Origin of the sequence: Streptomyces sp. NPDC021093 (genome assembly GCF_044333135.1) — a bacterium.
Taxonomy (GTDB): Bacteria; Actinomycetota; Actinomycetes; order Streptomycetales; family Streptomycetaceae; genus Streptomyces.
In genome coordinates this window covers 342,861-399,369 of the sequence record NZ_JBIRQJ010000010.1, presented here as the reverse complement: position 1 = coordinate 399,369, position 56,509 = coordinate 342,861, and the positions used below count along the sequence as shown (strand labels likewise).

The 56,509-nt window shown below is 71.2% G+C and carries 49 protein-coding genes and 1 pseudogene (1 of these 50 running past the window's edge); 25 read left to right on the top strand and 25 right to left on the bottom strand.

Annotation, left to right across the window (positions count from 1 at the left end):
• The first annotated feature begins 116 nt into the window (after positions 1–116).
• On the top strand, positions 117–1,043 hold the full coding sequence (locus ACH4SP_RS31185; RefSeq protein ID WP_398419791.1) for a DNA-3-methyladenine glycosylase family protein: 927 nt from the start codon (positions 117–119) through the stop codon (positions 1,041–1,043).
• A 55-nt stretch (positions 1,044–1,098) separates the two neighbouring features.
• Here the strand turns inward: ACH4SP_RS31185 and ACH4SP_RS31180 are convergent, their stop codons facing one another.
• Together ACH4SP_RS31180 and ACH4SP_RS31175 are read right to left on the bottom strand one after the other, a co-directional pair.
• Positions 1,099–2,181: a sugar phosphate nucleotidyltransferase gene (locus ACH4SP_RS31180; RefSeq protein WP_398419720.1), complete on the bottom strand. Its 1,083-nt coding sequence runs from the start codon at positions 2,179–2,181 to the stop codon at positions 1,099–1,101.
• A gap of 183 nt (positions 2,182–2,364) precedes the next feature.
• A complete protein-coding gene (locus tag ACH4SP_RS31175; RefSeq protein WP_398419718.1) occupies positions 2,365–3,606 on the bottom strand; it encodes an N-acetylmuramoyl-L-alanine amidase in 1,242 nt (413 codons plus the stop codon).
• Positions 3,607–3,744: 138 nt separating this feature from the next.
• Between ACH4SP_RS31175 and ACH4SP_RS31170 the strand changes: the two genes are divergently transcribed.
• The 4 genes from ACH4SP_RS31170 (at position 3,745) to ACH4SP_RS31155 (ending at position 9,973) form a co-directional block, all read left to right on the top strand.
• The gene (locus tag ACH4SP_RS31170) at positions 3,745–4,512 is read left to right on the top strand and encodes a TIGR03089 family protein (RefSeq protein WP_398419716.1); all 768 of its coding nucleotides are present in this window, start codon (positions 3,745–3,747) and stop codon (positions 4,510–4,512) included.
• Positions 4,513–4,677: 165 nt separating this feature from the next.
• Positions 4,678–6,141: an LCP family protein gene (locus ACH4SP_RS31165; RefSeq protein ID WP_398419714.1), complete on the top strand. Its 1,464-nt coding sequence runs from the start codon at positions 4,678–4,680 to the stop codon at positions 6,139–6,141.
• 231 nt (positions 6,142–6,372) lie between these two features.
• Complete coding sequence (locus ACH4SP_RS31160) at positions 6,373–8,130, top strand: LCP family protein (protein ID WP_398419713.1); 1,758 nt, start codon at positions 6,373–6,375, stop codon at positions 8,128–8,130.
• An 85-nt stretch (positions 8,131–8,215) separates the two neighbouring features.
• Positions 8,216–9,973: an LCP family protein gene (locus tag ACH4SP_RS31155; protein WP_398419712.1), complete on the top strand. Its 1,758-nt coding sequence runs from the start codon at positions 8,216–8,218 to the stop codon at positions 9,971–9,973.
• A 75-nt stretch (positions 9,974–10,048) separates the two neighbouring features.
• Here ACH4SP_RS31155 and ACH4SP_RS31150 read toward each other — a convergent pair whose 3' ends face one another.
• Positions 10,049–11,077, bottom strand: a complete 1,029-nt coding sequence (locus tag ACH4SP_RS31150) for a glycosyltransferase family 2 protein (RefSeq protein ID WP_398419710.1) — start codon at positions 11,075–11,077, stop codon at positions 10,049–10,051.
• Between the two features lie 128 nt (positions 11,078–11,205).
• On the opposite strand from ACH4SP_RS31150, the gene ACH4SP_RS31145 reads away from it, so the two are divergent.
• Positions 11,206–12,684: an LCP family protein gene (locus tag ACH4SP_RS31145; protein ID WP_398419709.1), complete on the top strand. Its 1,479-nt coding sequence runs from the start codon at positions 11,206–11,208 to the stop codon at positions 12,682–12,684.
• A gap of 90 nt (positions 12,685–12,774) precedes the next feature.
• On the opposite strand, the gene ACH4SP_RS31140 is transcribed toward ACH4SP_RS31145, so the two are convergent.
• Positions 12,775–13,323: an acyl-CoA thioesterase gene (locus ACH4SP_RS31140; protein ID WP_398419707.1), complete on the bottom strand. Its 549-nt coding sequence runs from the start codon at positions 13,321–13,323 to the stop codon at positions 12,775–12,777.
• A 106-nt stretch (positions 13,324–13,429) separates the two neighbouring features.
• Between ACH4SP_RS31140 and ACH4SP_RS31135 the strand changes: the two genes are divergently transcribed.
• Together ACH4SP_RS31135 and ACH4SP_RS31130 are read left to right on the top strand one after the other, a co-directional pair.
• Positions 13,430–14,755, top strand: a complete 1,326-nt coding sequence (locus ACH4SP_RS31135; RefSeq protein ID WP_398419705.1) for an LCP family protein — start codon at positions 13,430–13,432, stop codon at positions 14,753–14,755.
• 233 nt (positions 14,756–14,988) lie between these two features.
• Positions 14,989–16,242: a dipeptidase gene (locus ACH4SP_RS31130; RefSeq protein WP_398419703.1), complete on the top strand. Its 1,254-nt coding sequence runs from the start codon at positions 14,989–14,991 to the stop codon at positions 16,240–16,242.
• On the opposite strand, the gene ACH4SP_RS31125 is transcribed toward ACH4SP_RS31130, so the two are convergent.
• A complete protein-coding gene (locus tag ACH4SP_RS31125; protein WP_398419702.1) occupies positions 16,239–16,613 on the bottom strand; it encodes an SdpI family protein in 375 nt (124 codons plus the stop codon). The genes ACH4SP_RS31130 and ACH4SP_RS31125 overlap by 4 nt on opposite strands.
• Positions 16,614–16,623: 10 nt before the next feature.
• The gene (locus ACH4SP_RS31120; RefSeq protein ID WP_398419700.1) at positions 16,624–17,961 is read right to left on the bottom strand and encodes a UDP-glucose dehydrogenase family protein; all 1,338 of its coding nucleotides are present in this window, start codon (positions 17,959–17,961) and stop codon (positions 16,624–16,626) included.
• A gap of 185 nt (positions 17,962–18,146) precedes the next feature.
• On the opposite strand from ACH4SP_RS31120, the gene ACH4SP_RS31115 reads away from it, so the two are divergent.
• The 3 genes from ACH4SP_RS31115 (at position 18,147) to ACH4SP_RS31105 (ending at position 21,066) form a co-directional block, all read left to right on the top strand.
• On the top strand, positions 18,147–19,322 hold the full coding sequence (locus tag ACH4SP_RS31115) for an acyl-CoA dehydrogenase family protein (RefSeq protein WP_398419698.1): 1,176 nt from the start codon (positions 18,147–18,149) through the stop codon (positions 19,320–19,322).
• A 165-nt stretch (positions 19,323–19,487) separates the two neighbouring features.
• A complete protein-coding gene (locus tag ACH4SP_RS31110; RefSeq protein WP_398419697.1) occupies positions 19,488–20,063 on the top strand; it encodes a hypothetical protein in 576 nt (191 codons plus the stop codon).
• Positions 20,029–21,066, top strand: a complete 1,038-nt coding sequence (locus ACH4SP_RS31105; protein ID WP_398419695.1) for a tyrosine-type recombinase/integrase — start codon at positions 20,029–20,031, stop codon at positions 21,064–21,066. Before ACH4SP_RS31110 ends, ACH4SP_RS31105 begins: the two co-directional genes overlap by 35 nt.
• A gap of 142 nt (positions 21,067–21,208) precedes the next feature.
• Here the strand turns inward: ACH4SP_RS31105 and ACH4SP_RS31100 are convergent, their stop codons facing one another.
• Genes ACH4SP_RS31100 through ACH4SP_RS31090 form a run of 3 tightly spaced genes read right to left on the bottom strand, consistent with a single transcriptional unit; the run spans position 21,209 to position 24,140 of the window.
• On the bottom strand, positions 21,209–22,411 hold the full coding sequence (locus tag ACH4SP_RS31100; RefSeq protein WP_398419692.1) for a dipeptidase: 1,203 nt from the start codon (positions 22,409–22,411) through the stop codon (positions 21,209–21,211).
• A 5-nt stretch (positions 22,412–22,416) separates the two neighbouring features.
• Positions 22,417–22,950 (bottom strand): 5-(carboxyamino)imidazole ribonucleotide mutase, encoded by a 534-nt coding sequence (gene purE / locus ACH4SP_RS31095; protein ID WP_398419691.1) that lies wholly within the window; start codon positions 22,948–22,950, stop codon positions 22,417–22,419.
• Positions 22,947–24,140 (bottom strand): 5-(carboxyamino)imidazole ribonucleotide synthase, encoded by a 1,194-nt coding sequence (locus ACH4SP_RS31090; protein ID WP_398419689.1) that lies wholly within the window; start codon positions 24,138–24,140, stop codon positions 22,947–22,949. Before ACH4SP_RS31090 ends, purE begins: the two co-directional genes overlap by 4 nt.
• A 173-nt stretch (positions 24,141–24,313) precedes the next feature.
• Between ACH4SP_RS31090 and ACH4SP_RS31085 the strand changes: the two genes are divergently transcribed.
• On the top strand, positions 24,314–24,871 hold the full coding sequence (locus ACH4SP_RS31085; protein WP_398419687.1) for a GtrA family protein: 558 nt from the start codon (positions 24,314–24,316) through the stop codon (positions 24,869–24,871).
• Here the strand turns inward: ACH4SP_RS31085 and ACH4SP_RS31080 are convergent.
• Both ACH4SP_RS31080 and ACH4SP_RS31075 read right to left on the bottom strand, forming a co-directional pair.
• On the bottom strand, positions 24,864–26,141 hold the full coding sequence (locus ACH4SP_RS31080; protein WP_398419685.1) for an ATP-binding protein: 1,278 nt from the start codon (positions 26,139–26,141) through the stop codon (positions 24,864–24,866). The two genes, ACH4SP_RS31085 and ACH4SP_RS31080, sit on opposite strands and share 8 nt — an antisense overlap.
• 30 nt (positions 26,142–26,171) lie before the next feature.
• Positions 26,172–26,849, bottom strand: coding sequence for a response regulator transcription factor (locus ACH4SP_RS31075; protein ID WP_398419683.1), 678 nt, complete (start codon positions 26,847–26,849; stop codon positions 26,172–26,174).
• Positions 26,850–27,344: 495 nt separating this feature from the next.
• Between ACH4SP_RS31075 and ACH4SP_RS31070 the strand changes: the two genes are divergently transcribed.
• Positions 27,345–28,871: a peptide MFS transporter gene (locus ACH4SP_RS31070; RefSeq protein ID WP_398419681.1), complete on the top strand. Its 1,527-nt coding sequence runs from the start codon at positions 27,345–27,347 to the stop codon at positions 28,869–28,871.
• Positions 28,872–29,031: 160 nt separating this feature from the next.
• Here ACH4SP_RS31070 and ACH4SP_RS31065 read toward each other — a convergent pair whose 3' ends face one another.
• The 6 genes from ACH4SP_RS31065 to ACH4SP_RS31040 form a co-directional block, all read right to left on the bottom strand.
• A complete protein-coding gene (locus ACH4SP_RS31065; RefSeq protein ID WP_398419679.1) occupies positions 29,032–30,468 on the bottom strand; it encodes a hypothetical protein in 1,437 nt (478 codons plus the stop codon).
• A 14-nt stretch (positions 30,469–30,482) separates the two neighbouring features.
• Positions 30,483–31,628, bottom strand: coding sequence for a hypothetical protein (locus ACH4SP_RS31060; protein ID WP_398419678.1), 1,146 nt, complete (start codon positions 31,626–31,628; stop codon positions 30,483–30,485).
• The gene (locus tag ACH4SP_RS31055; protein ID WP_398419677.1) at positions 31,615–32,634 is read right to left on the bottom strand and encodes a hypothetical protein; all 1,020 of its coding nucleotides are present in this window, start codon (positions 32,632–32,634) and stop codon (positions 31,615–31,617) included. Before ACH4SP_RS31055 ends, ACH4SP_RS31060 begins: the two co-directional genes overlap by 14 nt.
• 16 nt (positions 32,635–32,650) lie before the next feature.
• Positions 32,651–33,379, bottom strand: a complete 729-nt coding sequence (locus ACH4SP_RS31050) for a peptidase (RefSeq protein WP_398419676.1) — start codon at positions 33,377–33,379, stop codon at positions 32,651–32,653.
• A gap of 146 nt (positions 33,380–33,525) precedes the next feature.
• Complete coding sequence (locus ACH4SP_RS31045; protein ID WP_398419674.1) at positions 33,526–34,245, bottom strand: ATP-binding protein; 720 nt, start codon at positions 34,243–34,245, stop codon at positions 33,526–33,528.
• A 146-nt stretch (positions 34,246–34,391) separates the two neighbouring features.
• Entirely contained in the window at positions 34,392–34,772 is a 381-nt protein-coding gene (locus ACH4SP_RS31040; RefSeq protein ID WP_398419672.1) for an STAS domain-containing protein, read from the bottom strand.
• A 341-nt stretch (positions 34,773–35,113) separates the two neighbouring features.
• Between ACH4SP_RS31040 and ACH4SP_RS31035 the strand changes: the two genes are divergently transcribed.
• Positions 35,114–36,109, top strand: coding sequence for an RNA polymerase sigma factor SigF (locus tag ACH4SP_RS31035; protein ID WP_398419671.1), 996 nt, complete (start codon positions 35,114–35,116; stop codon positions 36,107–36,109).
• Positions 36,110–36,241: 132 nt separating this feature from the next.
• Here the strand turns inward: ACH4SP_RS31035 and hutI are convergent, their stop codons facing one another.
• From hutI to hutU, 5 genes are all read right to left on the bottom strand, one after another.
• A complete protein-coding gene (hutI, locus tag ACH4SP_RS31030) occupies positions 36,242–37,420 on the bottom strand; it encodes an imidazolonepropionase (RefSeq protein ID WP_398419669.1) in 1,179 nt (392 codons plus the stop codon).
• 86 nt (positions 37,421–37,506) lie between these two features.
• Positions 37,507–37,998 carry a hypothetical protein gene (locus ACH4SP_RS31025; protein WP_398419667.1) on the bottom strand — a complete coding sequence of 164 codons (492 nt, stop codon included), beginning with the start codon at positions 37,996–37,998 and terminating at the stop codon, positions 37,507–37,509.
• Between the two features lie 64 nt (positions 37,999–38,062).
• Positions 38,063–39,406, bottom strand: a complete 1,344-nt coding sequence (locus ACH4SP_RS31020; RefSeq protein WP_398419789.1) for a formimidoylglutamate deiminase — start codon at positions 39,404–39,406, stop codon at positions 38,063–38,065.
• Positions 39,397–40,605 carry an allantoate amidohydrolase gene (locus tag ACH4SP_RS31015; RefSeq protein ID WP_398419787.1) on the bottom strand — a complete coding sequence of 403 codons (1,209 nt, stop codon included), beginning with the start codon at positions 40,603–40,605 and terminating at the stop codon, positions 39,397–39,399. The genes ACH4SP_RS31020 and ACH4SP_RS31015 overlap by 10 nt, the downstream gene beginning before the upstream one ends.
• Before the next feature lie 17 nt (positions 40,606–40,622).
• Positions 40,623–42,329 (bottom strand): urocanate hydratase, encoded by a 1,707-nt coding sequence (hutU, locus tag ACH4SP_RS31010; protein WP_398419666.1) that lies wholly within the window; start codon positions 42,327–42,329, stop codon positions 40,623–40,625.
• Positions 42,330–42,452: 123 nt separating this feature from the next.
• Between hutU and ACH4SP_RS31005 the strand changes: the two genes are divergently transcribed.
• The 6 genes from ACH4SP_RS31005 to ACH4SP_RS30980 all read left to right on the top strand — a co-directional run bounded on the left by ACH4SP_RS31005 (position 42,453) and on the right by ACH4SP_RS30980 (position 45,308).
• Positions 42,453–42,734 (top strand): type II toxin-antitoxin system Phd/YefM family antitoxin, encoded by a 282-nt coding sequence (locus ACH4SP_RS31005; RefSeq protein ID WP_398419664.1) that lies wholly within the window; start codon positions 42,453–42,455, stop codon positions 42,732–42,734.
• A gap of 4 nt (positions 42,735–42,738) precedes the next feature.
• Positions 42,739–43,017: a type II toxin-antitoxin system RelE/ParE family toxin gene (locus ACH4SP_RS31000; protein ID WP_398419662.1), complete on the top strand. Its 279-nt coding sequence runs from the start codon at positions 42,739–42,741 to the stop codon at positions 43,015–43,017.
• A gap of 144 nt (positions 43,018–43,161) precedes the next feature.
• Complete coding sequence (locus ACH4SP_RS30995; protein ID WP_398419661.1) at positions 43,162–43,572, top strand: hypothetical protein; 411 nt, start codon at positions 43,162–43,164, stop codon at positions 43,570–43,572.
• Positions 43,569–44,345 carry a transcriptional regulator gene (locus ACH4SP_RS30990; RefSeq protein ID WP_398419660.1) on the top strand — a complete coding sequence of 259 codons (777 nt, stop codon included), beginning with the start codon at positions 43,569–43,571 and terminating at the stop codon, positions 44,343–44,345. Before ACH4SP_RS30995 ends, ACH4SP_RS30990 begins: the two co-directional genes overlap by 4 nt.
• Before the next feature lie 106 nt (positions 44,346–44,451).
• The gene (locus tag ACH4SP_RS30985) at positions 44,452–44,844 is read left to right on the top strand and encodes a roadblock/LC7 domain-containing protein (protein ID WP_398419786.1); all 393 of its coding nucleotides are present in this window, start codon (positions 44,452–44,454) and stop codon (positions 44,842–44,844) included.
• Between the two features lie 89 nt (positions 44,845–44,933).
• Entirely contained in the window at positions 44,934–45,308 is a 375-nt protein-coding gene (locus ACH4SP_RS30980) for a hypothetical protein (RefSeq protein WP_398419658.1), read from the top strand.
• A gap of 94 nt (positions 45,309–45,402) precedes the next feature.
• On the opposite strand, the gene ACH4SP_RS30975 is transcribed toward ACH4SP_RS30980, so the two are convergent.
• Complete coding sequence (locus tag ACH4SP_RS30975) at positions 45,403–46,251, bottom strand: MurR/RpiR family transcriptional regulator (RefSeq protein ID WP_398419657.1); 849 nt, start codon at positions 46,249–46,251, stop codon at positions 45,403–45,405.
• Between the two features lie 186 nt (positions 46,252–46,437).
• Here ACH4SP_RS30975 and ACH4SP_RS30970 point away from each other — a divergent pair.
• Positions 46,438–47,926, top strand: a pseudogene (locus ACH4SP_RS30970) (purine-cytosine permease family protein).
• 10 nt (positions 47,927–47,936) lie between these two features.
• Complete coding sequence (locus ACH4SP_RS30965) at positions 47,937–48,389, top strand: hypothetical protein (protein WP_398419655.1); 453 nt, start codon at positions 47,937–47,939, stop codon at positions 48,387–48,389.
• Positions 48,390–48,672: 283 nt separating this feature from the next.
• Here the strand turns inward: ACH4SP_RS30965 and ACH4SP_RS30960 are convergent, their stop codons facing one another.
• Both ACH4SP_RS30960 and ACH4SP_RS30955 read right to left on the bottom strand, forming a co-directional pair.
• Positions 48,673–50,844, bottom strand: a complete 2,172-nt coding sequence (locus tag ACH4SP_RS30960; protein ID WP_398419653.1) for a protein kinase — start codon at positions 50,842–50,844, stop codon at positions 48,673–48,675.
• 149 nt (positions 50,845–50,993) lie between these two features.
• Positions 50,994–52,385: a cystathionine beta-synthase gene (locus ACH4SP_RS30955; RefSeq protein ID WP_398419652.1), complete on the bottom strand. Its 1,392-nt coding sequence runs from the start codon at positions 52,383–52,385 to the stop codon at positions 50,994–50,996.
• Positions 52,386–52,574: 189 nt separating this feature from the next.
• On the opposite strand from ACH4SP_RS30955, the gene ACH4SP_RS30950 reads away from it, so the two are divergent.
• The 3 genes from ACH4SP_RS30950 to ACH4SP_RS30940 all read left to right on the top strand — a co-directional run.
• Positions 52,575–53,579, top strand: coding sequence for an SGNH/GDSL hydrolase family protein (locus ACH4SP_RS30950; RefSeq protein ID WP_398419651.1), 1,005 nt, complete (start codon positions 52,575–52,577; stop codon positions 53,577–53,579).
• A 347-nt stretch (positions 53,580–53,926) separates the two neighbouring features.
• Complete coding sequence (locus tag ACH4SP_RS30945; RefSeq protein WP_398419649.1) at positions 53,927–55,147, top strand: acetyl-CoA C-acetyltransferase; 1,221 nt, start codon at positions 53,927–53,929, stop codon at positions 55,145–55,147.
• Between the two features lie 501 nt (positions 55,148–55,648).
• Positions 55,649–56,509 carry the 5' portion of a hypothetical protein gene (locus ACH4SP_RS30940; RefSeq protein ID WP_398419785.1) on the top strand. It continues 180 nt past the right edge of the window, so 861 of the gene's 1,041 nt are visible here — the first part of the coding sequence; it begins with the start codon at positions 55,649–55,651; its stop codon lies off the right edge, out of view.

Sequence of the window (56,509 nt, the reverse complement as noted above, 5' to 3'; positions counted from 1 at the left end):
CGTGAGCGCGTGCGGCGGGGCGGGCGCGGGGGTAGGGGTGGGCGGTCGCGGAGGGGTGCGCTTCGCGTGGGGGCCGCCCCCTTGCCCACCCGTTCCGCCCCCGGGGGGCGGCCCCGCTGCCCAAGAGGGCTCGGGGACGGCGGGGTCGTAGGGTCGGGGGGGTGGCAGGGAGATTTTGGGGGCAGGTGTTGGGGCCGCTTCGGCGTGGGGGTGCGGACCCTACGTTTCGGGTGACCGCTGACGGGGCCGTGTGGCGGGTGAGCAGGACGCCCGAGGGGCCCGGGACCTTGCGGGTGGCCGCGGACTCCGTGGATGCGTGGGGGCCGGGGGCGGGCTGGATGCTGGGCCAACTTCCGGGGTTGATGGGGGAGTTGGACGATCCTGATGGGTTCGTCGCGCATCACCGGGTGGTGGCGCGGGCGCAGCACCGCAATCCCGGGCTGCGGTTGTGCCGGACCGGGCTGGTGCTGGAGTCGTTGATTCCGTCGGTGCTGGAGCAGAAGGTGACCACCACCGAGGCGTACCGGTCGTGGCGGCATCTGGTGCGGAGGTTCGGGGAGCCCGCGCCCGTACCGGACGTACCCGGAGCGCCGCAGGATCTGTATGTGATGCCGGATGCCAGAACCTGGGCGCTGGTCCCCTCCTGGGAGTGGCACCGGGCGAACGTCGACGCCAAGCGCGCCGACACCGTCGTACGGGCGGTGCGGGTCGCCGCACGCCTGGAGGAGGCGGCGGGGATGACGTACGAGAGGGCGAAGGCCCGGCTGGAGGCGGTGCCGGGGATCGGCCCGTGGACCTCCGCCGAGACCCTTCAGCGCAGCAACGGCGCGCCGGACGCCCTGACGGTGGGGGATCTGCACCTGCCCGGGATCGTGGGGTACGCCCTGACGGGGCGGACGGGTGCCACCGACGCCGACATGCTGGAGCTGCTGGCCCCCTACGAGGGCCAGCGCCACCGGGCGGCCCGGCTGGTCCTGCTCACCGGGCTGACCCCGCCCCGGCGGGGACCGCGCAGGGCCCCCGGCCGGATCTCCCACCTGTAGGGAGCGACAGGCGCGGGTTACCGGTCCTACTTGGTCCTACCGGTCCTACTTGGCCCTACTGGTCCGAGGAGAAGCGCACCGAGGCCGCCGGGACGACCGCGTCGCACCAGATGCGGATGCCGTCGCGCAGTTCGTTGTCCGCGCCGACGTGCGCGCCGTCGCCGATGACCGCGCCGGCCAGGTGCGTACGGGCGCCGATCCGGGCGCCCGCGCCGACCAGCGAGTCCGTGATCACCGCTCCGGGCTCGACGACCGCGCCCGCGAGGATCGCACTGCCCTCGACACGGGCGCCCTCGCCGATCACCGCGTCGGCGCCGACGACCGTACCGCCGGTGAGCTTGGCGTCGGACGCGACGGTCGCGCCCGGCATGACCAGGCGGTCGCCGCAGCGTCCCGGCACCGCAGGGGACGGCGCGCGGCCCTGGACGAGGTCGGCGGAGCCGCGTACGAAGGCCTGCGGGGTGCCCAGGTCGAGCCAGTAGGTGGAGTCGACCATTCCGTGCAGATGGGCGCCCGTGGCCAGCAGGTCGGGGAAGGTCTCGCGTTCGACCGAGACCGGGCGGCCGGCCGGGATGGTGTCGATGACCGAGCGGCGGAAGACGTACGCGCCCGCGTTGATCTGGTCGGTGACGATTTCCTCGGGGGTCTGCGGCTTTTCGAGGAAGGCCGTCACGCGGCCGGTCGCGTCCGTCGGTACGAGGCCGAAGGCGCGCGGGTCCTCGACGCGGGTGAGGTGGAGCGAGACGTCGGCGCCCGAGGTCCGGTGGGTGGAGACCAGGGCCTCGATGTCCAGGCCGGTGAGGATGTCGCCGTTGAAGATGAGGACGGGCTCGTCGGGGGCCGAGTGCAGCCGCGAGGCGACGTTGCGGATGGCGCCGCCGGTGCCCAGCGGCTCGTGCTCGGTGACGTACTCCAGGTGCAGGCCGAGGGAGGAGCCGTCGCCGAAGTGGGGTTCGAAGACCTCGGCGAGGTAGGAGGTGGCGAGGACGATGTGTTCGACTCCGGCGGCCCGCGCGCGGGCCAGCTGGTGGGTCAGGAAGGGCACGCCGGCCGCGGGAACCATGGGCTTGGGGGTGTTCACCGTGAGCGGGCGCAGCCGGGTTCCCTTGCCCCCGACCAGGAGGATCGCTTCAGTCACCTTGTCGTCTCTGCTTCCTGCTGGGGGCCGGTCGGTATGGTCGGCCAGTGTATGCAGACTGTTCGATACGTCCCGGTCAGCGCCCCGCACAACGGTGCGAATCGTGCCGGCCGGCGGCCCGCGCACCGTGGTGTGCACCGTTTCCGTCGGCAACCCGCACACAAACGGTACGAACCCCTTCGGTCAGCGGCCCTGGAGCCGGCCCGCCTTCCACCTCGCGGCGCCGAGCTTTCCGTAGAGACGTCCGCCGGGGCACTCGGTGGCGAATCCGTCACGGTGGCCCGAGACGACTTTGAGCCGGACGTTCCTGCCCTTCTTGTAGAGGTTGCTGCCCCCTGAGGTGAGGTGGGTGACGCCCTTCGGGTTGGCTCCGTGCAGTCCGAGCTTCCAGGCGGCGAGTTTCGCGACAGCGTTCACGGCCGCGGCGGGCGGATTGGCGTGGGTGTACGTCCCGAGGACGGCGATGCCCATGCTGTTGGTGTTGAAACCGAGAGTGTGCGCCCCCATGACGGGCTTGGCCACACCCCCCGCACGCCCTTCGTAGACATTGCCGCACTTGTCGACGGCGAAGTTGTAGCCGAAGTCGCGCCAGCCACTGCTCTTGACGTGGTAGCGGTAGATACTGCGCAGGACTGAGCCCGACTGCGAACAGCCGTACCCATTTCCGGACGCGCTGTGGTGGACGAAGGCGACCTTGATCGTCTTCGTATAGACGTTGCCCTTCTCCTTCAGCTTCTCGTCCGCCCCCCACGCCTTGCGCAGGACGATCCTCGGCCGCGCCCCGATGTACGGCTTCGCGCTGCCCGATTCCGCTTCCGCTTCGGCCTTCGTCTCGGCCCTGGTGAGCTCCGGGAGTTCCAGGCCCGCGGCGACCGAGCGGGGGCGGGGCGGGTCGGCGCCCGGGTCGACGAGGTCGAGGCGCAGGCCCGCGGGCAGCGGGGCGCTCGTACCGCCGGTCTGGCGCACCCGAGCCTCGACGCCGTCCGACGCACCGACCCACAGGGGGGCGGTCGAGCCGTGGGCGCGCGACTCGGCCGCACCGGGGTCGGCGCCGTCGGCCGAGTGGGCGTCCAGTTCCTGCCAGGGGGACCAGACACCGGTGCCGACCGCTCTCGTACGTACCTGAACCTGCCCCTCCAGTACGGCGCGCGGGTCCTGCCAGACCACGCCGACCAGCGAGAACTGCTTCACCTCAGGCGCCTTCAGGCCCGCTTGGGGTGCTTGGCGCACCGCCCGGTCGCTCCCCCGCGCCGGCCCGCCGCCCAGCGGGGTCAGCGGCAGCGACCTGGTCGTGCCGGGCAGCTCGGCCGTCTGCGAACCCGCCAGCTGCTGCCGGTCCGCGGGTGCGCCGTCGGGCAGGACGAACGGGAGCGCGAGGAGTGCCGCGCACGTGACGCCGATCGAGGAAGCAAGGATTGCACGCATGCAGCAGATCTTGGACATATGCATATAAATCTGTCCATCGGTGAATTGGCGGCCCGATTGACGGTCTGTCTGCCGGACGGGTGGACCGCCCCGCCGCCGGGATCCGCTCCCGTCTGCCCGCCGACGTACGCTCCTCGGATGAACACCACCGACCGCACCCCTGCCGACCTGCTGCGTTCCGCACTCGCCACGGACCCGGGCCGCCCCCTCGTCACCTTCTACGACGACGCGACGGGCGAGCGCGTCGAACTGTCCGTCGCCACCTTCGCCAATTGGGTGGCCAAGACGGCCAATCTCCTCCAGGGCGACCTCTCCGCGGGACCCGGTGACCGGCTCGCGCTGCACCTGCCCGCGCACTGGCAGACCGCGGTCTGGCTGCTCGCCTGCTCGTCGGTCGGCGTCGAGGCCGACGTACTGGGTGCGCCGGATTCCGCGGACGTGGTGGTCAGCGGCCCGGACTCGCTCGATGCGGCGCGTGCGGGCCGGGGCGAGCGGATCGCGCTCGCGCTGCGGCCGCTGGGCGGCCGGTTCCCGCAGCCGCCGGAGGGCTTCGCCGACTACGCGGTCGAAGTCCCGTCCCAGGGCGACCGTTTCGCCCCGTTCGCCCCCGTCGACCCGGACGAGACCGCGCTGAGCGTCGGCGGTACGGCGCTGACGGCGGCCGAGGTCGTGGACCGCGCCCGCGCGGACGCGGCGGCGCTCGGGCTCGGCCCGGGTTCCCGGCTGCTGTCGGGGCTCTCGTACGACACGTGGGAGGGACTGTCCTCCGGTCTGTACGCCCCCCTGGCGGCCGGCGCGTCGGTCGTGCTCTGCCGGAACCTCGGGCAGCTGTCGGCCGAAGGCCTTGCCAAGCGGGTCGAGAGCGAGCGCGTCACGCACACGGTGGGGCGGCCGACGCGGGCGTAGTGCGGGTACGTCGGCGAGGGGCGGCCCATTCGGTGGACCGGGGCCCGGCCTCGCAGGTGCGGGAGCGGGCTCGGTACATGATCGAAGAGACGCACAACCAAGCGCCGGATTCAGCCGTCTACCCCTGCGATCGGCGGCCCAGCGCGCTGCCGCCCCCGCACGAGGATGGACTCAGACGTGACCGACACTGCTGGCACGCCCCCCGAACCGGACAAGCCGGCGGCGGACGAAGCGGGGGCGTCCGAAGCAGGGGCCTCCGAAGCGGAGACTGCCGGATCGGCGGCATCCGCGGACCCTGTCGGCGGCTCTTCCGCGGACCCTGTCGGCGGCTCCGCGGAAGCCACCGCGGAAACTGCCGCGGAAACCGCCGCAGAAGCCACCGCGGAAACCACCGGGGAAGCCGCCGCGGAAACCACCGGGGAATCCCCCGCAGAAAGCCCCGCTCCCCCGCCCCACCGCCGCCACTGGGTGCGCTGGCTGGCGGGCGGCGCCGCGCTCCTCGTGCTCGCCGCGGCCGGTACGGGGTGGTACTTCTACCAGAAGCTCGACGGCAACATCACCACGGACACCAGTGCCGCCGCCGAGCTCCGCGCCTGGGAGAAGGAACGTCCCACCCAGGCCCCGGTGGCGCTCGGCGCACTGAACATCCTGCTGATCGGCTCCGACAGCCGGGCCGGCGGCAACAGCAAGTACGGCCGCGACGAGGGCACCCAGCGCTCGGACACCACGATCCTGCTGCACCTGTCCGGCGGCCGGACGAGCGCCACGGGCGTCTCGCTGCCCCGCGACCTGATGGTGTCCATCCCCAGCTGCACGAAGGCGGACGGCAGCCGCACCCGGGAGATGTTCGCGCAGTTCAACTGGGCGTTCGAGATGGGCGGTACGGCCTGCACGATCCGTACCGTGGAGAAGCTGACAGGTGTCCGCCTCGACCACCACATGGTGGTCGACTTCCAGGGCTTCAAGGACATGGTCGACGCGGTCGACGGCGTCGACGTCTGCCTGAAGAAGCCGATCGACGACAAGGACGCGCACCTCAAGCTCGCGGCGGGCCCGCAGACCCTCAACGGGGAGCAGGCGCTCGGCTACGTACGCGCGCGCAAGAGCATCGGCGGCGGCAGCGACACCGAACGGATGGACCGCCAGCAGCAGTTCCTCGCCTCGCTCGTCAACAAGATGCAGAGCAACGGCGTCCTTCTGAACCCGACGAAGCTCTACCCGGTACTGGACGCGGCGACCAAGTCCCTCACCACCGACCCGGGGTTGGCCTCGCTGCGCGACCTGTACGACCTGGCGTCCGGCCTGCGGGACGTGCCGTCGGAGAAGGTGCAGTTCCTGACGGTGCCGCGACGCCCCTACAGGTACAACACGAACCGGGACGAACTGATCAAGTCCGAGGCGGAGAAGCTCTTCCAGCAGTTGCGCGAGGACACACCGGTGTCGGTCGCGCCCGCCAAGTCCCTGCAGAAGACGGACGGGTTGGGCACCCCCACCCCGTCGGGCGAGACCGCCGGGCCCGGAAACGGGGACTCCGGTGACGGCAAGCCGGACGATTCCGGGCCGTCGCCGAGCCCCGACCCGACGCCGACTTTCGCCGGGACAAACGCCGCCACGGGCATGTGCGAGTAAAGCGATTCCAAAGGCGGGGACATTCCCCGTTGCGGTATGGGGGTATTGCCCGGTTGTAAGGGGCGTGGAATTTGTCACTGCCGTCGCTCGGCCCTGATCTGGGCAGATAGTGTGACGCGATCCAGTGCAAGCACCCACGCAACACGGGCCACTGCACGCACGACTGGACCGAATGACCGAGCGCCTGGGGGGAGGCGCCTCGCGTGGGACCGACGGAGGACTCAGGCAACCGTGGACGCGCACAGCCGTGACGGGGCGGGCGAGATCGACCCCGCCGACCAGTGGGTTCTCAACCCGCACACCGGCAACTACGAACTGCGACTGGAAGATTCCGCAGGGTCCCCGAGAGGTGCCGGACGGCCTCAGGGCAGCCCGCGCGGCCGCAGCCGTGACCGCCGCGCCCGGGAGACCGGTGCGCCACGGCGCGAGGTACCGGCCCAGCGAAGTCGTCGTGCGTCACCGTCCGACGGCGGTCCCCGAGGTCACGGCAGCGGCGGCACGCAGCAGGCGGGCCGCCGCAAGCGCAAGCAGGCGAAGCCGCGCCGCAAGGCGCTGAAGATCACCGGCGCCGTCGTCGGCTTCGTCCTCGTGGCGGGCTCGGTCGGCGCCTGGGCGCTCTACGAGCACTTCAACGGCAACCTGAAGTCGGTGGACGTCTCCGGCGGCTCGGGCGGCTTCAAGAAGGACCAGGCCGTCAACATCCTGGTGATCGGCACGGACAAACGGACCGGTGACGGCAACGACGGCTACGGCGACAAGGACAGCCCCGGCCACGCCGACACCACGATCCTCTTCCACGTCTCCAAGGACCGGACGAACGCGACCGCGCTGTCCATCCCGCGCGACCTGAAGCTGCCGATCCCCGACTGCCCCACCAAGCAGGAGGACGGCTCGGAGAAGATCGTCCCTGGCAGTCCCAAGGAACGCTTCAACACCAGCCTCGGCCAGTCCGGCCGGGACCCCGGCTGCACCATGCGCACGGTCAAGGAGCTCACCGGGCTGACCGTCGACCACTTCATGATGGTCGACTTCAACGCGGTGAAGACGCTGACCAGCGCGGTCGGCGGGGTGGACGTCTGTGTCGCCAAGGACGTGGACGACCCGAAGTCGCACCTCAAGCTGGCCAAGGGCACGCACACCCTGGAGGGCGAGCAGGCGCTGGCCTTCGTACGCACCCGGCACGCCTTCGGCGACGAGTCCGACCTCAGCCGGATCAAGACGCAGCAGCAGTTCCTCGGCTCGATGATCCGCAAGATGAAGTCCAGCGAGACGCTGACCAACCCGGCCAAGCTGTACGGCCTGGCCGAGGCGGCGACCCAGGCGCTGACCGTCGACTCCGGCATCGGCAGCATCCTCAAGCTGAAGTCGCTGGCCACCGAGGTCGGCAAGGTCGACCCGAAGAACGTCACCTTCGCCACGCTGCCGGTGCTGGACAACCCCGACGAGCCGCCGCGCAAGAAGGCCACCGTGGTCGTCAACCGCGAGAAGGCAGATCCGCTCTTCGCGATGCTGCAGTCGGACACCTCGCTGACCGAGGTGAAGAAGCAGGAGAAGGAGCAGAAGGCGCAGGCCAATGCCAAGCAGGACGCACTGCTGAAGGGCACCAAGGCCGCCGCCGACGACGTACGGGTCAACATCTTCAACGGGGGCGGCCCCAGCGGTGCCGCCCAGGAGACGCTGTCCTGGCTCCAGTTGAACAAGGACGCCAAGCTGGCGACCAACGGCGGCAATTCGCCCAAGCCCGACATCGCGAAGACCACGCTGGAGTACGGCGAGAACCAGGCCGACCAGGCGCGCGCGCTCGCCGCGATGATGGGCCTGCCCTCCTCGGCGCTGAAGCCGACCGGGCAGGACGCGGCGGATCGCGAGCCGATGACGCTCACCCTGGGCAAGGACTTCACCGGCGCGGGCAAACCGCTCGGCGGACCGGCGAAGGCGCCCGACGGCATCCAGCGGGCCAACGCCGACGAGTCGGTGTGCGCCAAGTGACCTCGGGTCACTGCACACGGACCGACACAGCGACGCGCAAAGCACGACGCACCACAGCAGAAATCTGAAGAAGAGTGGGGGCCCGGTGGGCAGCAGCAGTGTGCATGGGGAGGGCACCCGGGCTCGCAGCCTCGGCTGGGACGAGAGTCTCTACGAGGACGCGGCACCCGGGTCGGCCGCGCAGGACAAACAGGCCGGACAGGACGGACAGGTCGCACCGGACGGTCCGGCCGGACCGGACGCACCGGCGGCCGGAAGCGGTGGTTCCGGCAGCGGCCGCCGCCGGGGCGGCTCCCGCCGCAGGCGGCAGGAGGGCGGCAAGGGCGGCAGGAGCCGCAAGAAACGCGTCCTGCGCGGGGTCGCGATAGGCCTGGCCGTGCTGATCCTCGGCACGGCCGGCGCCGGATACCTCTACTACCAGCACCTCAACAACAATCTGCGCAGCAGCGCCCGCAGCAGCGGCGACGGCCCCGACAAGCCCAAGGCGAACGCGGCCGGGCAGACCCCGCTGAACATCCTGCTGATCGGCTCCGACAGCCGTGCCGATCCGAAGAACGTGAAGCTGGGCGGCGGCAAGGACCTGACGAAGAACCCGCCGCTCGCCGACGTCCAGAAACTGCTGCACGTCTCCGCCGACCGCAAGCACGCCTCGGTCGTGAGCATCCCGCGCGACACCCGGGTGGACATCCCCGAGTGCAAGGACGAGAAGACCAACAAGGTCACCCCCGCGGGGAACGCCATCATCAACCAGACGCTGGCGCGCGGCGGTCCGAGCTGTGTCCTGGACACCTGGCAGAAGCTCACCAACATCTACATCGACCACTGGCTGATGATCGACTTCTCCGGTGTGGTGCAGATGTCGGACGCCGTCGGCGGTGTCGAGGTCTGCCTCAACCAGGGCGTGTGGGACAGGCCGACGAAGCTGGAGAAGGGCGGCTCGGGCCTCAAGCTGGCCAAGGGCCCGCACAAGATCCAGGGCGAGGACGCCCTGAAGTGGCTGCGCACCCGGCACGCGTTCGGGAGCGACAAGGGCCGCGCGAAGGCGCAGCACATGTACATGAACTCGATGATGCGCCAGCTCCAGGCCGAGGACGCGTTCACCAACGTCGGCCGGATCACCTCGCTCGCCGAGACCGCGACGAAGGCCCTGCAGGTCTCCGACGAGATCGGCACGCCCAAGAAGCTCTTCGACCTGGCGATGGAGCTCAAGGACGTCCCCTCGGACAGCATCACCATGACCTCGCTGCCGACGATCGAGGACCCGAAGAACCCCCTCGCCCACTACGTCGTGGACCCGAAGGACTCCCCCAAGGTCCTCAAGCTGCTCCAGGACGACATCCCGTTCGACAAGAACGGCGAGAAGTCCGACGGCAAGGGCTCGAAGAAGCCCGCCGGAAAGCCCGCGAAGAAGCCCTCGGCCGCCCCCGGAGAGCTGGCGGTCACCGTGCAGAACGGCACGGGGAGCGACACGCGGACCCCCACCCCCGGCCGGGCGTCCGCCGTCGCGCAGACCCTGTCCGGCAAGGGCTACACCCGGGCGACTGCCAGCAAGGAGCGCCAGAGCACCGAGCGGACGACGGTCAAGTTCCCCAGCGCCGAGCTGGAGGGCGACGCCCAGGCGGTGGCCAAGGCGCTCGGCCTGCCGTCCTCGGCGGTCAGCAGGTCCACGGACGTCTCGGGCGTGACCCTGGTCGTCGGCTCCGACTGGCGCACCGGCACCTCCTACCCCAAGGCCGAGGTGCCGAAGGCGGGCGACGTCCCGGAGTCCGCCGAGGCGGTCAAGGGCAATGACAAGGGCTGCATGGACGTGTACGGCGTGTACCAGTGGAACGGCAAGGACTGATCCCGATGCGTACGAGGAAGGGGGCCCGGGACGTGAAGTCCCGGGCCCCCTTCCTCGTACGCAGCAGAAAGCCGCCTACACGCCCGCGCCCTGCACCGAGGGCCGCCTGCTCGCGATGACCCGCTTGGCGAGGGACTTGGGCGAGGTCAGGAAGCCGTAGCCCCACGACATGTGCATGGTGGCGAGCGCGACGGGGATCTGCGCGCGGGCCTTCAGGGAGAGGCCCTTGCCGGCCGGGAGGGAGCCCGCGGTGATGGCGGCCAGGTAGCCGGCCGGGACCACGAAGCCCCACGGGGTGACGGCCGCGCCCACGACGACGCCCGCGGCGATCGCGCACACGGCGGTCGGCGGCGCGAGGTAGCGCAGGTTGATCGAGCCGGAGTGGTAGCGGGCCACGACGTGGCGCCAGCGGCCGTAGTCCTTGTACTGCTTGGCGAGCGCCTTGACGGACGGGCGCGGCCGGTACTGGACCTTCAGCTCGGGCGAGAACCAGATCAGGCCGCCGGCCTCGCGGATGCGGAAGTTCAGCTCCCAGTCCTGGGCGCGGATGAACTCCTCGTTGTAACCGCCCTGCTGCTCCAGTGCCTCGCGGCGGAAGACGCCCAGGTAGACGGTCTCGGCCTGCTGGGCCTCGCCGCCGGTGTGGAAGGCCGCGTTGCCGACGCCGATCTTCGAGGTCATCGCGGCGGCGACCGCGTCCTCCCAGGCGTTCTCGCCCTCGGCGTGCATGATGCCGCCGACGTTCTGCGCGCCGGTCTCCTCCAGGAGGCGGACGGCGGTGGCGATGTAGTTCGCGGAGAGCATGCCGTGGCCGTCGACGCGGACGACGATCGGGTGGCGGGAGGCCTTGATCGCGGCGTTCAGGGCGGCGGGGGTGCGTCCCGTGGGGTTCGGGACGGTGTGAACGCGAGGGTCTTCGCGTACGAGCTCGGCGGCGATCTCGTCGGTGCGGTCCGTGGAGGGGCCGAGTGCGATCACCACCTCCATCTCGCCGTCGTACTCCTGCTCCAGGATGTGGCGGACCGAGTTGCGAAGGTGCCGCTCCTCGTTGAGGACCGGCATGATCACGGAGACCGCTGGGGCGGTGGAGGCGTAGGCGTTCACATCGGCTCACGTTACCGCGAACGGGGGACAGCCTCGCGCGGCGGCCGTTCCCCTCCCCCGGGCCGCAGATCGTATCGGCATACGGTGCACGCGATCCCCGTCCTGTGCCCCAGCGGAGGTGTCCCCCCGTGCCCGTGCCACGCCGTTCGCCCGCCCCGCAGTCACACTCCGGCCGTCGGCGCAGGCCGCTTCCGCGGGAGCGCCGCCGGAAGCAGGACGAGCGGCCGCACTGGGGGATGCGGGCGGCGACCACCCTGTCCGTACTGGTCCTGGCGGCGGGCGGCATCGGGCACGCGATGGTGACCAGCATGAACACCAAGATCACCCGGGTCGACCCGTTCAAGGACATGAAGAACCGGCCCGAGGCCGAGGCCGGGCACGGGATGAACTTCCTGCTGGTCGGCACCGACGGCCGCGACAGGATCACCCGTGCGGAGAAGGAGAAGTACCGCCTGGGCGGTGCCCCCTGCCACTGCACGGACACGGTCATGCTCGTGCACGTCTCGGAGGACCGGGACCGCGCCAGCGTCGTCAGCCTCCCCCGCGACAGCTACGCGGAGCTGCCCGAGCACACGGACGAGACGACCGGCGACCACCACAAGTCGCACCCGGTCAAGATCAACGCGGCGTACGCGGAGGGCGGCCCCGCCCTGACCACCCGCACCGTGGAGCACATGACGGGCATCAAGATCGACCACTATCTGGAGGTCGACTTCACCAGCTTCATGAAGACGGTCGACGTGCTCGGCGGCGTCGACATCTGCACCTCCACTCCGTTGAAGGACAGCTACACCGGCCTGGACCTGGCCCCCGGAACGCACCGGCTCGGCGGCGGCGCAGCCCTCCAGTACGTACGTTCCCGGCACATCGACGGGGCGTCCGACCTGGGCCGGATGCAGCGCCAGCAGCGCTTCCTGGCGGCGTTCATCGCGCGGGCGACGGACAGCGGGGCGCTGCTGAACCCGGTGAAGTTCCGCGAGGTGGCCGGCACGCTGCTCGGCTCGGTGCGCGCCGACAGCGGCTTCGGCACGGCGGAGATGCTGGCGCTGGGGCAGGCGATGCGGGGCTTCACCCCGGCGTCGTCGGAGTTCACGTCGGTGCCGATCGGACAGATGAGCTTCCAGGTCAAGGGCATCGGCTCGACCCTGAAGTGGGACGGGCCCAAGTCGAAGAAGCTGTTCCAGACGCTGCGCGAGGACCGGCCGCTGGCCGTGCAGCGGCCCAGGAAGGCGCGGGGCAAGCCCGTGGAGGTCTCCCCCCAGCAGATCAAGGTGCGGGTCGACAACGGGACGCGCACGGCGGGCCTGGGCAAGCGGGTCGACGCGGCGCTGCGCGCCACCGGGTTCCGTACGACCGGCACCCCGGGCAACGGCGCGCGCCGCGACCTGACCCGCACCCTCGTGACGTACGACCCGCGCTGGGACCGCTCCGCGCAGTCCCTGGCGGCGGCGCTGCCTGGCTGCGAACTGAAGGCGGTCAAGGGGCAGGGCCGGACGATGCGGGTGACGGCGGGCGCGGACTACCGGGCGGTGACGCGGGTGCAGGCCCAGGACGCGTACCAGGGCGAATTCGGGGTGGCCACGGGCGACCAGGTGGTGTGCCCCTGAGGGGTGTGGTGGACGTGGTGGACGTGCGGTCCGGTGGGGGCCGGTCGCGCCCGCGCGGCGGAGCCGCAGATCCGGCACGGCCCCGCGCGCCTAGTCGTTGAGCCCCTCGGCGGCCCGCCGGTCCCGCAGCTCCTTGATGGCCCGCCGCCTGGCGAGCCGATGCGTCCGCCGGATCTGCGCCTCCTGATAGCGCCGCTGATCCCGCTCCGTCTCCGGAAGCACCGGCGGTACGGGGCGCGTCTTGCCGTCCGCGTCGACGGCGGCGAAGACCAGGTACGCGGAGCCGACCTGCTGGGCGGGCGTCGACTCGTTCCACCGCTCGGCCAGGACCCGTACGCCGATCTCCATGGAGGAGCGGCCGGTCCAGTTGCACTGCGCCTTCACGTGCACGAGGTCGCCGACCTGCACCGGCTCCAGGAAGACCATCTCGTCCATCGACGCGGTGACAGCGGGCCCGCCGGAGTGCCGCCCGGCGACGGCGCCCGCCGCGTCGTCCACCAGCTTCATGATCACGCCGCCGTGCACGGTGCCGAGGAGATTCGTTTCCGCAGCGGTCATGATGTGGCTGAGCGTGGTGCGGGAAGCGGAGGTGGGCTTGCCCGGAATGTGATCTTCCGGGGCCTGGGCCTGATCTGTCATGGCCTCTACTTTATGCCGGTGCGCATTGCATCAGCTTGGCAACAGCCCTGCCCCGATTCCCCACCTGCCCTGTGAGGCCGCCGCGCCCTGCCTGCACACTGAGGCTATGAGCGACTGGCCCAGTGCACGAAACGACGACCGCAACGACCGGTACGGCCGCGGCAGCGCAGGAGCGCAGCCCGAGGGCCCCCGGGTGATGCGGCATGTGCAGCGCGGCCAGGCCCCGCGCTCCGGAGACCGACGCCCCGCCGCCCCCTCCGCACCGCCGCGCGGCGTCCCGCCGCAGCAGGCTCCGGGGCACGACGGGTACGGCTCGTACGACGGGAACCAGGTCCCCGGCCAGGGCGGCCGCAACGACGGCTACAACACCGGCCAGGTCTACGGCGGCGGCAACCGCTCCGGCGGCGGGCCCGGCGGTCCTGGAGGGTCGGGCGGCCGCGGCCCGCGCCCCGCCCCGAACTGGGGTCGCCGGATCAAGATCGGCGCGATCACCGTCGTCTCCGTCCTCGCGATCACCTCCGTCGCCACCTACTTCTGGGCCGACTCCAAGATGCGCCGCGAGGTCGACCTCTCCAAGGTCATCGACCGCCCCGAAGAGGGCGACTGCACGACGTACCTGGTGGTGGGCTCCGACAGCCGCGAGGGCATGACCGCCGAGCAGAAGAAGAAGCTGCACACCGGCTCCGCCGAGGGCAAGCGCACCGACTCGATGATGATCCTGGCGTCGTGCGGCAGCGGGAACACCATGGTGTCGCTGCCCCGCGACTCGGACGTGGAGATCCCGTCCTTCGTCGGCTCGGAGTCCGGCAAGCGGTTCGAGAACCAGCACCGCCGCGTGAAGCTGAACGCCGCGTACGCCGAGGACGGCCCCGAGCTCCTCGTCCGTACCGTCGAGCACAACACCGGCCTGCGCATCGACCACTACGCCGAGATCGGCTTCGCCGGCTTCGCGAACATCGTGGACGCGCTCGGCGGCGTCGAGCTGGACATCCCGAAGGCCTTCAAGGACAAGAAGTCGGGCGCCGACTTCCAGGCGGGCAAGCAGACCCTCAACGGCGAGCAGTCGCTGGCCTTCGTCCGCACCCGGTACGCCTTCGCCGAGTCCGACTTCGCGCGCACCAAGAACCAGCAGAAGTTCCTGTCCGCGCTGGCCGGCCAGGCGGCGACGCCCAGCACGATCCTCAACCCGTTCTCCCTGTACCCGACGCTCGGGGCGGGCCTGGACACGCTGGTCGTGGACAAGGACATGGGGCTGTTCGACCTCGCCGAGATGTTCTTCGCGATGAAGGGGATCAGCGGCGGCGAAGGCAAGTCCATGAACATGCCGAAGTCGGGCATCCGGCACGGCAACGTGATCTGGGACAAGACCAAGATGCGGCAGCTGGTCAAGCAGATCCAGAACGACGAGAAGGTCACGGTCACCTCGGACTGAGCCGAGGCGGTACGGAAGGGGAGGGGGCGGCCGTGCGGGCCGCCCCCTCCCCTTCGGCGTACACGGGCCCGGCCCCCGGCCACGTCCCGGGCACTTCCCCCCGGCCCCGTCCCCGGGTGCCTCCCCCTGGCCTTCCCCTGGTCCGTCCCTCGAACGCCACACCCGCCGCGAACCCCCGGCGCTCCCGTGCCACGGTGGCCGTACCGCCGCCGTCGCAGAACCGGAGCCCCGTCATGGCACTGCTACAGGACGACCCGCACACCACACCCGCGGCGGGCCGGCTCGGCACAGAGCCACCCGCGCCCGCCCCGGACCCGGCAGCCCCCGACCCGCCCGCAGCACCGGGGTCGCCCGACGACGACCGCGCGCACGCCGCACCCGAAGACGTCACACGTGTCGCGCCCGACGACGTGCCCTGTGCGTCCGCCGCGGACGCCGCGGACAGCGGCCCCGCACCGGACGCCGCGGACGACGGTTCGGCATCCACCGCGGGCGACAGTCTTCCGCTGGCCCGCGCCCTGCTTGCCGCCCATCCGGTCGCCGACGGCCACAACGGGCTGGCCGGAGCGCTGCAGTCCGCGCCCTGGTCGGACATAGAGCTCGGCGAGTCCACCCTGGACACCGACATTCCGCGGCTGCGGTCCGGCGGCGTCGGCGCACAGTTCTGGTCGCTGCACGCCCGGGGCAGGTGCGCGGTCACCGCCACGCTGGAGCAGATCGACCAGGTGCGCGCGATGATCGGCGGCTATCCGGAGGCCCTGCGTCTCGCGCTCAGCTCCGGCGAGGTGAGCGACGCCCGTGCCTGCGGCCGCATCGCCTCGCTGCTCGGCCCCGCCGCCGCCCCCGCGATCGGTGACTCCCTGGGCACGCTGCGCGCCCTGCACGCGCTGGGCGTCCGCAGCCTCACCCTCGCCGGGACGGACTGGGCGTCGTCCACCGGCCTGACCCGCTTCGGCCAGGAGGTCGTGCGCGAGATGAACCGCGTCGGCATCCTCGCCGATCTCAGCGGCGCCTCCCCCGGGACGATGCACGCCGTCCTGACCGTCTCCCGGGCCCCGGTGATCCTCAGCCGCTCCGGCGCGCACGCCCTCACCTGTCACCCCGGCAACGTCCCCGACGACGTCCTCACCGCACTGCGCGGGAACGGCGGCCTGTGCATGGTGCCCTTCGCGGCGGACCGTACGGGCCCCGAGGTCCGCGACGTCGCCGACCACCTCGACCACGTCCGTTCCCTCGCGGGCCCCGGCTGCGTCGGCCTGTCCGGTACGTACGACACGGGCGCCGCCCACCAGGGCGCGCTGCGGGACGCCGCCGGCTACCCGTACCTGATCGCCGAACTCCTGGACCGCGGCTGGCCCGAGGCCGATCTGGCCAGCCTCACCTGGGAGAACCTCCAACGGGTGCTGCGCGACATGGAGTTCACCGCCCGCGCCGCCCAGCAGCGCCGGGGCCCGTCGACGGCCCGCATCGAGGACCTGGACGGCTAGGAGCCACGGGGCAGCAACGCCCGCGTCCCCCGCCGCACCCCCAGGCAGAGGAACACGACCAGCAGCCCGAGCGAGCCCAGCGCCACGGCGAGGAAGGGCGCAGGATTCCGTACGAAGGGCATCGCCACGACCGCCGCCAGCGGCATGCCTCCGGACGCGTACAGCCAAGGGGCCGCCGTGCGGTGCACGGTCCGCCACGACTCGTCGCTCTCCATGGAGCGTGCGGTACGGATCCCGACCAGAGGGTTGCGCCGGATCCGCCCGGTGCTGCCGAGCCGCCCGACGACGACCATGCCAAGACCGGTCAGCCCGAGGAGGACGGAGAGCACGACGACTGCCCCGGTGGGGACCGTCTCAGGTATCCCTGTCATCTGAATCGCCTCAGGCCTTCGGCCGCCCCATCGCCCGGAACGTCCAGCCCGCCTCGCGCCACTTCGCCGGGTCCAGCGCGTTGCGCCCGTCCAGGATCAGCCGGCGGGCGACGGCCTCGCCCAGCCGCGCCGGGTCCAGCTCGCGGAACTCGCGCCACTCGGTGAGGTGCAGTACGACGTCCGCGCCGCGCACCGCGTCCAGGGCCGAGTCGGCGTACCCGAGGGTGGGGAAGACGCGGCGGGCGTTCGCCATGCCCTTGGGGTCGTACACGGTCACCTGACCGCCCTGGAGGTGGATCTGACCCGCGACGTTCAGCGCGGGCGAGTCCCGTACGTCGTCCGAGTCCGGCTTGAAGGTGGCGCCGAGCACGGCGACCCTCTTCCCCAGGAAGCCGCCGCCCCCCAGCGCCTCCCTGGCCAGCTCGACCATGTGGCCGCGGCGTCGCATGTTGATGGAGTCGACCTCGCGGAGGAAGGTGAGCGCCTGGTCCGCGCCCAGCTCACCGGCGCGCGCCATGAACGCCCGGATGTCCTTGGGCAGACACCCGCCGCCGAAGCCGATGCCCGCCCGCAGGAACTTCGCGCCGATCCGCTCGTCGTACCCGATCGCCTCGGCCAGCTTCGCCACGTCGCCGTCGGCGGCCTCGCAGACCTCGGCCATGGCGTTGATGAACGAGATCTTCGTCGCCAGGAACGAGTTCGCGGCGGTCTTCACCAGCTCCGCCGTCGGGAAGTCCGTCACCACGAAAGGCGAGCCCTCCGCGATCGGGGCCGCGTACACCTCGCGCAGCAGCTTCTCGGCGCGCTCGCTCTCCACGCCGACGACGAGACGGTCCGGGTGCAGGGTGTCCTGCACGGCGAAGCCCTCCCGCAGGAACTCCGGATTCCACGCCAGCTCGACGCCCTCGGGCGCCTCGTCCGCGAGCAGCTGCTTCAGCCGCGCCGCCGACCCGACCGGCACGGTCGACTTGCCCACCACCAGCGCGTCGCTCTTCAGATGCGGGGCCAGCGAGCCGAAGGCACTGTTCACATAGCTCATGTCGCACGCGTACTCGCCGTGCTTCTGCGGGGTGTTCGTGCAGACGAAGTGGACGTCGCCGAAGGCGCCGACCTCCGCCCAGTCCATGGTGAAGCGCAGCCGCCCGGTCGACCCCGGCAGCCCCTCGACGTGCTTGTGCAGCAGCTCTTCGAGTCCGGGCTCGTACATCGGCACCCGCCCGGCCGACAGCATCTCGATCTTCTCGGGCACGACATCGAGCCCGAGCACCTCGAATCCCAGCTCCGCCATGGCCGCTGCGTGCGTGGCACCGAGGTAGCCGGTGCCGATCACGGTGATCCTGAGGGCCATGTGGTGCTCCTAGAGGTACGGGCGGGACAACGCGCCCGAGCATATCGGGGCGCCCGTAAGGGGAGATTCAGCCCGCCGGACGCTGTCGGCAAACTCACGTATCCCTGAGCGCCGCACACCCCCTAAAATCAGGGTTACTGAACAGGTTACTTAACGGTAGTTAGCACCTTTGGGAGTGAGAGACCTTGGCAGGTTCGCCCGATTTCGACCTGTACCGCACGTCCGAAGAGCACGACATGCTCCGCGAAACGGTGCGCGCGCTCGCCGAGGCGAAGATCGCTCCGTATGCGGCCGAGGTCGACGAGAACGCCCGCTTCCCCAAGGAGGCCCTGGACGCGCTCGTCGCCTCCGACCTCCAGGCGGTGCACGTGCCGGAGGAGTTCGGCGGCGCGGGCGCGGACGCGCTCGCCACGGTCATCGTGATCGAGGAGGTGGCCCGCGTCTGCGCGTCCTCCTCCCTCATCCCGGCCGTCAACAAGCTCGGCTCCCTCCCCGTCATCCTCTCGGGCTCCACCGACCTCAAGAAGAAGTACCTGTCGCCGCTCGCCAAGGGCGAGGCGATGTTCTCGTACTGCCTCTCCGAGCCCGACGCGGGTTCGGACGCGGCCGGCATGAAGACGCGCGCGGTCCGCGACGGCGACTTCTGGGTGCTCAACGGCGTGAAGCGCTGGATCACCAACGCCGGCGAGTCCGAGTACTACACGGTCATGGCGGTGACCGACCCCGAGAAGCGCTCCAAGGGCATCTCCGCCTTCGTCGTCGAGAAGTCCGACGAGGGCGTCTCCTTCGGCGCACCGGAGAAGAAGCTCGGCATCAAGGGCTCGCCGACCCGCGAGGTCTACCTCGACAACGTCCGCATCCCCGCCGACCGCATGATCGGCGACGAGGGCACCGGCTTCGCCACGGCGATGAAGACCCTGGACCACACCCGCGTCACCATCGCCGCCCAGGCCGTCGGCATCGCGCAGGGCGCCCTGGACTACGCCAAGGGTTACGTCCAGGAGCGCAAGCAGTTCGGCAAGCCGATCGGCGACTTCCAGGGCGTGCAGTTCATGCTGGCCGACATGGCGATGAAGCTGGAAGCGGCTCGCCAGCTCACCTACTCCGCCGCCGCCCGCTCCGAGCGCGTCTCCGCAGGAGCCGACAAGGAGGACCTCACCTTCTTCGGCGCGGCCGCGAAGTGCTACGCGTCCGACGCCGCCATGGAGATCACCCTGGACGCGATCCAGCTCCTCGGCGGCTACGGCTACACGCGGGACTACCCGGTGGAGCGGATGATGCGGGACGCGAAGATCACGCAGCTGTACGAGGGCACGAACCAGATCCAGCGCATCGTGATGGCGCGGAACCTGCCGAAGTAGCAAGCGGCACAGGGAAAGGGGCACCCCATATCAGGGTGCCCCTTTCCCTTCCCGAGAGAAAGACACGAAACCTGGTTGCAGCCATGTTGCGTGTTCTACGCTTGTCTTGTGGCCGGGGACCGCCCGGCACGTGGCGGCTGCTGTGTGCCGCGCTAGGTTCGACGGATGACGGATGAGCATGGAGACGGCAACCTTCCTGCGGGCTGGCGCGTGGACGGGGACGACCTCGTTCATGAAGCCGAGCTGCACGGGTGGCGGCTCACCGTGGTGAGCACGCTGAGCGCCCCGTGGGACGGCCCGACCAGCCTTCGCATCGACCCTCCGGCAGATCTTGACGCCGCGCGGGAGACGGACGGCATCACAGCGGAACTCATGCGGTCCATCTCCATGGCGGAGATCCGCAGAACGACGAAGGAGCTCCGGGCACGGCTCGGTCGCTCGATCGACAGCACCGGAGCGAGCGCCGTGCTCGACAGGGTTGAGACCGATCACGACTACGCCTTGATGGCCCGCGCATACGTACGTCTGGTGGAGCAGGGCTACCGGAGTCCCGTCACTCGGTTGGCGACCGCGTGGGGAATGAGCCGGAACACCATCAGCGGACGCATTCGCCGGGCACGCGCCATGGGCTTCCTCGCCGGGCCGCCAGGAAAACCCGCAGACCGTCTGACTGCCAAGGCCAGACGGTGGCTGGAGGGCGAAGAGCATGAGCAGTCCCGGGAACAAGCCGACCGGAAGTGAGTCCCTCGTCTCCGTCTTCGCAAGGTGGGCCACCACCAGGGGCGTGGAGAACAGCAGCGTCAAGCAGTACCGGAGCATCCTGGCCCGAAGCGTGGAGCCCTTCTTCGGCTCGCGCTCCATCGGATCCGTCACCCGGTCGGACATCGAGGAGTGGACCTCCTGGCTCTCCGTCGACCGCGCCTACAAACCCTCCACGACACGGTTCCGCTTCAACCTCCTGATGTCGGTGTTCACCTGGGCCGTGGACGGTGGGCTCACCGGTGCGAACCCCTGCCGGGGAGTGCGGCTGCCTGACAGCCGTGCCCGCGTCTACCGTGACCAGCGCGCCGAGGTCCACATTCCGAGTACCGAAGCCGTGCACGCAGTCATCAGTGCGGCACCGGAGCGCTATCGCGGAATGTTCTGGCTGATGGCCGGCTGCGGCCTCCGGCTCGGGGAGGCCATGGGTATCGGTGGTGACCGGATCGACTTCGCTCGCCAGGTGATCAGGATCGACCGGCAGGTGGCGTGCGACGGGGACACGGGGACCGGCAAGTACGGCCGGATGCGGCTGCGCCACATCAAGTGGCGCGAGGAGGGGGACCGGGGCCGGGAAGCCCCGCTCCCGGACGTGGTGGCCCTGGCGATGAGGCGTCAGCTCAAGGAGCACGGGACCTGGGGCCCCGACGACCTGCTGTTCAGCAACGTCACGGGGACGGGCCTGCTGTACCCGTCCTACTGGTACGCGAAGATCTGGAAGCCCGCCCTGGCCACAGCCGGTCTCGACTACTTCAAGCCGCACAGCTTCCGGCACTTTTACGCGGCTTCGTTGTTTGCCGCAAGGGTGCCGGTAACGGAGGTCTCGGCCTGGCTCGGACACTCGTCGGTGAGCTTCACGGAGAAGTACTACAACGACTTGATGCCGGACGCTCCGGATCGCGCGCGTCTCGCCATCGACGGGGTCCTGGGGCTTGCGACCCCGGTTGCGTCTGCGCGGCCCGCTCGACTGCACGGCGTGGCCTGACCGGTCGTGCCCGTACGGGGCACGGGCTCGGCGACGGCTCCGGGCCGAGCCCGGGGGCGGGTGGGCCGTGGAGTCACAGCCCGATCCCGCTCGGGGGGAGAGGGGGCGGAGCGCGAGAAAGGCCCGCCCCGCCCCCGGCCTCTCAGCCGTCCAGCTGTTCCAGGGTCGCGTTCGACGGGCCCCTGCGCTGCTGGATGTCCCTGGCCACCGATTCCGCGTCGCGGAGGACGCGTACCGCGTTCTGCCAGGTGAGCTTGGCGAGGTCCTCGGTGGACCAGCCACGCCCGATGAGCTCGGCGATCAGGTTCGGGTAGCCGGCCACGTCCTCCAGGCCCGCGGGGGTGAAGGCCGTGCCGTCGTAGTCGCCGCCGATGCCGATGTGGTCGACGCCCGCGACCTCGCGCATGTGGTCGAGGTGGTCGGCGACGGTGGCGGCGGTGGCCATGGGGCGGGGGTTGGCCGACTCGAAGGCGCGTTGGACCTTCATGCCGTCGGCCGTGGTGTCCAGGTGGTGCAGGCCGTGGGCGCGCATGTTCTCGTCCGCGCGGGCCGTCCAGGAGACCGCCTCTGGGAGGATGAACTTCGGGACGAAGGTGGCCATCGCGACGCCGCCGTTGGCGGGGAGGGCCGCCAGGACGTCGTCGGGGATGTTGCGCGGGTGGTCGCAGACCGCGCGGGAGGAGGAGTGGGAGAAGACGACCGGAGCCTCGGTCGTCTCCAGGGCCGCGCGCATCGTCGTCGCCGCTACGTGCGAGAGGTCGACGAGCATGCCGATGCGGTTCATCTCGCGGACGACCTCGCGGCCGAAGGCGGTCAGACCGCCGCAGGCAGGGACGTCCGTCGCCGAGTCCGCCCAGGCGATGTTGTCGTTGTGGGTGAGGGTCATGTAGCGGACGCCCAGGGTGTGCAGGGCGCGCAGCGTGGCGAGGGAGTTGTTGATGGAGTGGCCGCCCTCGGCACCCATCAGGGAGGCGATGCGGCCGTCGCGGCGGGCCGCTTCCATGTCGTCCGCCGTGAGGGCCCGGACCAGGTGGTCGGGGTAGCGGGTGAGCAGTTGGGCGACGACGTCGATCTGTTCGAGGGTGGCGCTGACCGCCGAGTCGCCGGTGAGGTCGGTGCGGACGTAGACCGACCAGAACTGGGCCCCCACGCAGCCGGAGCGCATCCGGGCCAGGTCGGTGTGCAGGTGGGCGGACTGGTCGGCGCCGATGTCGAGGCGGTCCAGGTCGTAGCGGACGTGCTCGCGCAGCGCCCAGGGGAGGTCGTTGTGGCCGTCGACGACGGGGAAGTCGGCGAGGAGGGCCCGGGCCTCGGAGAGGTGGTTCGCGGTGCTCGCGGTGTTCACGGTGCTCACTTTCCGAAGCCGAAGGAGTCGGCGGCGCCCATCGCCTTCGTGCGCAGCCGCTTGCCCTTCTCCGTGGCCTGCGCGTTGAGCTCCTGCTGGAACTCCTGCATGCGGGCGAGGAGGGCGGGGTCGTGGGCGGCCAGGATGCGGGCCGCGAGCAGGCCCGCGTTGCGGGCGCCCGCGACAGAGACCGTGGCGACGGGGACGCCTGCCGGCATCTGCACGATGGAGAGGAGCGAGTCCATGCCGTCCAGGTACTTGAGGGGGACGGGGACGCCGATGACGGGGAGCGGGGTGACCGAGGCGAGCATGCCCGGGAGGTGTGCCGCGCCGCCCGCGCCCGCGATGAGCGTCTTCAGGCCGCGGCCCGCCGCTTCCTCGCCGTACGCGATCATCTCGTGCGGCATCCGGTGCGCGGAGACGACGTCGACCTCGTACGGGATCTCGAACTCGGCGAGTGCGGTGGCGGCGGCTTCCATGACGGGCCAGTCGGAGTCCGAGCCCATGACGATGCCGACGAGGGGGGCGGGAGCAGTCATTCGGTGATCGTTCCTCGGAGGTAGCCGGCGGCGTGACGGGCGCGGTCCAGCACGTCGTCGAGGTCGTCGCCGTAGGTGTTGACGTGGCCGATCTTGCGGCCGGGCTTCACGTCCTTGCCGTACATGTGGATCTTGACCTGTGGGTCGTGGGCCATGACGTGCAGGTACGGCTTGTACATGTCGGGGTAGTCACCGCCCAGGACATTGCACATGACCGTCCAGCGCGACCTCGGGCGGGGGTCGCCCAGCGGGAGGTCGAGGACGGCGCGGACGTGGTTGGCGAACTGCGAGGTGATCGCGCCGTCCTGGGTCCAGTGGCCGGAGTTGTGCGGGCGCATCGCGAGCTCGTTGACGAGGATGCGGCCGTCGCGGGTCTCGAAGAGCTCGACGGCGAGGTGGCCGACCACGTCCAGCTCGACCGCGATGCGGATGGCGAGCTGCTGGGCCTCGCCGGACAGCTCGGCCGACAGGTCGGGGGCCGGGGCGATCACCGTGTCGCACACGCCGTCGACCTGCTGCGACTCGACGACGGGGTACGCGACGGCCTGCCCGTGCGGGGAGCGCACGATGTTCGCGGCGAGCTCGCGGACGAAGTCGACCTTCTCCTCGGCGAGGACCGGGACCCCGGCGCGGAAGGGGTCGTGCGCGTCCTCCTCGGAGCGTACGAACCAGACGCCCTTGCCGTCGTACCCGCCGCGCACGGTCTTGAGGATGACGGGGTAGCCGCCCGACCCGTCACCCGACCCCCGCCCCTCACCGAGACGCTGCGCGTCGCCCCTGCTGATCTCCTCGGCGAAGGCGGTCACGTCCGCGGGACCGGTCACGATCCGGTGCCGGGGGCAGGGGGCACCGATCTCCGTCAGCTTCGCGCGCATCACCCCCTTGTCATGGGCGTGCACCAGCGCGTCGGGCCCCGGGCGGACGGCGATGCCGTCCGCCTCCAGGGCCCGCAGGTGTTCGGTCGGTACGTGTTCGTGATCGAAGGTGATCACGTCGCAGCCGCGCGCGAACTCACGGAGCGTGTCCAGGTCGCGATAGTCGCCGATGACGACCTCGCTGACCACCTGGGCCGCCGAGTCCTGAGGGGTGTCGCTGAGGAGCTTGAACTTGATGCCGAGGGGGATGCCCGCCTCGTGGGTCATTCGGGCGAGTTGACCGCCACCGACCATGCCGACTACCGGGAACGTCACTCTTCCAGGGTATCCGTAGGCACACACCACTCCGGACGAGCGGTCCTTCGTACGAACGCACAAGGGGCCGCAGGGCCGGTCACCGGACGGAGCACGTATCCGCGTCGCTCCCCGGGGGTGATGGTTAGCATGGCTGGGTTGACGACATCAACCGAACGGGGTCGACGGACATCATGAGCGAGCCTGCCGGCACAGCGCTGCGGACCCGTGTGGAACAGCTCGCGCGCGAAGTCGTCAAGTTCGGGGCCGTCGGCGGCCTGGGCCTTCTCGTCAACATGGCCGCGTTCAACCTGCTGCGGCACACCACCGACCTCCAGGTCGTACGGGCCAGCCTGATCGCCACCGTGATCGCGGTCCTCTTCAACTACGTCGGATTCCGCTACTTCACCTACCGCGACCGCGACAAGAGCGGCCGGGCCAAAGAGCTGACGCTGTTCCTGCTGTTCAGCGTGGTGGGTGCGGTGATCGAGAACGGGCTGCTCTACGCGGCGACGTACGGCTTCGGCTGGAACACCCCACTGCAGAGCAACTTCTTCAAGGTCTTCGGGATCGGGGTGGCGACCCTGTTCCGCTTCTGGTCGTACCGGACGTGGGTGTTCCGGACGCTTCCCGCAAAGGAGGCGGTCGGTCAGGCCGAGAAGTTTCTGGAGGCAGAGGCAGCAGAGGCAGCGAGCGAGGGCCAGGGAGCCCCGGTAGGACTGCCCACGCCCGCCGCGTCCCGCCTCACCTGATCGTCTTCCCGCTCGCCTCCGCGTCCCGCCTGCTGTCCGGCACGACGGTGGAGAGGAACAGCGCGAAGACCGCCGGCTTCTGCTGGAGGAGTTCGAGGCGGCCGCCGTCCGCCTCCGCCAGGTCGCGGGCGACGGCGAGGCCGATGCCGGTGGAGTTCCGGCCGCTGATGGTCCGCTCGAAGATGCGCGCGCCGAGGTCGACGGGGACGCCGGGGCCCTCGTCGGTGACCTCGATGACGGCCTGGTTGCCGGTGACCCGGGAGCGCAGGGCGACGGTGCCGCCGCCGTGCATGAGGGAGTTCTCGATGAGTGCGGCGAGGACCTGGGCGACCGCGCCCGGGGTGCCGACGGCGCGCAGGCCCTTCTTTCCGGACCGTACGATCGCCCGCCCGGCGCTGCGGTAGGCGGGGCGCCACTCCTCGATCTGCTGCTTGACGACCTCGTCGAGGTCGAAGGCGACGGCCGAACCGGTGCGTGGGTCACGGGAGTTGGTGAGCAGCCGTTCCACCACGTCCGTGAGGCGCTCGACCTGGGTGAGGGCGATCGTCGCCTCCTCCTTGACCGTGTCGAGGTCGTCGGTGAGCGTGATCTCCTCCAGCCGCATGGAGAGCGCGGTGAGGGGCGTGCGCAGCTGGTGCGAGGCGTCGGCGGCCAGTCGGCGCTCCGCGGTGAGCATGCGGGCGATGCGTTCGGCGGAGGAGTCGAGGACGTCGGCGACCCGGTCCAGCTCGGGCACGGAGTAGCGCTTGTGCCGGGGCCGCGGGTCGCCGGAGCCGAGGCGTTCCGCCGTTTCGGCGAGGTCGGTGAGGGGGGAGGTGAGCCGGTTGGCCTGCCGTACGGCAAGGAGCACGGCGGCGACCACGGCCAGCAGGGCGACCGCCCCGATGATCAGCAGGGTGCGGCCGACCTCACGGGTGACGGTCGAGCGGGACTCCTGCACGGTCACGGACTCGCCGCGCTCGCCGCTGGCGCGGCCCTCGATGACGCCGTCGGTGGGCGGGGTGCCGATCTCGATGGGCGACCGGCCGGGGATCTCGATACGGGCGTACCGGTGGCCGGCGATCTGCTTGGCGAGGACCTCGCGGCTGACGTCCCCGTCGCCGCCGAGCCGCCCTTCGACGACGCTCACCAGCCGCAGCGCCTCGGAATCGACGGACTCCTGGGCGCTGTTGCTGATGGTGCGGGTCTCGACGATGACGAGGGAGACCCCGAAGACGGCGATGACGACGAGCACCACGGCGAGCGTGGAATTGATCAGACGGCGGCGCATGGCATCAAGGATGCCTGGTCGTCACCCGGATCAGCTCTTCTCGAAGCGGAAGCCGACGCCTCGTACGGTCGCGATGTAGCGCGGGTTCGCGGCGTCGTCGCCGAGCTTCTTGCGGAGCCAGGAGATGTGCATGTCGAGGGTCTTGGTCGACGACCACCAGGTGGTGTCCCAGACCTCGCGCATCAGCTGGTCGCGGGTGACGACCCGGCCCGCGTCGCGCACGAGCACCCGGAGCAGGTCGAACTCCTTCGCCGTGAGCTGGAGTTCCTCCTCGCCCATCCACGCGCGGTGCGACTCGACGTCGATCCGTACGCCGTGGGTGGCGGGTGCCGGGGTCGGCTCGGAGGAGCCGCGCCGCAGCAGGGCCCGGACCCGGGCGAGGAGTTCGGCGAGCCGGAAGGGCTTGGTCACGTAGTCGTCGGCACCGGCGTCGAGCCCGACGACGGTGTCCACCTCGTCGGCGCGCGCGGTGAGCACCAGGATCGGCACGGTGTGGCCGTCGGCGCGCAGCCGGCGCGCGACCTCCAGGCCGTCCATGCCGGGCAGCCCCAGGTCGAGCACGACGAGGTCGATGCCCCCCTGGAGTCCGGCGTCGAGGGCGGTCGGTCCGTCCTCGCGGACCTCGACCTCGTAACCCTCCCGACGCAGTGCGCGGGCCAGTGGCTCCGAAATGGATGCGTCGTCCTCGGCGAGCAGTACACGGGTCATGAGGGGAATGTTAGTCGGCGCAGCCAGTGCCCCGGGAGTGATCGTCGCGGAACGGAGAGTGCCTGCGGGTTTATGACCCATTCTCATGAAGGACCTTTGAATATGGGAAGTTAGTTCCATCGCCACCTGTGATCCATATCTCAAGTCCTTCCATATGTTGCAGTGTCGTGTCGTATGGTGGCGACCACGCCTTTAGCGCTAGACGGGGACCTTTGCGCTCAATGAGTTCACTGAGCTGCAAAGGTCTCTTTTCTGTGTGGAACCGGTTTCGACCGGTTCCGGAGAAGTGAATGACCTATCGGCCGGGCCCGTGGTGCGACGACGCACGGCGGGCGTGGCTCCCGGTGCGGTCCGCCCTCTCGCCTCGTGATCCGAGTGCGAACCCCCTCCCGGCGTAGGGGTGGGACGGAAATCCGCTCCCGGTGCCGGCTGCCCCCACCGGGCGCTCATCCGCAGACCACACGCGGACGCGTCCCGAGCAAGCAAGGATCGACCATGGCGTCCAGCCTGACGAAGGAAACCCCCGGGGCACCTGCCGGGGACACGGCCTTCTTCGGCCACCCCCGCGGCCTGGCCACACTGTTCATGACCGAGATGTGGGAGCGGTTCTCCTACTACGGCATGCGGGCCCTGCTCGTGATGTACCTGGTTTCCGGCGGCGCCGACGCGGCAACCGGCAGCCAGGGCGGCGGCCTCGCGATGACCGCGGCCACGGCCACGGCCATCTACTCCGTCTACGTGGCCATGGTGTACCTCATGGCCATGCCCGGCGGCTGGTTCGGCGACCGCGTCTGGGGCGCCCGCAAGACCGTCATGATCGCGACCTTCGTGATCGTCGCCGGTCACCTGTCGCTGGCGCTGCCGGGGCAGGCGATGTTCTTCGTCGGCCTGTGCCTGATCGCGTTCGGCTCGGGACTGCTGAAGGCCAACATCTCCACGATGGTCGGCCACCTCTACAGCGACCCGAAGGACCCCCGTCGCGACGGTGGCTTCACGATCTTCTACATGGGCATCAACCTCGGTGCCGTGCTCGCGCCCTTCGTCATCGGCATCGTCGGCGAGAAGGTCAACTGGCACCTGGGCTTCGGTCTGGCCGCGGCCGGCATGACGCTCGGCGCGATCCAGTTCCTGATCGGCTCCCGCCGTCTGGAGGGCGAGAGCGCCCGGGTCCCGAACCCGCTGTCCGCGCAGGAGAAGCGCGCCGTCATCACCAAGGTGCTGGTGACCGTCGCCGTGGTCGCCGCCTTCTACCTCCTGGTGGGCCTCACCGACGTCTTCCGGCTCACGCTGAACTGGGCGCTGATCCCGATCACCCTGGCCGGTCTGCTGATCCCGATCGCCGTACTGGTGAAGATCAAGCGCGACAAGGACCTGTCGGGCGAAGAGCAGACCAAGATGACGGCGTTCATCTACTTCTTCGTGGCCGCCGCCGTCTTCTGGATGATCTTCGACCAGGGTGCGTCGACGCTGTCGCTGTTCGGTGACTCCAAGACCGAGCGGAACATCTTCGGCTGGGACATGCCGAACACCCTGTTCCAGGCGCTGAACCCGGGCTTCATCATGCTGCTCGCGCCGGTCTTCGCCGCCATGTGGCTGGCGCTGGCCCGCCGGAAGCACGAGCCCAGCACGATCGTGAAGTTCGCCATCTCCCTGGTGGTGACCGGAGCCTCGTTCTTCGTCTTCCTCGTCCCGATGGGCATGGCCACCGGCGGCACGAAGGTCACCATGTGGTGGCTGGTGCTGATCTTCCTGATGCACACCGTGGCCGAGCTGTGCCTGTCCCCCGTGGGTCTGTCGCTGACCACGAAGATGGCGCCCGCGAAGTACGCCTCGCAGATGATGGGCGTCTGGTTCCTCGCCGTCACCGCGGGCGACTGCGTCACCGGCATGCTCGCCATCGCCGGGGTCGACCTCAACAGCTCGGGCGTCGTGGCCTTCGAGGCCGGTGCGGCCGTCGTCGCGGGCTTCCTGATCTGGATGTCGCGCAACAAGGTCCGCGCGCTGATGGGCGAGGTGCGCTGACCGCAGGTCACGTACCCGCGCTCGTCGCGTCTCTTGTACGGAAGGGCCGCCGCACCGAATCGGTGCGGCGGCCCTCCGCCTTTGTGCCTCCATGGGACGCCCCATGGGGGCGCGGGAACTGCGCGACCAGCGACCAGCCACGACGGCGCCGCAGATGCGCTCAGCGCCTGCCGCCCCGCAACCGCTGCCACGGCGTGAAGGTGAAGACCGCGCCGCCGAGCAGGATGACCGTTCCGGCGACGAGGGCGAGGGCCTGGAGGGCGCCGTTGTCCTCGGCCCCGGTGTTGGCGAGGTCGCCGCCCGCCGCGCCGCCCGCGGCCGTACCGCCGCCGGAGTCGCTGCCGCCGGAGTCACTGCCGCCCGCGGAGCCCGAAGCGCTGCCCCCCGAGGAGCCCGACGCGCCGCCCGGCTGGGCCGCCGTGTCGAGTGCGAGGGAGACGGGGGCCGTGCCCTTGACGGTGCAGGGGATGTTGATCTTCTGGCCGCCGAGGGTGACGTCGATGTTCAGGGTGCCGGGGGCGAGGGTGGCCTTGCCGCTGGCGCCCGGCTTGTAGGTGCCGGTCATGTCGGGGAGGTCGACCGGCTTGCCCTGTTCGAGGGGTTCTTTGTTGCCGGGTCCCGTGACATTGGCGCTGCCCTTGTCGGAGCCGCCCAGGGTGAGCTGCATGGAGGGTTTCAGCGCGCCGGCCGGGAGGGCGGCGGGGCTGTTCATGACGCCCTTGGCGGTGACGACGGTGAGGTCGTAACTGCCGCCGTTCTTCTTGGCGCTGACGGTGATCTTCGTCTTGATGCTGGCCGGGCCCGGGGACTTGCAGGCGTACTCGACCGCGACCTCCTTGCCGGGGAAGTCGGTCCTGCCGCCGTCGCCGCCGCCGGTGGTGCCGCCCGAGCCGGAGCCGCCGGACGCGGTGCCGCCGGTGTCCGAGCCGCCGGTGTCCGAGCCGCCGGTGTCCGAGCCGCCCGACGTGGTCCCGCCGCTCGTCGTCGTACCGCCGGAAGCCGTACCGCCGGAAGCCGTCGAGCCGCCCGCGGTCGTGCCACCGGCCGTCGTGCCGCCCGTGGTGCCGCCGCCGTCCGTCACCTTGATCGTCGCGGACGGCTTCACCTCCTCCTTCGGCGCGCACTTGGTGTCCGTGGAGATCGGCTTGCTGACGTTGATGTTGTACGCGCCGGGGGTGAGCGTGATCTCGCCCGCCTTCTCCAGCTTCAGCTTGCCCTTCATCTCAGGCAGGATCATCGGGCTGTTCTTGGGGATGGGCGGGTTCTGGCGCGGGCCCTCCATCTTGACCTCGCCGGTCGCCGCTCCCCCGACCTTCAGCGTGCCGGTCGGCTGGACGGTGTCCTTGTCGAGGTCGAGGACGTCGGGGTTCTTGGAGGCGGCCTCGACCGTCTTCCAGACGACCTCGACCTCGTCGCCGACCTTCGCCGTGGCGGGCGCGGTGACGGACACCTTGGTGGTGCCCTGGACCGCCGGGAGCCCGGAGATGGGCGGCGGAATGCACTCCGTCCTGTACGCGACTTCGGCGGCCTGCGCGGGAGGTGCGGCCAACAACAGTCCCGCACCGGTAAGCATCAGCGCGATCCCTGCCGCGCTCATCCTCCGTTGCGTCTTCACGAATTGCCTTTCGGAGTAGGGGAGTTGGTGGTGCTCTCGTGCGGTGCGGAAACCTGTGCGTGCGGGGACGGGGCGCCGGGGGCGGTGTCCGGGGTGAACCACGGGAGGACCGCGGCGCCGGTCGCGGGCGTCTCGGAGTGCGCCGCCGCGGGCGCGCCCGCGGGCTCTTCCGGACGTACGGTGCGGCGGCGCGCCGAGGCCCGGGGATCCCCGGGAGCCCCGGGTGCGCGCGGCACCCTGCGTACGACCCTCGCCACGGCTCCGGCCCCCGGCCGCACCCGGTCCACCACGGCCATCCCGATCCGGAACAGCGCCGCCGGGACCACGATCCCCAGCAGCAGCCAGAACAGGACCACGCCCCACGGCCGGTCCACGCCCCACGGCTGGGCGGCCATCACCTTGGGCCCGTACTTCACCGAGACCAGGTAGTCGCCGTGCGCGCCCGCCGGGAGCTGTACGTCGAGCGCGACCTGGGCCCGTTTGCCGGGGGCGATCGTGCCGCGCCACTGGCGCTCTTCCCAGACCGGCGCGAACACCCCGTGCGAGGTGCCCACGTGGAAGACCGGATCGACGACGGGCGCCGACTCCGCGTTGCCGAACTCAAGGACGACCTTGCGGGCCTGCGGTGCGCCGAACCAGGTCAGCAGCGAGCCCGACCCGTCGAGCCGTACCGTACGGTCGACGACCGAGAGCCGTCCGGCGTTCGGGGCGGGCTTGGGCAGCGGCGCGACGGGATGCCCCGCCACCTTGAACTCGGCGTCCACCGAGGCCTGCTGGCCCTGCACCGTGGCGACGTGCACGACGCACGGGCACGGTTTGGGCGGTTCGGCGACCGCGAGCGTGCGACTGAAGCGGCCCTTGGCGTCGGTGGTGACGGCCCGGCCGTCGGCGTTGGCACAGGAGTTGGTGCCGCCCGGCACCCCGGCGGCGGGGGACGCCTCGCCGCAGATGAGCAGCATCAGCAGCGCACTCGGCCGCCAGCCGCTGCCCTTGACGGTGATCTCGCCGCCCTTGCCCGCCTCGGCCCTGGAGAGGGTGACGACGGGCTTCGCACTCTCGTCGGCCACCGCGCCACCAAGTGGCAGCAGGAGGAGGAGAGTTGTCAGCGTCGCTACGATCAACCGTCCGCTAGCCCTCGTCATGTGCGCTCCTCCTGCGTCGTACGATCCACAGCGCCGTGCCCGCGCCCGCCGCCAGCAGGACCGCTCCGCCGCCGAGCACCGGCCCCCGGGTCACGAAGGTCGCCGTGGCGGTGCCCTCCTCGTGGATGCCGCCGTCCGCGGTGACGGTGAGGCGGGCGGCCGCGCGGTCGAGGGCGGGGGTGTCGGGCCAGGGTTCGGCGTGTTCGGTGCGGCGGCCGGGGGCCAGGGCGCTCACCGGGTGCGGTGCGCGGCGCAGCAGTTCCCCGAAGAGGCCTTCGGCGTGGACGGCGACGCGCGGGGCGAGCGTGGTGTTGCCCCGGTTGACCAGTGCGTACCGGATGACTCCGTCCCCGATCTCGACGTCCTCGACGGAGAGTGCCGCCAAGGTCGGTCCGCTGACCCGGAGTTGGACCGCCGTGCGCTGTTCGCGCCCGTCCGGCGCGGAGGCCACGATCGCGCCCGGGTGGTCGCCCGGCTGTGCGCCCGCCGGGACGGTCACCGTGAACGGCACGTCCGCGCGGGTGCGCGGCGGTACCTTCACCTCGGCCGACGCGAGCGTGATCCACGCACCCGCCACCCCCTCGGCACCCGCCACCCCCTCAGTACCATCCGCGCCCTCGGTGGATCCGGCCGTCTCGGCCCGCAGGCTGACGGTGCGGGCCTCCCGGCCGGGGTTGGTGACGGACAGCTTGTCCTCGAAGACGGTGCCGGGGGCACCCTGGAGGTAGAAGTACGGGCGCCCGCCGCTGTCGGACCCGCTGGGCCGGGTGCCGCCACCGGAGGCCGGTCCCGCCGTCCAGGCGTCGGCGGCCGGGGCATCGGCCGCCGGGAGATCGGCCAGGGCATCGGCCGCCGGGAGATCGGCCGGGGCATCGGCCGCCGGGGCATCGGCCGGGGAGTCGACCGCCCGGCCGTCGGCGGCCAGGGCGGCGGGCGCGGGCCCGGCCACGTACAGGATTCCCACCATCCCCAACAGGGCGGCGATCAGTCGGAGTCGGCGACGCACGATCACTCCGGTCCGGTCAGCTCGCGGACTGCTGGTTGCGCTGGTTGCGCCGGGTCAGCCAGAGCACCCCGGCGGCTCCGGTGAGCAGGACGGTGCCGCCGAGCGTGCCGAGGGCGGCCGCGGAGTCGAGCGGGCCGGTCTTCGGGAGCTCGCCGCTGCCGGAGGGCGCGCTCTGGGACGTACCGCCGGACCCGTCGTCCGAGTCACCGCCCGAGCTGCCGCCACCGGCACCCTTGACGTCCAACTCCAGTGACGGCTTGGGGCTGTTGGAGGGCGTGCAGGTGGTCGTGGTCCCCAGGGCCTTGATGGTCAGGACGGAGGCGGTGAAGGTGACCTTGCCGCTCTTCTTCGGGGTGTACGTCCCGGAGAGGTCGCTGATCTTGATGGGGGTGTTGGCGGGTATCGCTGAGGAGTTGGCGGGGCCCGCGACGCCGACCGTGCCGCCGTCGGCGCCGCCGACCTTGATCTCGGCGCTCGGCTTCATGGCACCCTTGCCGAGTTCGACGGGGCTGGAGGAGACGCCCTTCTGGAAGGACATGGTGAGGGTGTAGCCGCTGCCGCCCTTGACCGCCTTGATGTCGATCGGGGAGACGGCGCCCTTGTTGCCGATCGGGGTCTTGCACTGGTAGTTGACGTCGACGACGTCGGCCTGCGCGGCGGGGGCGGCGATCAGCACCACCGAGCCCGCAACTGCCGCCGCCAGTGCGAGAGTTGTCCGCTGCCGGGTCCGCTTCTGGTACGACACCTTGTGATCCCCTCGTACGCCGGAACGCCGCGTTACTGACGGCGCATCAGATTGGGCGCTCAAGGTACGCCGGGGACCTTGGGAGGGGAAGACAAAGAGCACGCCGTATCGACGTGCTCTCTCACACCGGCTTTGTCCGTCAACCGCTAGGCGGGAGCGGCCAGTTCCGCCCAGACCGTCTTTCCCACGCCCTGCCCCGCGCCTTCGGGCGTACGGGCGACGCCCCAGGCCAGGCAGAGCCGCTGGACGATGAACATGCCGTGGCCGCCGGGCCGGCCCGCCCGGTGCGGGGTGCGCGGGGCGGGCTCGCCGCCGCTGCGGTCGGTGACCTCCAGGCGCAGCACCTTGCCGTCGCTGGCGACGCGCAGGCTCTCCGGACCCTCGGCGTGCAGGCACGCGTTGGTGACCAGTTCCGAGACGACCAGCAGGACGTCCTCGGCGGCGGCGCGCCGGTCGGCGGTGGACGCGGGCAGCCAGCCCCAGTCGTACAGCGCCTGCCGGGTGAAGTCGCGGGCGAGCGGAACGATGCCGCTGGCTCCGTTCAGCGGGAGGGAGCGCACCTGACCGGCGGCCGCGAGCACGGAACCGGCCGGGACCTGGGCCGGAGACTGGACCTGAGCCTGAGCCTGGGCGGGCACGTCGACGGCCCCGGCGGACACGGACGTACCGGAGGCGGACCCACCAGAGGCGGACCCACCGGAGGAAGGCGTACCGGAGGCAGCCGCACCAGAGACAGGGGCGGCCGACACGGGCGCAGCCGCCGCGGGCACACCGGAGGCAGGCGCAGCCGACGCATCGGAGGCGGAGGCGATGCCGTCCGGCTCAGGGCCGAGGTCGCCCGGCGGATGCTGCCGGGTGGTGCTCATCAGCGCTTCACCTCACCGATTCACCAAGTCGTCGTTTGCAGGGTCTGAGGTTCCTCCTGCCCGACCGAAGCGTGAGAACACCCACGATTCGCTACGAGCCGCGCCACACGTCTCACGCGCGTCGCACCGGGAGGACGGCGGACGGTTCAGTCGCCGAGAGGGGGTGCGAGGGCGGCTTCGAGCGAGTCGTGGACGGTGAACACCGCTTCCGCCCCGGTGATCTCGAAGACCCTGGCCACCACGGGCTGCATGCCCGCCAGATGTACCGCGCCGCCTGCGGCCTCGGCCTTCAGCCGGGCCCCGAGCAGTACGTTCAGCCCGGTGGAGTCGCAGAATTCGAGCAGCGAGCAGTCGATCACGAGGCGGGTCCGCCCCTCGTCGAGCGCCCGCTCCAGAGGTTCTCGGAGCAGCTCGGCCGTGTGGTGATCCAGCTCACCCGCCGGCGTCACGATCTCGCTCCGGCCTTCGGTCCGAACTTCGACCTGAAGCCGGCCCCGGTTCGCGCTGCCGACCGTCCCGCGGTCCATGCCCGTCCCTTTTCGCCGTCGTGGTTCTGCTTGGCACTGCTTGCTCGTCACTCGGTTCATCGCTGTACGTGGCCCATTGTCCCGGCCACCGCCCCAGTCGCGCCAAGGGCGCGTCAAGGCAGCAAGGGGTGCTCCCGACAGCAGCAGAAGACTACGCCTTCTTCACACCCACGGGTAGTCGAACAACGCCCTGAACTGGTCTTTTTCGGACATAAGGCACTTGCAAGTGCCCGCCGGGAGCGGGTAGGCCTAGTAGGGACACATCCGACCACCGTCCGCCCACCACCGGCTTTGGAGGCGCCGCTTCACCGCAGGAAACACGTATCGGCATCGGCAGCCATATGCCGAGAACGATGGAGGAGACCATGTCACCCCGGCTCGACGAAACGCGTACTCACCACAAACAGGACGCGGCGTCGACACCCCCGCCCCCGCAGATCGAGACAGGAACCGGAAGCAGCGCGAGCACCGCGGCCACTGTGGCACCCACCACATCCGCCGCTGCCCCGACGCTCACGGAGCGGCCCGACGGCCTCTGTGACCTTCCCGAGATTCCGCCGTACGACGAGGTGGGGCCGCTGGATGCCAGGGCCCTGTCGAAGACGCTCTTCGAGCGCCTCGAATCCCTCGAAGAGGGAACCCACGACCACGCATACGTCCGCAACACCCTGGTCGAGCTGAACCTGGCCCTGGTCAAGTTCGCCGCCTCCCGGTTCCGCACCCGCAGCGAACCGATGGAGGACATCATCCAGGTCGGCACGATCGGCCTGATCAAGGCCATCGACCGCTTCGAGCTCAGCCGGGGTGTGGAGTTCCCCACCTTCGCCATGCCGACGATCATCGGCGAGATCAAGCGCTTCTTCCGTGACACCTCCTGGTCCGTGCGCGTCCCGCGCCGTCTCCAGGAACTCCGCCTGGACCTGGCGAAGGCCGGCGACGAACTGGCCCAGCAGCTGGACCGCTCCCCCACCGTGGCGGAGCTGGCCGAGCGCCTGGACATCACGAAGGAAGAAGTCGTCGAGGGAATGGCCGCGAGCAACGCCTACACGGCCAGCTCGCTGGACGCCCAGCCCGAGGAGGACGACTCCGAGGGTGCCCTGGCGGACCGGATCGGTTACGAGGACCACGGCCTGGAGGGCATCGAGTACGTCGAGTCCCTGAAGCCCCTGATCGCCTCGCTGCCCACCCGCGATCGCCAGATCCTCTCCCTGCGCTTCGTCGCCAACATGACGCAGTCGGAGATCGGCGACGAGCTCGGCATCTCCCAGATGCACGTCTCTCGCCTGCTGTCGCGCACGCTGGTCAAGCTCCGCAAGGGCCTGACGCTGGTGGAGTGACTCCCGCCGCAGGTGAGTGAGTCGTACTGAACGTTGGGCTGCCCCAGGCCGTATCCGGGGCAGTCCAACGTTCTTCTGTGCGGGCACGGTGTCGCTGTGTGCCGGTGGTGCAAGGACCGCCTACCCAGGTCCTCACACGGCAAGCACACCGTTTCGCCAGACCGCTGAGACGAGCGGCACACCGGGCCGGTAGGCGAGATGTACGTGGCTGGGCGCGTCCAGCAGCGCGAGGTCGGCCCGCGCCCCGACCACGATCCGCCCGACGTCGTCCCTCCGCAGCGCCCTGGCCCCGCCCGCCGTCGCGGCCCACATCGCCTCGTCCGGCGTCATGCCCATGTCGCGCACGGCGAGCGCGATGCAGAACGGCATCGACGAGGTGAACGAGGACCCCGGGTTGCAGTCCGTCGACAGCGCGACGGTCGCCCCCGCGTCGAGCAGCCGACGCGCGTCGGGCCACTCGGCGCGGGTGGAGAACTCGGCCCCCGGGAGGAGGGTGGCGACGGTGTTCCCGTTCGCGAGGGCGTCCACGTCCGCATCCGTCAGATGCGTGCAGTGATCGGCGCTGGCGGCGTCCAGCTCCACACCGAGCTGGACCCCCGGCCCGTACGACAGCTGGTTGGCGTGGATCCGGGGCAGCAGCCCCTTCGCCCTGCCCGCCGTGAGAATCGCCCGTGCCTGGTCCCCGTCGAAGGCGCCCTTCTCGCAGAAGACGTCGATCCAGCGGGCGTACGGAGCACACGCCTCAAGCATCTCGCCCGTCACGAGGTCGACGTAGCCGGCCGGATCCTCCGCATAGTCCGGGGACACGATGTGCGCTCCGAGGTACGTAACCTCCGACGTCTGCGCGCTCGCGATGCGCAGCGCGCGCGCTTCGTCCTCGACGGTCAGCCCGTACCCGGACTTGGTCTCGAAGGTCGTCGTCCCCTGCCGCAGGGCCTCGCTCAGGTACTTCGCGAGGTTCGCCGTCAGCTCCTCGTCGCTCGCGGCGCGCGTCGCGGCGACCGTGGTCCTGATCCCGCCCGCCTTGTACGGCTGGCCCGACATGCGGGCGTTGAACTCCTTGGTCCGGTCGCCGCCGAAGACGAGGTGCGAGTGCGAGTCGACGAACCCGGGGATCGCGGCCCGCCCTCCGGCGTCGTGCACGGCGTCGGCGGCCGGAGCCTTCGCCGCGGCCCCGACCCAGGCGACGCGGTCGCCCTCGACGACGACGGCGGCGTTCTCGATCAGTCCGAGGGGGCCGTCGCCGAGGGCCGGGTCGTTGGTGACGAGGCTGCCGATGTTGCTGATGAGGGTGGTGGTGGAGGCGCTCATGTCTGCATCCTTACAACAGGGGTTCAGAACCGGGAGACGGGCCCCACGGCTTGCGGATCTCGTCCCGGGCACGGTCGGCCGGGCCCTCACAACGCCGTCGCCCTCCCCCGCACCAGCAGGTTCTGTACGCCCAAGCCGATCGCCAGGTACGCGTACAGCGACACCGGTCCCAGCACCCCGGCCCCCGCCGCGTGGTCGATCCACAGGGACAGGAGGAGGTGGGTGACGACCGAGGCCGCCCACAGGCCGGTGGTGGAGGCCGTTCCCTTGCGGAGGACCGTCCGGGACCGCGGGTCGCGCCAGACCCGTACCGTACGGGCGCGGGCCGTGCCGAAGGCCGCCGCGACCGCCAGGCTTGCCACCAGGAGGGCGAGGGGCAGTGCGGTCAGGGGGTGGTGGTCCTCGACCACCGTGGCGATGCCGAGGGCGAGGCCCGCGAGGCCCAGGGCGCCGAGGACCGCCGGGGTGACGAGCGAGGCGGTGCGGCGCACCGGGCGGGCGGTCAGCTGGCGGCGGACCACCAGGCCGACGGCCAGGACGGGGAGCGCCAGGGCCGCCCCGTCGTTCGGACCGGACATCACCTGAACTCCCTTCCGCGGTACGGCACTTGATCTTCAGCACCGTACCGCCGCGTCGTCCTCGTCAGCCGTGCAGGGCCCCGATGGAGGCCGCCAGCGCGCCCGCCGTGTCGGGGACGGCGGTGTGGACGCCGTCGCGGACCACCTGGCGGCCGCCGACGATCGTGTGGCGGACGTCCGCGCCCGACGCGGCGAAGACCGCCGTCTCGGCGCCCAGTATCGGGACGGGGCCCGCCGTGCGGACCGTGTCCAGGGCGATGGTGGTGAGGTCGGCGAGCGCACCCGGCTCGATCACTCCCGCGTCCGCCCAGCCCAGCGCCGCGTGGCCGGTCGCCGACGCGGCGCGGAGGAGGGCCGCTGCCGTCCAGTGGCCCCGGGTGCGGGAGCGCAGGCGTTCGTTGAGCTCCATGGCCCGGGCCTCTTCGAAGAGGTCGATGACCGCGTGGCTGTCGCTGCCCAGGGAGAGCGGGGAGCCGGCCCGCTGGAGCTGGACCGCGGGGCCGATGCCGTCCGCCAGGTCGCGTTCGGTGGTGGGGCACATGCAGGTGCCGGTGGACGAGGAGCCGAGGAGGGCGATGTCCGACTCGGTGAGGTGGGTGTTGTGGACGCCGGTGGTGCGCGGTCCCAACACGCCGTGGTCGGCGAGGAGTTGGGTGGGGGTGCAGCCGTGGGCCGCCTGGCAGGCGTCGTTCTCCGCGGTCTGTTCGGAGAGGTGGACGTGGAGGGGGGCCTCGCGGTCCTGGGCCCATTTGGCGACCGTGGCGAGTTCCGTGGCGGGGACCGCCCGCACCGAGTGGATCGCCGCTCCGTGGCGTACGAAGGCGGAGTCCGTGAGGGAGGACACCCGCTGGGCCCAGGCCTCCGCCGTGCCGTCCGAGAAGCGGAGCTGGTGGGAGTTGGGGGCCGCGCCGAAGCCGGAGGAGAGATAGGCCGTGTCGAGCAGGGTGATCCGGATGCCCGCGTCGGACGCCGCCGCGATCAGGGCTTCGCCCATCGCGTTGGGGTGGGCGTACGGGGTGCCGCCGGGGGCGTGGTGGACGTAGTGGAACTCGCCGACCGACGTGATTCCGGCGAGGGCCATTTCCGCGTACACCGCGCGGGCCAGGTCGTAGTACGAGTCCGGGGTGAGACGGGAGGCCACGCCGTACATGACCTCGCGCCAGGTCCAGAAGGTGCCCGAGCCCACCTGGACCGTCGAGCGCAGCGCCCGGTGGAAGGCGTGCGAGTGGGCGTTGGAGAGGCCCGGGAGGGTGAGGCCGCGGAGGGCCGTCGCACCCGGCGGGCACATCTCGACCCCCGTACTCACCGCGGTGATCCGGCCGTCGGTCTCGGACACTTCCACCGTCACGCCCGGCTCGACGTGCGTGTCGAGCCAGGCGTGTTCCAGCCAGTAGGTCGTCATGCGCAGGCGAGACCTTCCGTTACGTCGGCGAGCGCGCGCACCCCGGCGACGCAGTCGTCCTCGGCTGCGTACTCCGCCGGGGAGTGCGAGACACCGGTGGGGTTGCGTACGAACAGCATGGCGGTCGGGACGGAGGCGGAGAGGATTCCCGCGTCGTGTCCGGCGCCCGTTCCCAGGACGGGGATCCGTGGGGTGCCTTCGTGACCGCTGCCCAGCAGGCGGGCGAGTTCGTCGCGCAGGGCGTGCTCGAACTCCACGACCGGGGTGAAGGACTCCCGGACGACCTTGAGGTCGATGCCGGAGCGGGCCGCCGCCTCGTGGGCCGCGGACTCGATGCCCGCGATCACCTGGTCCAGGGTGTCCTGGTCCGCCGCGCGCGAGTCGAGCCAGCCCCGGACGAGGGACGGGATCGCGTTGACGCCGTTCGGCTCGACGGAGATCTTCCCGAAGGTCGCGAGGGCGCCGGCGAGTTGGGCCTGGGTGCGGGCGGCGATGACCGTTTCCGCGTACGTGAGCATGGGGTCGCGGCGGTCGGCCAGGCGGGTGGTGCCCGCGTGGTTGGCCTCGCCGTGGAAGTCGTACCGCCAGCGGCCGTGCGGCCAGATCGCGGAGGCGATGCCGACCGGGTCGCCCGAGAGGTCCAGGGCGCGGCCCTGCTCGACGTGCAGTTCGACGAAGGCGCCGATGCGGGCGAGGCGCTCCGGGTCGGGGCCGATGGTGGAGGGGTCGTAGCCCGCCGCCTCCATCGCCTGCGGGAGGGACACCCCGTCCCCGTCGCGGAGTTCGTACGCCTTCTCGGGGGCGAGCTGTCCGGCGGCCAGGCGGGAGCCCACGCAGGCCAGGCCGAAGCGGGCACCCTCCTCGTCGCCGAAGTTGGTGATGGCCAACGGCCTCGTGAACTGAGCCCCCCTGTCGCGGAGTTCGTCGAGCGCGGCGAAGGACGAGACCACGCCGAGCGGGCCGTCGAAGGCGCCGCCGTCGGGCACGGAGTCCAGGTGGGAGCCGATGACGACCGCGTCGCCCGCGGTGGCGTCGCCCTGCCAGGCCCACTGGTTGCCGTTGCGGTCCAGCTCGTAGCCGAGGCCGCGGGCCTCCGCCTGGGTACGGAACCAGGCCCGGCAGTCGGCGTCGGCCGCGGTCCAGGCGTGCCGGCGGTAGCCCCCGGACTCGGAGCTGCGGCCGATCGGCAGCAGCTCCGCCCACATCTGGTGGAAGGAGGAGGTCACGCGTCCCCGCCCTTGCCCGCGTCGCCCGCGCCGTCGGCACTGCCCGCGTCGCCCTCGCGCATCGGGACGCGTACGCCCTGCTCGTCGGCGGTGCGCTCGGCAATGTCGTAGCCCGCGTCGACGTGCCGGATGACGCCCATGCCGGGGTCGTTCGTCAGCACGCGGCGGATCTTCTCGCCCGCGAGCTTCGTACCGTCTGCGACGGAGACCTGGCCCGCGTGGATCGAGCGGCCCATGCCGACGCCGCCGCCGTGGTGGATGGAGACCCAGGAGGCGCCGGAGGCGACGTTGACCATGGCGTTGAGCAGCGGCCAGTCGGCGATCGCGTCGGAGCCGTCGAGCATCGCCTCGGTCTCGCGGTACGGGGAGGCCACCGAGCCGCAGTCGAGGTGGTCGCGGCCGATGGCGAGCGGGGCGGCGAGGGTGCCGTCCGCCACCATGTTGTTGAAGAGCTCGCCCGCCTTGTCGCGCTCGCCCTGACCGAGCCAGCAGATGCGCGCCGGGAGGCCCTGGAAGTGGACGCGCTCGCCGGCCATCTTGATCCAGCGGTGCAGCGATTCGTTCTCCGGGAAGAGCTTGAGCAGCTCGCGGTCCGTCTTGTGGATGTCGGACGCCTCGCCGGAGAGGGCGGCCCAGCGGAACGGGCCCCTGCCCTCGCAGAAGAGCGGGCGGATGTACGCGGGCACGAAGCCGGGGAAGTCGAACGCCCGGGAGTATCCGGCCAGTTGGGCCTCGCCGCGGATCGAGTTGCCGTAGTCGAAGACCTCGGCGCCCGCGTCCATGAAGCCGACCATGGCCTCGACGTGCTTGGCCATCGACTCGCGGGCCCGCTGGGTGAAGTCGGCGGGCTTCTCGGCCGCGTACGACGCCATCTCGTCGAACTCGACGCCGAGGGGGAGGTAGGCGAGCGGGTCGTGGGCGGAGGTCTGGTCCGTCACGATGTCGATGGGCGCGCCCTCGGCGAGCATGCGGGGGAGCAGCTCGGCGGCGTTGCCGAGGAGGCCGATGGAGAGGGGGCGGCGGGCGTCCCGCGCCTCCACCGCCAACTGCAGTGCGTGTTCGAGGGAGTTGGCGCGGACGTCCAGGTACTTGTGCTCAATGCGGCGCTCGATGGCGCGCGGGTCGACGTCGATACAGATCGCGACGCCGTCGTTCATCGTCACGGCGAGCGGCTGGGCGCCCCCCATGCCGCCGAGTCCCGCGGTGAGGGTGATGGTCCCGGCGAGCGTGCCGTTGAAGCGCTTGGCGGCGACGGCCGCGAAGGTCTCGTACGTGCCCTGGAGGATGCCCTGGGTACCGATGTAGATCCACGAACCGGCGGTCATCTGGCCGTACATGGTGAGGCCGAGGGCCTCCAGACGGCGGAACTCCTCCCAGTTCGCCCAGTCCCCCACGAGGTTGGAGTTGGCGATGAGGACGCGCGGGGCCCACTCGTGGGTCTGCATGACGCCGACCGGGCGGCCGGACTGGACGAGCATCGTCTCGTCCTGCTTGAGGGTCTTCAGCGTGCGCACCATGGCATCGAAGGAGCGCCAGTCACGGGCGGCCTTGCCGGTGCCGCCGTAGACGACGAGCTTGTCGGGGTGCTCGGCGACCTCGGGGTCGAGGTTGTTCTGCAGCATGCGCAGGGCTGCTTCCTGCTGCCATCCCAGGGCGCTGAGCTCCGTACCGCGCGGGGCTCGTACGGGTCGGGGTCCTGACATGGGTGCCTCCTGATCGCGGCCATGATGTTGTTATTCACATCCTGGTGGCCTGAATAGAACTAGTCAATACCCCGAGCGGTGACGGGGTGGCCGTAACAGGTGTACATCAGTTACATTCAGTGCATGGGTGAACCAGTGATTGAGTCGATGGCCGAAGTCCGCAGCCACCTCGCAGATGCCATAGACCGCGCTCGCCGCGACGACACTCCCACCGTTATTACGCGGCGCGGCAAAGAGGAGGCCGTACTGGTCGACATTGACGAGTACCGGCGACTGCGACGCATTGCCGAACAGAGCGAAGACGCCTGGCTCAACCAATTGGCAGACGCAGCCGAGGCCGAGGGGACGACAGGATCCGTCTCCCTTGAGGAGATGGCCTCACAGCTCCGGTCCCACCACGGCTGAGCCGATGGGGTACGTCACGCGGTTCACCCCGCACGCTCAGCGCGACATGCTCAAGATCCCCCCACTCGACGCCTTGCGCGTCCTGCGCCGAATCGCCGAGCTCCAGAAGGCCATGGACCAGGGCGACACCTCGGCATTCGACACCAAGGCCCTCCAGGGCCACTCCGCGCGCCGGCGCCTTCGCGTCGGCCAGTATTGCGCTGTCTGCACCGTCGAGAACGGCGAGCTCGTTCTCTGGATACTGACCGTCGCCGACCGCCGCGACGTCTACCGTGGAATGTGAGTCCCGGGGGCGCGCGCCGACAGGCTAGTCCCGAGTGGACCGTTCCGCTGGAATATGCCATAACTCCCCTCCGTAACACCTCGGTTGCGTAGTGTCGGCCCCGTCGCGCAAGCCCGGCGGGGACCCGGGGGAGGGGAGTTCTGCGTGTCCGGTATCGACGCGTGCCTGGTCGAAGCGATGGAGTTGCCCGGTGCTCGCGGGGCCGCCGTCGTCGACTGGACCAGCGGACTCTCCCTCGGTACGGCCGGCCGTTCGCCCGGCGGTGACCCCGAGACCGCCGCCGCGGAGTCCGCCGAGCTGGCCCGGATGGCCGCCGAGCACGGCACCTTCGCCCCCGAGCACGGCGGGAGCGGCGAGGACGGCGGGGACGGCAAGGGCCTCTTCGTCGAGGACGTCATCATCACCACCCGCACCGACTACCACCTGCTGCGGTACGTGGAGACCTCCTTCGACAGCAGCGTCTTCCTCCACCTGTGGCTCGACCGCGACCAGGGAAACCTCGCCCTCGCCCGGCTGCGGCTCGCCGACCTCGCCGCACGGCTGGTGCTGGGATGACCGCACCGGCGCTCGCCCCGGCCTCCCCCTCCCCCCTCTCCCCCATGCTCGTCCGGCTCGCCGACGAGCGGGCGACCGGTGCGCTGCTGCGCGACCACGGCACCCTCTACCTCGCCGAGGGCAGGGTCGTGCACGCGGAGAGTCCGGCCGCGCCCGGCCTCGACGTACTGCTGCACCGGCGGCTGCCGCGCGAGGGCTGGCAGGAGGCGTTCGACCGGGCGGGGCCCGCCGGGCGGGTCGGACGGTTCCTGGTGGACAGCGGGCGGCTCGCGGACGGCGAGCTCGAACTCGCCCATCTGGGCGCCCTGTTCGACGCCGCGTACTTCGCACTGGCCCCCGGCAGCGGGCCGACCCGGTTCCGGCACGGGGTCGCGCACTGGATGGGCCCGGTACGGCCCGTCTCCGCGCGGATCGTGGCCCGCGAGTGCCTGCGCCGCAGGGAGCTGCTCGACGCCCTGTGGCCCTACCCGGCGATCGACAACTCCCCCGTGGTCAGGGACCAGTTGGACGTGCCCGTCACGCGCCGCCAGCAGGACGTGCTCAACCTGGCCGACGGGGCGCGGACGCCCGCCGACATCGCGCGGGCGCTCGGGCGGCCCGCGTTCCACACCCTGATCGACGTACGGCGGCTGGCGGCGGCCGGCGCGGTGACGACGCCCCGCGACACGCCCCGGCCGGCGCTCACGTCCGTACCCCGGTGGGTGGCCGACATGAAGGAGGACCCGGACGTCGCCCTGCTGCGCCGGCTCCGCGACGCCCTGGAGGCACTGTGAGGCACACACCGTGATACGAGCCCTGCGCACCCGGACCGTACGGACGGACAAGCACGCGGAGGGGAGCGGCCCGAGACCGCAGCCGAGGCCACCGGACCCCGAGGTCCTGTCCGGGGTCACGGAGGAGCTGGGCCGGCTGCGGGCCAGGCTCCCCCAGCTGACCGGCGCCGTCGCCGCCAGCGTGGACGGCCTGGTGATCGCCGAGGACTCCTCGTCCGCCATCGAGGCCGAGGGCGTCGCCGCACTCACCGCCGCCGCACTCGGTGTCTCGCTGCGGCTGGCGGACGCCACCGGCCGGGGCGACTTCCGGGAGCTGCTCGTACGGGGCGAGGAGGGGTACGTCGCGACGTACGCCGCCGGAGCCTCCGCCGTCCTCACCCTCCTCGCCGGGCCCCGGATCAACGTGGGGCGGCTGCACCTCGAAGCCCGCCGGGCCGGAGCCCGCATCGGCGACCTCGTCGACGTGCCGAACACCGTCGGCACGCACCTGAGCACCTGACACCTGACACCTGACGACTGACACCCGACACCCGACACCCGAAGAACACCCGGCACAGAAGCCCGACACAGAAGGAAGTGCGACCGCTCATGGCCAACACCGAAGGCGCCCTCAAAGAAGCAATGACCACCGTCGAGGGCGCCATCGGCGTCGCCCTCGTCGACTACACCAGCGGCATGGCGCTGGGCACCGCGGGCGGCAGCAAGGAGCTGGACCTCGCGGTCGCCGCCGCCGGGAACACCGACGTGGTGCGCGCCAAGGTCCGTACCATGGAGCACCTCGGGCTCAACGACGAGATCGAGGACATCCTCATCACCCTCGGCACCCAGTACCACCTGATCCGCCTCCTCAAGGGCCGCGGCACCAACGGGCTCTTCCTCTACCTGGCGCTCGACAAGGGCCGCGCGAATCTTGCGATGGCCCGTCACCAACTCAAGAAGATCGAGAACGAGTTGGAGGTCTGAGCCGCCACCCGGCGGGGGTACGGGAAACCCGGCCCCCGTACCCCCGCCACCCTTCCGCGAGCCGCGGACGCCGAGCCGCGGAAACCGAGCCGCACTACTCCACGAACAGCCCGCGCGCCGCGGCCCGTACGTCGAACTCCTCCAGCCGCGCCTGCGCCTCCGGCAGCCCGTCGCACATCGCCTCCAGGAGCACCCGCCCCAGCAGCATCGGCGCGCACGCCGTGTCGAAGGCGAGCCCCGTGCCCACCGCCGCCGGAATCAGCAGGTCGCTGTGGCGGGCGACCGGCGCGAAGGCCGAGTCCGCCACGGTCACCACGGTCAGCCCCTGCTCGCGCGCGTAGGCGAGCGCCTCCACCACCTCGCGCGGGTGGCGCGGCAGCGCGAAGCACAGCAGTACGTCCGCGCCCGCCCGCCGGGCCGCGTCGATCCGGTCGGCGAGCATCGACCCGCCCTCGTCGAGCAGCCGCACGTCCGGGTGCACCTTCGCCGCGAAGTACGCGAAGCCGCGCGCCTGCGAGGACGCGGCACGCAGCCCGAGGACCGGCAACACCCTTGAGGCGGCGAGCAGTTGGCCCGCCCGCTCGACCGGCGCCGGGTCGGCGAGCAGCGCCGCGAGATGCCGCAGGTTCTCGATCTCGGCCTGCACCGCCTGCTGGTACTCGTTGTACGAGACCTCCGCGTCCGGCCCCGGGTCCGCACCCGGCGCGACCTCCCTCAGGTGCTTGCGCAGCGCCGGATACCCGTCGAAGCCGAGCGCGACCGCGAACCGGGTCACCGACGGCTGGCTGACCCCGGCCAGGTCCGCCAGCTCCACGCTCGACAGGAACGGCACCTCGGCCGCCCGCCGCACCATGCTGTGCGCGATCCGCCGCTGGGTCGGGGTGAGCCGCCGCCCCTCGAAAAGCTGCTGAAGCCGCGCCGCAGGGCCACCGCTGTCGCTCATCCCGTCGCCTCCTGTCTCTCTCTCCGTACATCCACGCTCTGCGCATCCACGCTGCGTACATCCACGCTGCGTACATCCGTGCTCTGCACATCCACGATGCGGGAATCCAAGCCGAACCATTGACATCTATTCAGCCACGAAGAACCCTGCATGACCATATACAGACCGCGCGGGAGGGACACACACATGCCGGAGTCCGCCAAGGCCCCCCTGACCAAGGATTCCCTGGTCGAGCGGCGCTCGATCGATGTCGTCCCCGACTCCGAACGCCACGGCAGGGCCTTCTCCCAGTTCACGCTGTGGCTCGGCGCGAACCTCCAGATCACCGCCGTCGTCACCGGCGCCCTCGCCGTCGTCTTCGGTGGCGGCCCGCTCTGGTCGATCATCGGCCTCCTCCTCGGCAACCTGCTCGGCGGCGCCGTCATGGCGCTGCACTCGGCGCAGGGCCCGAAGCTCGGGCTGCCTCAAATGATCCAGTCCCGGGCGCAGTTCGGCGTCAAGGGGGCGGTCGTTCCGCTCGCCCTGGTCATCCTGATGTACGTCGGTTTCTTCGCGAGCGGCAGCGTCCTGGCGGGCCAGGCGGTCGGCGAGCTCACCCACCTCGGCGACACCACCGGCATCATCGTCTTCGCCGCGGTCACCGCCGTCATGGCGGCCGTCGGCTACAAGGTCATCCACGCGCTGGGCCGGGTCGCCAGCGTCGTCTGCGCCGTGGCCTTCGTCTACCTGGGCGTCCGCCTGCTGGACAGCATCGACCTGGGCGCGGTCCTGCGCACGGACTCGGGCTTCGACCTGCCGATGTTCCTGCTGGCCGTCTCCCTCTCCGCCTCCTGGCAGCTCGCCTTCGGCCCGTACGTCGCGGACTACTCGCGCTATCTGCCGCGCACGACGTCGGGAAAGGCCACCTTCTGGTGGACCCTGGCCGGGTCCGGCATCGGCTCGGAGGGGGTCCCCCCGCGCCCTTAAGGCGTGGGGGAGGTCGATGACCTTCGGCGTGCTGGTGGCGGCGACGTCCGGCGGGGCCTTCATGAAGAGCCAGGTGTCGTACGTCGTCGGGCTCGGCGGCGCCGGTCTGGTCGCCTCGTTCCTGTACTTCGTGATCGCGCTGGGCAAGCTGACCATCAACGTGCTCAACACGTACGGCGGCTTCATGTCGATGGTGACGAGCATCAGCGGTTTCCGGGGGCAGCGGGAGCTCTCGCCGCGCGCCAGGTCCGTTTACATCGCGGGCATCATGGTCGCCGGGACGGCGGTCGCCCTCCTCGGCAAGGACAGCTTCCTGACCTCGTTCAAGGACTTCCTGCTGTTCCTGCTGACCTTCTTCACCCCGTGGTCGGCGATCAACCTGGTCGACTACTACCTGATCTCGCGCGAGCGGTACGACCTGCCGGCCCTCTCCGACCCGCACGGCCGGTACGGCGCCTGGCGCTGGGACGCGATCACCGTCTACGGGGTGGGCATCGTCGCCCAGCTGCCCTTCCTGGTGACGCACTTCTACACGGGCCCGCTGGTCGCTCCGCTGGGCGGCGCGGACATCTCGTGGATCATCGGCCTCGTCGTCCCCGCGGTGCTGTACTTCTTCCTGGCCCGGCGGAACACCGCACACATCCCCGGGGGTGAACCGCAGGAGAAATCGGGGGATAGCCCCACTGCCGTCGCCACCCCGAATCCGTAACGTCGAATGTATGGACGCAACAGGCCGCGCTCGCGACGCCGAGCTGAAGAAGGACCTGGACGCCACGGTGAACGCCCGCAGGGAACTCGGGGCGGACTACGAGGCGGCCCTGGTCGAATCGTTCCTGGAGAAGGTCGAGCAGCGCCTCGACACCACGGTCGACCGGCGGGTGCGCCGGCAGCTGGCCGAGCAGCAGATGGTCGTCGCGCGGGACCAGTCCCGGCCCGCACGCCCATCGCCGGGGGACGGCGGCTTCGGCGAGCGCTTCGGGCTGGCGATCATCTCGCTCATCCTGGCGATCCCGCTGTCCGCGATCGCGGTGGTGAACGCGGGACTGCTCGGTCTTGTGATCTGCTGGCTGGGCGTCTTCGGCGTCAACGCCGTTCATTCGAACCGGGGTTGGCCGTTCGCCGGATCGTCGGGGCACGAACGGCGGGAGAAGTCCTCCGACTGGGATGACTGACGCACCGACCGGAATCGCCCCGGGAAGTCTGACGCGGGGACCGCCGCACCCCCGGCTGCCCGGGGGGCGGGACGACGACGGTCCCCACGCGCGGACACGGTCCGGGTCAGGGCCGGTGACCCGTGTCCTGACGTCCGCGGAGGCCCGGGAGCCGCTCCGGTTGTCCGTGACGCCGACAACCACCACTGTGCCCGCGCCGTGTTAAGCGGGTGCTGCGACCGCATGTCGCGCTCGTACCGTTTGCACGAAGTCCAGTGCGCCGCCGACTGCCACTGCCGCCCCTTCAGCCACTCCTCTTGTACGTGCGCGGGGTGGAGCCGTCGGTGTAGGTCCTGGTCAGCGTGGTTCCCGAGGCGCGCAGGGTGGACGAGGAGCCCATCTCGCAGCCCGCGCCGGACGCGCCCTCGTCGACCACGGCGGGACCGATGCGCACCGAACCGCCGGACGCGGTGAACAGGTTCGCCGCGGACACGCACCGCTTGCCGCCGGAGTCGGCGACGAGCGTCACCGCACGGGCACCGGGCGCCGCCTGCCGGATCGTCACCTTCTGACTGCCGCCGGATTCCAGCCTCCGCTCCCACTGCCCCAGCAGATTCGCCGGAACCTGCTCGCTGCCGTCCGCGACCCTGCGCAGCGTGGCGGTCCGGTCCAGGCCCTTCCAGAGCAGGGTGGAGCCGGGGCCAGCCGTCAGGCTCTGCCCCTTGATGATCGAGCAGCGGGACCGCGGCGCACCGGAGACGAAGCTGCCGGTCAGGTTCACGGTGCCGCCCCGCACCGAGGTGAGCGTGCCGCTGCTGGTGCACTCGTACCCGGAGTCCAGGCTCGTACTGCGCATGACGGCCTCGCCGACGGCGCCCGCCGTGACGGTGAACCGGCGTTCCTGCCCGAGGGGTTGCCCCTTGCGCATGGTGCTGCCGATCCAGGTGCCGACGAAGGCCTGCGGGACCCGGGCGGCCGCGTCGTCCCCCTCGCCCGTACCGCTTCCTCCGCTTCCGTTTCCGGCTCCGCTTCCCGTGTCCGCGCTCCGGCCGCCGCCGGGCGTGGCATCGGACGGCTTCCCGCCGGGGGTGGCGGGAGCGGGGCTCCGCGCCCCCTGGGACCCGTCGGGCAACGGCACCGCGCCACCACCGGGCACGGAGGCCCCGGGCGTCTCGCCCGGCCCCTGCGCCCCCGGTGCACCGCTGCTGCCGCCGTTCCCCTTCAGCATCGGCACGGCCACGGCCACACCGACGGCCAGCACTCCGGCCACCGCGGCCGCCACTACGAGAACCCGGCGCCGGGTGCGCGCGGGGGCACGGCCGGCGGAGGTGGGGACACCGGCCGGGGGCGCGCCCACCGGGCCCTGCCCGTAGGGCAGTTGAGGGGGCATGCCGTACTGGCCGACCTGCTGCGACTGCTGCGCCTGCCCCTGCCCCTGCCCGGCACCGTGCGCTCCGAGGCGCATGGTCCCTGGAACCGGTGCTTCCGGGACCGGGGCCCCCGGGGCTGGCACCGGGACCGGAGGCGCGGTCGGGGTCGGGGTCGGGGTCGGTTCACGCTCGACCTCCGGCTCCGGCTCCACGTCCAGCAGTCGTACCGCCCGCTGCCCCAGCTCCGCGATCAGGCCCGGTGGCAGCCACGGCGAGACGGCGGCGCCCGCGGCCCCGGCCGCCAGTTCCGCCGGCCGGGGCCGCTCCCCCGGCTCCTTCGCACAGCACGCCGCGATCAGCGGGCGCAGTGCCTCGGGGACGTCGTCGAGGTTCGGCTGCTGCGCCGCGATGCGGAAGAGGACGGCGTGGATGCCGCCCGAGCCCCCGCCGTCACCGAACGGAAGGCGGCCCGTCGCCGCGTACGCCAGGACCGCGCCCAGGGCGAACACGTCGCTCGCCGGGGTCAGTTCCTCGTCGCGGATCTGCTCGGGCGACATGCAGCCGGGCGAGCCGACCACGACTCCCGTACTGGTGAGGCCCGTTGTGGCCGCCGTCGCGCCCGCGAGCCCCTTCGCGATGCCGAAGTCGACGACCTTCGGGCCCTCGATGGTGACCAGGACGTTCGCGGGCTTGAGGTCGCGGTGGATCAGCCCGGCCCCGTGGATCGCCTCCAGCGCGTGCCCGAGGCCGCGGGCGAGAGCGCGTACGGAATGCTCGGGCAGCGGGCCGTGCGCGGCGACGGCCTCGGCGAGGGAGGGCCCCGCGATGTACCCGGTGGCCACCCACGGCACGTCCGCGTCGCAGTCCGCGTCCAGCACGGGCGCCGTCCACGTGCCGCCCACCCTCCGCGCCGACTCGACCTCCTGCCGGAACCGGCTGCGGAAGGCGGGCTGCGCGGCGAGCTCCGCGCGGATCAGCTTGACGGCGACGGTGCGTCCGGTGCCGGAGCGGGCCAGGTACACGCGGCCCATGCCGCCCTCGCCCAGCCTGCCCAGCAGCCGATAGCCGCCGATCGTGCGCGGATCCCCCGCCCCCAGGCTGTCCACGTCGCGGCCCCTTCCCGTGTGCGTCCCCCCGTGCGTCCCGTGTGCATACGGCACGCAACAGGCCCGAATCGTACCGTGAGGCTCAGGCCAACACCTGAGTTCCCACCGGCCGATCCGGGCCCGTGCAACCGCTCACGATCGCCGGAGCGTCAGCCCTTCGCGAGGAACGCGAGAAGGTCCTGCCTGCTCACCACACCCGTCGGCTTGCCCTCGACCAGCACGATCGCCGCATCGGCGCCGCCCTTGCCGCCGAGCACGCCCATCAGGTCCTCGACCGGCTCACCGGAGCCGACCTGCGGCAGCGGGGCCGACATGTGCTTCTCCAGCGGGTCGCCGAGCGAGGCCCGCTGCGCGAACAGGGCCTCCAGCAGCTCCCGTTCGACGACCGAGCCGATGACCTCGGCGGCCATCACGTCCGGGTGGCCCGCGCCCGGCTTCACGATCGGCATCTGCGAGACGCCGTACTCGCGGAGCACCTCGATCGCCTGGCCGACGGTCTCCTCCGGGTGCATGTGCACCAGGTGCGGCATGGCCCCGCCCTCCTTGTGCTGGAGGACGTCACCGACCCGCGCCGAGGGACCGGAGTCCTCCAGGAAGCCGTAGTCGGCCATCCACTCGTCGCTGAAGATCTTGCTCATGTAGCCGCGGCCGCTGTCCGGCAGCAGCACGACCACCACGTCGTCGGGGCCGAGCCGCTCCGCCACCCGCAGCGCGCCCACGACCGCCATGCCGCAGGAGCCGCCGACCAGCAGGCCCTCCTCCTTGGCGAGCCGGCGGGTCATCTGGAAGGAGTCCTTGTCGGACACCGCGACGATCTCGTCCGTGACGCTCTTGTCGTACGCCGTCGGCCAGAAGTCCTCACCGACGCCCTCGACGAGGTACGGACGCCCCGAACCGCCGGAGTAGACGGAACCCTCCGGGTCGGCGCCGACGACGGTGACCTTCCCGCCGCTGATCTCCTTGAGGTACCGGCCGGTGCCGGAGATCGTGCCGCCGGTGCCGACGCCCGCGACGAAGTGGGTGATCTTCCCGTCCGTCTGCTCCCAGAGCTCGGGACCGGTCGTCTCGTAGTGCGAGCGCGGGTTGTTGGGGTTGCTGTACTGGTCCGGCTTCCAGGCGCCGGGGGTCTCCCGGACGAGGCGGTCCGAGACGTTGTAGTACGAGTCGGGGTGCTCGGGGTCGACGGCCGTGGGGCAGACCACGACCTCCGCGCCGTACGCCCGAAGCACATTGATCTTGTCCAGGGACACCTTGTCCGGGCAGACGAAGATGCACTTGTAGCCCTTCTGCTGGGCCACGATCGCCAGGCCGACTCCGGTGTTGCCGGAGGTCGGCTCGACGATGGTGCCGCCGGGCTGCAGCGCACCGCTCTCCTCGGCGGCCTCGATCATGCGGACGGCGATCCGGTCCTTCACCGAGCCGCCCGGGTTGAAGTATTCGACCTTCGCCAGAACTGTCGCCTGAATGCCTGCGGTCACTCGGTTCAGCTTCACCAGCGGGGTGTTGCCTACGAGGCTGATCATCGAGTCGTGAAATCGCACGTCTTCTCCGGGGTCTCCGTGATGGTGCGGCCCAGACTAGACCGATGCTCCACCTCCCGTATTCACCATTGGCGGAGATTGAGCAGCACCTGTTACCGGGCAGTTAGCAGGTGTACGGACCGACGGACGCACGGATGTTCGTGCGGACGGCTCTTCGAGGAGGTGGCTGCGACTGTGTCGAGGGCGAGGGTGGCACGGCGAATCGCCGCGGGCGCGGCGTACGGCGGCGGCGGCATCGGGCTGATCGGAGCCGCGACGGTGGGACTGGTGCTCGCGGAGGTGCAGTTGGCGAAACGGGCGGTGGGCGGCGGGGTCGCGCCGATCGCCCCACCGGCGGACGGCCTGTACGGCACGGCCTTCGCCGCCCGGTGCGACCTGCCGCCGCTGCGGCTCGGGGTGCTCGGCGACTCCACGGCGGCCGGCCAGGGCGTACGGCGGGCCGGGCACACCCCGGGCGCACTCCTGGCCTCGGGCCTCGCGGCGGTCGCGGAGCGCCCGGTGGAACTGCGCAACGTGGCGCTCCCCGGCGCGATGTCGGACGATCTGGAACGCCAGGTCTCGCTTCTCGTACGGGATCCGGTCCATCCCCCGGACGTCTGCGTGATCATGATCGGCGCGAACGACGTGACGCACCGGATGCCCCCCACCCAGTCGGTACGGCACCTGGCTTCGGCGGTACGGAGGCTGCGCACGGCCGGCGCGGAGGTCGTCGTCGGCACCTGCCCCGACCTGGGCACGATCGAGCCGGTCTACCAGCCGCTGCGGTGGCTGGCCCGCAGGGTCTCGCGGCAGCTGGCGGCGGCGCAGACGATCGGCGTCGTCGAACAGGGCGGGCGCACGGTGTCGCTCGGCGACCTGCTCGGGCCGGAATTCGCCGCGAACCCGCGCGAGCTCTTCGGCCCCGACAACTACCACCCATCTGCGGAGGGGTACTCCACCGCCGCCATGGCGGTCCTCCCCACCCTGTGCGCGGCACTCGGCCTTTGGCCGGAAACCGACCGTCTGGACGGCTCCCGCGACGAGGGCATGCTGCCGGTCGCCCGAGCGGCGACGAAGGCGGCGGCGGAGGCGGGCACGGAGGTCACCGGGGCCCGAGCCCCCTGGGCCCTCCTCAAACACCGCCGCCGCCGCAGGATCCCCACGGCCCCGGACCCGACATCGACGTCAACGTCCCCGAGCGGGGCGCGGGGGTAGGGCCGGGGCGGGTAGTCGTCATGGTGCGGGTGCATCGTGGCTGGCCGCGCAGTTCCCCGCGCCCCTAAAAGCCTGGCCCCGTGGGCGGCTTACGCCGCCGACCCCTAGCCCTCTTGGGCAGCGGGGCCGCCCCCCGGGGGCGGGACGGGTGGGCAAGGGGGCGGCCCCTCGCGCGGACCTCGCCCCTCCACGACCGCCCACCCCCGCGACCGCCCCCTGAGCAACCGCTTAGAAGTGCGGCCCGTGTCACACCACCCACCCGGTGACCATCCCCGGTACGTGCCGGTAACTTCGAAGAAGGACCGCCCACTTCACCCGCGCCCGCGCCCGCACCCCCAGGAGCCCCGATGCCCGAAGCCGTGATCGTCTCCACCGCCCGCTCCCCCATCGGCCGCGCCTTCAAGGGCTCCCTCAAGGACGTCCGCGCCGACGACCTCACCGCGACCATCATTCAGACGGCTCTCGCCAAGGTCCCCGAGCTCGACCCGCGCGACATCGACGACCTGATGCTCGGCTGCGGCCTCCCCGGCGGCGAGCAGGGTTACAACCTCGGCCGCATCGTCGCCGTGCAGATGGGGATGGACCACCTCCCCGGCTGTACGGTCACCCGCTACTGCTCCTCCTCCCTCCAGACCTCCCGCATGGCCCTGCACGCCATCAAGGCCGGCGAGGGCGACGTCTTCATCTCGGCGGGCGTCGAGATGGTGTCGCGCTTCGTCAAGGGCAACTCCGACACCCTCCCGGACACGCACAACCCGCTGTTCGCCGACGCCGAGGCCCGTACCGCCGCCCGCGCCGAGCAGTCGGGCGCCGACTGGCACGACCCCCGCGAGGACGGCCTCGTACCGGACGCGTACATCTCGATGGGGCAGACCGCCGAGAACCTGGCCCGTCTCAAGGGCGTGACCCGCGCCGACATGGACGCCTTCGGCGTCCGCTCGCAGAACCTCGCCGAGCAGGCCATCAAGAACGGCTTCTGGGAGCGGGAGATCACCCCGGTCACCACCCCCGACGGCACCGTCGTCAGCCAGGACGACGGCCCGCGCGCGGGCGTCACCCTCGAAGGCGTCTCGGGCCTCAAGCCCGTCTTCCGCCCCGACGGCCTCGTCACCGCGGGCAACTGCTGCCCGCTCAACGACGGCGCCGCCGCCCTCGTGATCATGTCCGACACGAAGGCGCGGGAGCTGGGCCTGACCCCGCTCGCCCGCATCGTCTCCACCGGCGTCTCCGGCCTCTCGCCCGAGATCATGGGCTACGGACCGGTCGAGGCCAGCAACCAGGCGCTCCGGCGGGCAGGCCTGACCGTCGGCGACATCGACCTCGCCGAGATCAACGAGGCCTTCGCCGCCCAGGTGATCCCCTCGTACCAGGACCTCGGTCTGGACCTCGACAAGGTCAACGTCAACGGCGGCGCCATCGCCGTCGGCCACCCCTTCGGCATGACCGGCGCCCGTATCACCGGCACGCTCATCAACAGCCTCCAGTTCCACGACAAGCAGTTCGGCCTGGAGACGATGTGCGTCGGCGGCGGCCAGGGCATGGCCATGGTCATCGAACGCCTCAGCTGACAACGCCCGCCACCGACAACACCCGAGGCCGGCGACGGCCTCGACCGACGACGACCGGTGCGCCTTCGGCCCGCTCACGGCCCGAGGCGCACCGCTCTGTGTGGACGCCCTTTGTGGGACAGCTCACGAATCACCGAGATCACCGAGCGCGCGGCCGGATCCAAGCGCACAATCATCTGAGCGCAGCCGGTGCGCGCTCCCCCGCGCGCCCCGTCAATCGCCTCGCGTCCCAGTCGTGACCCAATCTCCCCCAGGATGTGACCTACCTCCGGAGGGAACGGGATTCCCGCAGGTCACGACTGTTTACGGACGAAGGGCCAGGCCCAAAGACCTGTCCATTTCGTGACGTAATGCACTGACAGCGAGCAAGCGCACACGGGAAGCTGATGTAGGAAGTTCGGGGGATCGGTCGGGGGACCGATACCGGCCGGGTTCGTCTCGGAGTCGGCCGGGTTCGTCCATGGGGATCGCAATGAATTCAGGAGTACGTCAGTGAGCGCCATGTCTCTTGCCCTGCTGCTCGCCACCGCTGCCACGGCGGCCGTGGGCGGTGCTGCCCTGCACACCGTCCGCGGACTCCGCGAGGAGGTCGCCGCGTTGCGCGCCGACCGCGCGGCCGACCGTGCCGAGGCGGCGCGGCGGCAGGCCGAGGAGGCGCTCACCGCGCTCCCCCAGCAGACCCGCGGCAGCGCCGCCGCGGTCACTCCGGCCGCCGAAATACGGGCCGCTGTGACCGAGGCCCTGGCCGAGGAGCGGGAGCGGGAGCTGGCCGAGGCGCGCGCGTTCTGGGCGGCGCAGGAGGCCAGGGACGCGGCCGACGCCCCGTCGCTGCTCGGCGGTTTCACCGCGGCCGAGCAGGAGTCCCTCTCGTACTACATGCCGAAGCCGGCCGAGTTCACCGGCCTGCAGGAGGGCGAGCTGGAGGCCCTCCTGGAAGCGACCCGTGCCTACGGCGCCGAGGAGTCCGAGTTCTACCTCTCCATCGAGGAGGAGGAAGCCGCCGAGGCCGAGTACGCGGCCCAGGCCCTGAAGGACGCGCAGAACGCCCGGGCCGCCCGGAACGGCGACGGCAAGGACACCACCGCCGAGGCCGTCGCCGCCGATGACGACGACGATGCGGAGGACGACCTGCCGGGTGACGCCGCCGAACTGGCCGCCGCCCGCCGCCGGCACCCCTCGCACCCCGACTTCGTGCCCTTCGTGCCGCACCCGGCGCCCGCACCGGCCGCCGACCGGGGCGACCACGACGCGACGATGGCCCGCCTCGAAGGCCTCGCGGTCACCCGCGCCCCGCTCTCGGACATCCGGCCCGGCCCGCTCGGCACCCTCGACGTGTACGTCTTCGTGGACGGTACGACGCTG

What these genes read in the sequence shown, in the direction of transcription:
- ACH4SP_RS31175 (WP_398419718.1), bottom strand. Translation starts at nt 3,606, where the DNA reads ATGCGTGCAATCCTTGCTTCCTCGATCGGCGTCACGTGCGCGGCACTC.
- ACH4SP_RS31170 (WP_398419716.1), top strand. Translation starts at nt 3,745, where the DNA reads ATGAACACCACCGACCGCACCCCTGCCGACCTGCTGCGTTCCGCACTC.
- ACH4SP_RS31165 (WP_398419714.1), top strand. Translation starts at nt 4,678, where the DNA reads ATGGACTCAGACGTGACCGACACTGCTGGCACGCCCCCCGAACCGGAC.
- ACH4SP_RS31140 (WP_398419707.1), bottom strand. Translation starts at nt 13,323, where the DNA reads ATGACAGATCAGGCCCAGGCCCCGGAAGATCACATTCCGGGCAAGCCC.
- ACH4SP_RS31135 (WP_398419705.1), top strand. Translation starts at nt 13,430, where the DNA reads ATGAGCGACTGGCCCAGTGCACGAAACGACGACCGCAACGACCGGTAC.
- ACH4SP_RS31130 (WP_398419703.1), top strand. Translation starts at nt 14,989, where the DNA reads ATGGCACTGCTACAGGACGACCCGCACACCACACCCGCGGCGGGCCGG.
- ACH4SP_RS31125 (WP_398419702.1), bottom strand. Translation starts at nt 16,613, where the DNA reads ATGACAGGGATACCTGAGACGGTCCCCACCGGGGCAGTCGTCGTGCTC.
- ACH4SP_RS31120 (WP_398419700.1), bottom strand. Translation starts at nt 17,961, where the DNA reads ATGGCCCTCAGGATCACCGTGATCGGCACCGGCTACCTCGGTGCCACG.
- ACH4SP_RS31110 (WP_398419697.1), top strand. Translation starts at nt 19,488, where the DNA reads ATGACGGATGAGCATGGAGACGGCAACCTTCCTGCGGGCTGGCGCGTG.
- ACH4SP_RS31105 (WP_398419695.1), top strand. Translation starts at nt 20,029, where the DNA reads ATGAGCAGTCCCGGGAACAAGCCGACCGGAAGTGAGTCCCTCGTCTCC.
- purE (WP_398419691.1), bottom strand. Translation starts at nt 22,950, where the DNA reads ATGACTGCTCCCGCCCCCCTCGTCGGCATCGTCATGGGCTCGGACTCC.
- ACH4SP_RS31085 (WP_398419687.1), top strand. Translation starts at nt 24,314, where the DNA reads ATGAGCGAGCCTGCCGGCACAGCGCTGCGGACCCGTGTGGAACAGCTC.
- ACH4SP_RS31080 (WP_398419685.1), bottom strand. Translation starts at nt 26,141, where the DNA reads ATGCGCCGCCGTCTGATCAATTCCACGCTCGCCGTGGTGCTCGTCGTC.
- ACH4SP_RS31075 (WP_398419683.1), bottom strand. Translation starts at nt 26,849, where the DNA reads ATGACCCGTGTACTGCTCGCCGAGGACGACGCATCCATTTCGGAGCCA.
- ACH4SP_RS31070 (WP_398419681.1), top strand. Translation starts at nt 27,345, where the DNA reads ATGGCGTCCAGCCTGACGAAGGAAACCCCCGGGGCACCTGCCGGGGAC.
- ACH4SP_RS31065 (WP_398419679.1), bottom strand. Translation starts at nt 30,468, where the DNA reads ATGAGCGCGGCAGGGATCGCGCTGATGCTTACCGGTGCGGGACTGTTG.
- ACH4SP_RS31060 (WP_398419678.1), bottom strand. Translation starts at nt 31,628, where the DNA reads ATGACGAGGGCTAGCGGACGGTTGATCGTAGCGACGCTGACAACTCTC.
- ACH4SP_RS31045 (WP_398419674.1), bottom strand. Translation starts at nt 34,245, where the DNA reads ATGAGCACCACCCGGCAGCATCCGCCGGGCGACCTCGGCCCTGAGCCG.
- ACH4SP_RS31040 (WP_398419672.1), bottom strand. Translation starts at nt 34,772, where the DNA reads ATGGACCGCGGGACGGTCGGCAGCGCGAACCGGGGCCGGCTTCAGGTC.
- ACH4SP_RS31035 (WP_398419671.1), top strand. Translation starts at nt 35,114, where the DNA reads ATGCCGAGAACGATGGAGGAGACCATGTCACCCCGGCTCGACGAAACG.
- hutI (WP_398419669.1), bottom strand. Translation starts at nt 37,420, where the DNA reads ATGAGCGCCTCCACCACCACCCTCATCAGCAACATCGGCAGCCTCGTC.
- ACH4SP_RS31025 (WP_398419667.1), bottom strand. Translation starts at nt 37,998, where the DNA reads ATGTCCGGTCCGAACGACGGGGCGGCCCTGGCGCTCCCCGTCCTGGCC.
- ACH4SP_RS31015 (WP_398419787.1), bottom strand. Translation starts at nt 40,605, where the DNA reads ATGTGGGCGGAGCTGCTGCCGATCGGCCGCAGCTCCGAGTCCGGGGGC.
- hutU (WP_398419666.1), bottom strand. Translation starts at nt 42,329, where the DNA reads ATGTCAGGACCCCGACCCGTACGAGCCCCGCGCGGTACGGAGCTCAGC.
- ACH4SP_RS31005 (WP_398419664.1), top strand. Translation starts at nt 42,453, where the DNA reads ATGGGTGAACCAGTGATTGAGTCGATGGCCGAAGTCCGCAGCCACCTC.
- ACH4SP_RS31000 (WP_398419662.1), top strand. Translation starts at nt 42,739, where the DNA reads ATGGGGTACGTCACGCGGTTCACCCCGCACGCTCAGCGCGACATGCTC.
- ACH4SP_RS30990 (WP_398419660.1), top strand. Translation starts at nt 43,569, where the DNA reads ATGACCGCACCGGCGCTCGCCCCGGCCTCCCCCTCCCCCCTCTCCCCC.
- ACH4SP_RS30980 (WP_398419658.1), top strand. Translation starts at nt 44,934, where the DNA reads ATGGCCAACACCGAAGGCGCCCTCAAAGAAGCAATGACCACCGTCGAG.
- ACH4SP_RS30975 (WP_398419657.1), bottom strand. Translation starts at nt 46,251, where the DNA reads ATGAGCGACAGCGGTGGCCCTGCGGCGCGGCTTCAGCAGCTTTTCGAG.
- ACH4SP_RS30965 (WP_398419655.1), top strand. Translation starts at nt 47,937, where the DNA reads ATGGACGCAACAGGCCGCGCTCGCGACGCCGAGCTGAAGAAGGACCTG.
- ACH4SP_RS30945 (WP_398419649.1), top strand. Translation starts at nt 53,927, where the DNA reads ATGCCCGAAGCCGTGATCGTCTCCACCGCCCGCTCCCCCATCGGCCGC.